Annotated in this window: 42 protein-coding genes; 17 read left to right on the top strand and 25 right to left on the bottom strand. The window is 63.7% G+C overall.

The genetic code is table 11. The features are described 5' to 3' along the window. Window positions 1–20: 20 nt before the first annotated feature. Window positions 21–1,046, bottom strand: a complete 1,026-nt coding sequence (locus ACKAE7_RS00980) for an aminoglycoside phosphotransferase family protein (protein ID WP_188810687.1) — start codon at window positions 1,044–1,046, stop codon at window positions 21–23. Further along, window positions 1,043–2,899 carry a hypothetical protein gene (locus tag ACKAE7_RS00975; protein WP_408978287.1) on the bottom strand — a complete coding sequence of 619 codons (1,857 nt, stop codon included), beginning with the start codon at window positions 2,897–2,899 and terminating at the stop codon, window positions 1,043–1,045. The genes ACKAE7_RS00980 and ACKAE7_RS00975 overlap by 4 nt, the downstream gene beginning before the upstream one ends. A gap of 610 nt (window positions 2,900–3,509) precedes the next feature. On the opposite strand from ACKAE7_RS00975, the gene ACKAE7_RS00970 reads away from it, so the two are divergent. The 5 genes from ACKAE7_RS00970 (at window position 3,510) to ACKAE7_RS00950 (ending at window position 10,988) form a co-directional block, all read left to right on the top strand. Then, window positions 3,510–6,173, top strand: coding sequence for a LuxR C-terminal-related transcriptional regulator (locus tag ACKAE7_RS00970; RefSeq protein ID WP_408978286.1), 2,664 nt, complete (start codon window positions 3,510–3,512; stop codon window positions 6,171–6,173). 188 nt (window positions 6,174–6,361) lie between these two features. After that, complete coding sequence (locus ACKAE7_RS00965; RefSeq protein WP_181038133.1) at window positions 6,362–7,924, top strand: sugar transferase; 1,563 nt, start codon at window positions 6,362–6,364, stop codon at window positions 7,922–7,924. Between the two features lie 40 nt (window positions 7,925–7,964). Then, window positions 7,965–9,110 carry a Gfo/Idh/MocA family protein gene (locus ACKAE7_RS00960; protein WP_408978285.1) on the top strand — a complete coding sequence of 382 codons (1,146 nt, stop codon included), beginning with the start codon at window positions 7,965–7,967 and terminating at the stop codon, window positions 9,108–9,110. Window positions 9,111–9,195: 85 nt separating this feature from the next. Continuing rightward, entirely contained in the window at window positions 9,196–10,326 is a 1,131-nt protein-coding gene (locus ACKAE7_RS00955; RefSeq protein ID WP_188810992.1) for a DegT/DnrJ/EryC1/StrS aminotransferase family protein, read from the top strand. Then, on the top strand, window positions 10,323–10,988 hold the full coding sequence (locus ACKAE7_RS00950; RefSeq protein WP_188810679.1) for a NeuD/PglB/VioB family sugar acetyltransferase: 666 nt from the start codon (window positions 10,323–10,325) through the stop codon (window positions 10,986–10,988). Before ACKAE7_RS00955 ends, ACKAE7_RS00950 begins: the two co-directional genes overlap by 4 nt. On the opposite strand, the gene ACKAE7_RS00945 is transcribed toward ACKAE7_RS00950, so the two are convergent. The 15 genes from ACKAE7_RS00945 to ACKAE7_RS00875 all read right to left on the bottom strand — a co-directional run bounded on the left by ACKAE7_RS00945 (window position 10,985) and on the right by ACKAE7_RS00875 (window position 29,766). Continuing rightward, a complete protein-coding gene (locus ACKAE7_RS00945) occupies window positions 10,985–12,286 on the bottom strand; it encodes a M18 family aminopeptidase (RefSeq protein WP_408978284.1) in 1,302 nt (433 codons plus the stop codon). The genes ACKAE7_RS00950 and ACKAE7_RS00945 overlap by 4 nt on opposite strands. A gap of 34 nt (window positions 12,287–12,320) precedes the next feature. Then, a complete protein-coding gene (locus ACKAE7_RS00940) occupies window positions 12,321–13,013 on the bottom strand; it encodes a response regulator transcription factor (protein WP_188810675.1) in 693 nt (230 codons plus the stop codon). Continuing rightward, window positions 13,010–14,362: a sensor histidine kinase gene (locus ACKAE7_RS00935; protein WP_408978283.1), complete on the bottom strand. Its 1,353-nt coding sequence runs from the start codon at window positions 14,360–14,362 to the stop codon at window positions 13,010–13,012. The genes ACKAE7_RS00940 and ACKAE7_RS00935 overlap by 4 nt, the downstream gene beginning before the upstream one ends. Before the next feature lie 27 nt (window positions 14,363–14,389). Then, window positions 14,390–15,241, bottom strand: a complete 852-nt coding sequence (locus tag ACKAE7_RS00930; RefSeq protein ID WP_190613052.1) for an ABC transporter permease — start codon at window positions 15,239–15,241, stop codon at window positions 14,390–14,392. Next, entirely contained in the window at window positions 15,238–16,185 is a 948-nt protein-coding gene (locus ACKAE7_RS00925) for an ABC transporter ATP-binding protein (protein ID WP_188810669.1), read from the bottom strand. The genes ACKAE7_RS00930 and ACKAE7_RS00925 overlap by 4 nt, the downstream gene beginning before the upstream one ends. 153 nt (window positions 16,186–16,338) lie before the next feature. After that, window positions 16,339–17,838, bottom strand: coding sequence for a bifunctional phosphatase PAP2/diacylglycerol kinase family protein (locus ACKAE7_RS00920; RefSeq protein WP_408978282.1), 1,500 nt, complete (start codon window positions 17,836–17,838; stop codon window positions 16,339–16,341). Between the two features lie 63 nt (window positions 17,839–17,901). Beyond that, on the bottom strand, window positions 17,902–19,095 hold the full coding sequence (locus tag ACKAE7_RS00915; RefSeq protein WP_408978281.1) for an MFS transporter: 1,194 nt from the start codon (window positions 19,093–19,095) through the stop codon (window positions 17,902–17,904). Next, entirely contained in the window at window positions 19,092–19,865 is a 774-nt protein-coding gene (locus tag ACKAE7_RS00910) for a DeoR/GlpR family DNA-binding transcription regulator (RefSeq protein WP_408978280.1), read from the bottom strand. The genes ACKAE7_RS00915 and ACKAE7_RS00910 overlap by 4 nt, the downstream gene beginning before the upstream one ends. 163 nt (window positions 19,866–20,028) lie before the next feature. After that, window positions 20,029–21,711, bottom strand: coding sequence for an ABC-F family ATP-binding cassette domain-containing protein (locus tag ACKAE7_RS00905; RefSeq protein ID WP_408978279.1), 1,683 nt, complete (start codon window positions 21,709–21,711; stop codon window positions 20,029–20,031). An 89-nt stretch (window positions 21,712–21,800) separates the two neighbouring features. Further along, window positions 21,801–23,789: a penicillin-binding transpeptidase domain-containing protein gene (locus ACKAE7_RS00900; RefSeq protein WP_408978278.1), complete on the bottom strand. Its 1,989-nt coding sequence runs from the start codon at window positions 23,787–23,789 to the stop codon at window positions 21,801–21,803. An 81-nt stretch (window positions 23,790–23,870) separates the two neighbouring features. Then, complete coding sequence (locus ACKAE7_RS00895; protein ID WP_408978277.1) at window positions 23,871–25,319, bottom strand: phytoene desaturase family protein; 1,449 nt, start codon at window positions 25,317–25,319, stop codon at window positions 23,871–23,873. Then, entirely contained in the window at window positions 25,312–26,778 is a 1,467-nt protein-coding gene (locus ACKAE7_RS00890) for a glycosyltransferase family 87 protein (RefSeq protein WP_408978306.1), read from the bottom strand. Before ACKAE7_RS00890 ends, ACKAE7_RS00895 begins: the two co-directional genes overlap by 8 nt. A gap of 163 nt (window positions 26,779–26,941) precedes the next feature. After that, window positions 26,942–27,079, bottom strand: coding sequence for a hypothetical protein (locus ACKAE7_RS00885; RefSeq protein WP_188810656.1), 138 nt, complete (start codon window positions 27,077–27,079; stop codon window positions 26,942–26,944). A 582-nt stretch (window positions 27,080–27,661) separates the two neighbouring features. Then, the gene (locus ACKAE7_RS00880) at window positions 27,662–28,246 is read right to left on the bottom strand and encodes a histidine phosphatase family protein (protein WP_102976429.1); all 585 of its coding nucleotides are present in this window, start codon (window positions 28,244–28,246) and stop codon (window positions 27,662–27,664) included. Continuing rightward, entirely contained in the window at window positions 28,243–29,766 is a 1,524-nt protein-coding gene (locus tag ACKAE7_RS00875; protein ID WP_408978276.1) for a CCA tRNA nucleotidyltransferase, read from the bottom strand. The genes ACKAE7_RS00880 and ACKAE7_RS00875 overlap by 4 nt, the downstream gene beginning before the upstream one ends. Before the next feature lie 207 nt (window positions 29,767–29,973). On the opposite strand from ACKAE7_RS00875, the gene ACKAE7_RS00870 reads away from it, so the two are divergent. From ACKAE7_RS00870 to trxA, 5 genes are all read left to right on the top strand, one after another. After that, a complete protein-coding gene (locus ACKAE7_RS00870) occupies window positions 29,974–30,474 on the top strand; it encodes an NUDIX hydrolase (RefSeq protein WP_104186702.1) in 501 nt (166 codons plus the stop codon). A 71-nt stretch (window positions 30,475–30,545) separates the two neighbouring features. Next, the gene (murJ, locus tag ACKAE7_RS00865) at window positions 30,546–32,723 is read left to right on the top strand and encodes a murein biosynthesis integral membrane protein MurJ (RefSeq protein ID WP_191035113.1); all 2,178 of its coding nucleotides are present in this window, start codon (window positions 30,546–30,548) and stop codon (window positions 32,721–32,723) included. A 165-nt stretch (window positions 32,724–32,888) separates the two neighbouring features. Next, window positions 32,889–34,463: an ABC transporter substrate-binding protein gene (locus ACKAE7_RS00860; protein WP_408978275.1), complete on the top strand. Its 1,575-nt coding sequence runs from the start codon at window positions 32,889–32,891 to the stop codon at window positions 34,461–34,463. 259 nt (window positions 34,464–34,722) lie between these two features. Beyond that, window positions 34,723–35,679 carry a thioredoxin-disulfide reductase gene (gene trxB / locus ACKAE7_RS00855; protein WP_408978274.1) on the top strand — a complete coding sequence of 319 codons (957 nt, stop codon included), beginning with the start codon at window positions 34,723–34,725 and terminating at the stop codon, window positions 35,677–35,679. A 35-nt stretch (window positions 35,680–35,714) separates the two neighbouring features. Further along, on the top strand, window positions 35,715–36,041 hold the full coding sequence (gene trxA, locus ACKAE7_RS00850) for a thioredoxin (RefSeq protein WP_104186691.1): 327 nt from the start codon (window positions 35,715–35,717) through the stop codon (window positions 36,039–36,041). Window positions 36,042–40,243: 4,202 nt separating this feature from the next. On the opposite strand, the gene ACKAE7_RS00845 is transcribed toward trxA, so the two are convergent. The 8 genes from ACKAE7_RS00845 to rpmH form a co-directional block, all read right to left on the bottom strand. After that, on the bottom strand, window positions 40,244–41,524 hold the full coding sequence (locus ACKAE7_RS00845; RefSeq protein WP_408978273.1) for a ParB/RepB/Spo0J family partition protein: 1,281 nt from the start codon (window positions 41,522–41,524) through the stop codon (window positions 40,244–40,246). 63 nt (window positions 41,525–41,587) lie between these two features. Further along, window positions 41,588–42,655: a ParA family protein gene (locus ACKAE7_RS00840; protein ID WP_308422227.1), complete on the bottom strand. Its 1,068-nt coding sequence runs from the start codon at window positions 42,653–42,655 to the stop codon at window positions 41,588–41,590. Window positions 42,656–42,744: 89 nt separating this feature from the next. Continuing rightward, a complete protein-coding gene (gene rsmG, locus ACKAE7_RS00835) occupies window positions 42,745–43,395 on the bottom strand; it encodes a 16S rRNA (guanine(527)-N(7))-methyltransferase RsmG (protein ID WP_174178524.1) in 651 nt (216 codons plus the stop codon). Window positions 43,396–43,416: 21 nt separating this feature from the next. Then, entirely contained in the window at window positions 43,417–43,983 is a 567-nt protein-coding gene (locus ACKAE7_RS00830) for a R3H domain-containing nucleic acid-binding protein (RefSeq protein ID WP_066272692.1), read from the bottom strand. After that, window positions 43,983–44,957, bottom strand: a complete 975-nt coding sequence (gene yidC / locus ACKAE7_RS00825) for a membrane protein insertase YidC (RefSeq protein WP_104186681.1) — start codon at window positions 44,955–44,957, stop codon at window positions 43,983–43,985. Before yidC ends, ACKAE7_RS00830 begins: the two co-directional genes overlap by 1 nt. 15 nt (window positions 44,958–44,972) lie before the next feature. Beyond that, complete coding sequence (gene yidD / locus ACKAE7_RS00820) at window positions 44,973–45,368, bottom strand: membrane protein insertion efficiency factor YidD (RefSeq protein WP_408978272.1); 396 nt, start codon at window positions 45,366–45,368, stop codon at window positions 44,973–44,975. After that, complete coding sequence (gene rnpA / locus ACKAE7_RS00815; protein WP_174178543.1) at window positions 45,361–45,771, bottom strand: ribonuclease P protein component; 411 nt, start codon at window positions 45,769–45,771, stop codon at window positions 45,361–45,363. The genes yidD and rnpA overlap by 8 nt, the downstream gene beginning before the upstream one ends. A 39-nt stretch (window positions 45,772–45,810) precedes the next feature. Continuing rightward, complete coding sequence (gene rpmH, locus ACKAE7_RS00810) at window positions 45,811–45,948, bottom strand: 50S ribosomal protein L34 (RefSeq protein ID WP_003800212.1); 138 nt, start codon at window positions 45,946–45,948, stop codon at window positions 45,811–45,813. Between the two features lie 467 nt (window positions 45,949–46,415). On the opposite strand from rpmH, the gene dnaA reads away from it, so the two are divergent. The 7 genes from dnaA to gyrA all read left to right on the top strand — a co-directional run bounded on the left by dnaA (window position 46,416) and on the right by gyrA (window position 57,477). Continuing rightward, complete coding sequence (gene dnaA, locus ACKAE7_RS00805; protein ID WP_104186677.1) at window positions 46,416–47,840, top strand: chromosomal replication initiator protein DnaA; 1,425 nt, start codon at window positions 46,416–46,418, stop codon at window positions 47,838–47,840. A 524-nt stretch (window positions 47,841–48,364) separates the two neighbouring features. Then, window positions 48,365–49,489 (top strand): DNA polymerase III subunit beta, encoded by a 1,125-nt coding sequence (gene dnaN, locus ACKAE7_RS00800; RefSeq protein ID WP_174178547.1) that lies wholly within the window; start codon window positions 48,365–48,367, stop codon window positions 49,487–49,489. A 103-nt stretch (window positions 49,490–49,592) separates the two neighbouring features. After that, window positions 49,593–50,477 (top strand): phosphogluconate dehydrogenase (NAD(+)-dependent, decarboxylating), encoded by an 885-nt coding sequence (gnd, locus tag ACKAE7_RS00795; RefSeq protein WP_408978271.1) that lies wholly within the window; start codon window positions 49,593–49,595, stop codon window positions 50,475–50,477. Between the two features lie 46 nt (window positions 50,478–50,523). Then, on the top strand, window positions 50,524–51,735 hold the full coding sequence (recF, locus tag ACKAE7_RS00790) for a DNA replication/repair protein RecF (protein ID WP_408978270.1): 1,212 nt from the start codon (window positions 50,524–50,526) through the stop codon (window positions 51,733–51,735). Beyond that, window positions 51,719–52,279: a DUF721 domain-containing protein gene (locus ACKAE7_RS00785; RefSeq protein ID WP_104186669.1), complete on the top strand. Its 561-nt coding sequence runs from the start codon at window positions 51,719–51,721 to the stop codon at window positions 52,277–52,279. The genes recF and ACKAE7_RS00785 overlap by 17 nt, the downstream gene beginning before the upstream one ends. Window positions 52,280–52,659: 380 nt before the next feature. After that, entirely contained in the window at window positions 52,660–54,747 is a 2,088-nt protein-coding gene (gene gyrB / locus ACKAE7_RS00780; RefSeq protein WP_408978269.1) for a DNA topoisomerase (ATP-hydrolyzing) subunit B, read from the top strand. A 54-nt stretch (window positions 54,748–54,801) separates the two neighbouring features. Further along, entirely contained in the window at window positions 54,802–57,477 is a 2,676-nt protein-coding gene (gyrA, locus tag ACKAE7_RS00775; RefSeq protein ID WP_188810638.1) for a DNA gyrase subunit A, read from the top strand. The last annotated feature ends 194 nt before the right edge of the window (window positions 57,478–57,671 follow it).

The raw sequence follows: 57,671 nt of genomic DNA, 5'->3' as shown, positions 1-57,671 counted from the left end.
TTTAGCGGCTGATCACAGCCCTAGGCAGGGACCGCTGCCCAGTCGGTGACCGCATGGCGCCAGAGCCAGAAGTCACGATCCGCCGTCACTGCGGCCTGGACGTGGCCGGTGTCCCCGTCATGTACGGCCTGGCCTGCCAGGCGGTAGGTCATTGTGGCTGCTGAACGCGCCCACGTCGCGATGACCAGGTAGGGAAGCAGTTCCGGTTCCACCTCACGCAGCCGCAGGTGTTGCGCCAGAGGTTTCAAGGCCCATCCACCGGGGCTGAAGGCATTCTCGAAGGCCCGGAGCTGAAGGCGGCGGGAGGACAACGCATCTTCCTGCGACTGGCCAATGTACTGCAGGTAGAAAATCAGGTCATGGGCGGGCAGGCCATCAAGGCGCGAGCGTTCCCAGTCCACCACCTGGAGGCGGCCGTTCGGCTGCAGGAACAGGTTCTGGTAGCTGAGGTCACCATGTTCCACAACTGCCGGAAGCTGCTCGGCCCTCAGTGGCGCCAACACCTCATGGGTGCGGTCAATTAACCGGGCCACTTCCGTGTCCGCCGGCAGCAGCGATGCCAGTTCGGCCAAGGGGCCGGCGATGGTCCGCTGGTACCAGTCCGTGTTTTCCGGCACCGGCCTGGTGCACGGCAGCGCAGCGACGAAGTTAAGGCCTGCGTCCAAGGCACGGGGAAAGTCCTGCACAACGAGGTGGGGCTCCAGCAGACTGCCCACCACGGCGGTCTCAATCAGCACTGTCTGTCCCCCGACGTCCAGAACTCCCACAACTTCCGGGGCACCCTGTTCGGACCCTACTCCCAGCGACTTGAGCTGCAGCAGTACATCGGCTTCCTTGCGCACGCTTTCGTTGTCTCCAGGCTGGCGGGGGATCTTGACCACGAGCCGGGGAACCTGGGCGTCCGTGGAAAAAATGAGCGCCACTACGTGCCGGGAAGTGACGAACTGCGGCGTTAGCAGGAGTGTTTCCCACTGGCCGGTAAGGCCGAACTTCTTCAGCTCGAGCGCCCGATAGTTATCGCGGAGGATCTGGTCAATGTATTTCACTGCAACTCCTGCCGGCCGGCTTCCGGTGTCCGTCGGCCAACAACGGTGCCTTCAGCGGCGGCCACATTGAACATGCCCAGGTTTAACGCAAGCCTCCCGATTGCAGCCTTGGCTTTTCCAAAGCGTACGCCCGAATAATGCGCCAGGGTATCTTGGACCGCAGTCCTCGACGCCGTAGGCACAAAGCGTGCCGGCCGTTCGAGTGTTGGCACATGCCAGTAGACCGCCACGTCATCGAAGCCTGACCTCTCCAGCGCCCGCTTCCATCCTGCGAGGGTGTACGGGCCCGGACGGGAACCGAATGAACGCCGAACCTGCAGGCAGATCCACCCGCCCGGCCGGAGGGACCCGGCGGCGCTGGCAAACAGGCGCGCGTCCGGTTCGGAGAGCAGGACGACGTCGAATTCATTGGCCGGGGCGGGTCCGGGAGATGCCTCGATACGGCGCGCGGACGGGTCCAGCAGGCTGATCGCCGCCACCGCGTCGCTGCTGAGCCCGCCTCCATAGCCGAGCTTGTCAGGCTGGCTTATGGGAAGCAGGAAACGCCAATCCAGCAGCGTCCACAGATGCAGGGGGAGCGGTTCCGTGCCGGCTTGCCCGTCCTTTCCTTTGGGTGCGGCGACATTCCATAAGAGCTCGCTGGCCTTCATCCGGACCTGGGATTCTGATTGGCTGGCGTCCAGGACGTGCGCTGAGGGGATTTCCTCGGCCAGCTCCAGATACGCTTTTCGCCATTCCTCCAGTTTCTGGGGAGTATGCTCACCCTTCCTGGCAAACATGACCTCGCCGGGGACGTCAAGGACCAGGACGAGGTCAGGGCGTGGCTGGAACCGCAGGGCCAGCGCATCCGTCAACGCAGCCAGGCGGCTTCCCGCCTTCGAGCCGGGGAGCAGGACATCGAATGCGAGGCGGTCCATCAGCACCACCCGGCCGCGGAGGGAGTAGTATCTCGCGGCCAGTCCGGCGCGGAATATCCGGAACACCTTCCTGACCAGGAAACCGCCACGGATCTTCTGGAGCCAGCGGTCCATGGGACTGCTGGACCACAGTCCCATGTAGACATAGGCAGACGGCAGGGGGCAGCTGGAGCGGAGGCCGTGGAGCAGGGTGGTCTTGCCCGCCCCGTCGGGGGCCAGCACTCCTGCCACGGGCCCGCTGCCCTTGAGCTTGGGGCCTACCCGCCTCAGCGCCCTGTTGCCCGAGCTGATAAGCCACGGCGGAACCCTGGAGCCGGCCCACCGGCTTTTCAGGTCAGCCGCGGTGGCAGGGACGTCGTCGAAATTCTCGGACTGCAGCAGGTTGAGCAGCTGCCCCGCTGTTCCGGTCCCAAATTTCCGGTCCAGGAACAGGGCGATGGGGTTTTCGACCGTCGCCACGGCAGCTGCCGACCGGGCCGCCGGGACCTTGGCGGGATTAACTGCACCCTTGTCGAGCACCAGGTGAAGGATGTGGAGCCAGGCCTGGTCCTGGATTTCGGGCAGCCACAACGGCCCCAAGGCCACGCGTCGCCGAAGGCAGCCGGCGGCCAGGGCGGTCCCGAGCTCCTGGAACAGCCCAAAACTGATGTCTGAAACCACGTCCAGTTTGATCCAGAGATCCTCGTCCGCGAGGTAGCGGAAGTAGAAGCGGTGGCTCCCGTGGCCCAACGCGACCACGCGCCGGAACCCCACACCGGCAAGATGACGGTCCAGGCCGGGCACCAGTTCAGCGGAAACAAGCAGGTCAACGTCCCCCGCAGGCCGCACCAAGTCATCCTCACCCCGCAGCAAAACCCACGGCAGTCCGGACTTATCGAGTTCCCGGAACACCTTTATCAGTACCGAATTAACCTTTGGAATGGCGCCTGCATTCATGCCATGTGGATTTTTGCTGGCAAATTCCGACTCAGAATAGGAAACCGGAAGTTGGGGAGAATTCGACAATTCGCTCACCACTTCTTGATAGTTTGGAATTTCGGCGGTGCTTTGCCCGCTGCACGCAGGCACGGCACCGCTGATCCGATGGCAGTCCCGAGAGCCTACCCCCTACCTAATGGGGCGGCACGAGTAGTGGGTACTCACATTTTTCGGCTCTGGCCCCTTGAACTACGTAGGTAAAGGGCATCCTGCTGCCGGCTCCGCCGGGTATAGGTACCCCGCCGGCTGTCGTGGGCATTAGGTAGGGGAGGCAGCGGAGTGCGGGCCATTAGGTAGGTAGGGCATCCGCTCCCCTCTTGAGGAAAAGCAGGGGTGATCTTGAGCAAATACTAAGTGAACGATATATGGCGCTTTGCATAAATTCAGGGCTATATTCGCTTAACGGCTGGGAACCGTGCTGGAGGTGCAAGCCGACAGCCTGCCGACCCAATGGTTATATCCATAACCGGATGGCGGCATGCAGTATTGGAACAACTACTAACGAAAGAATTTGGTCTCCTTCTTCGAGGATTGGGGACCCATGTCATTGTTAGGGCGAAACAAGGAGTTGGACAGGCTTCTTTCGGTGATCCGCGGTCCCAAGGACACGGCCCTGGCGGTGATCGGTGGCCACGGGGTTGGAAAGTCGGCCTTGCTGTCAGAAATCCCCACACTTTCCGACTACAAAACCGTTTTCCTCGGGGCAAGCGCGTTCGAATCCGACTGGCCCTTGTCCGGTGTCACGGCCCTCCTCAACGCCATGGATGATCCCGTACTCAACCGAATCGCTGATGAACTCCTGCGCGATACTGCCGGATCCCTGGACGTGCCGGCCATTTCCTCAATGCTCCTCAACGGCCTGCACCAGCGCGCATCCTCCCGGACGGTCATCGTCATCGATGACGCAGACCAGCTGGATCCGGGCAGCCAGGCGGTGATCGGCTTCCTGGCCCGCCGCCTGTCCGGAACGGACATTGCCATGTTCGTATGCCTCCGTGACGAAACACCCGACAGCCCGTTCAGCGGCCTGGCCGTGCTGCACCTCCAGGCGCTGAGCTACAGCGACACCGTGAGGATGCTTGAAGCAATCCCCGCACGGCAAGCCACGACGGCGGCCGCCCACGCAGTTGCCGCAGCGACCCGTGGAAACCCGCTCGCCGCCGTCGAACTTTATGCCCGGCTGCTGGAACGGCAGGCCGAGGGAAAGTTCGCCCTCCCGGTTCCCCTGCCCGGGAACGGCAGCTTCGAGGCGGAATTCGCCCTGGTGGTGGGCGGACTGACCGCGCCGGCACGGAACGTGCTGGATCTGCTGTCCCTCTCATGCCGGAGCGACATCACCACGCTGGAAAAGATCAGCAAGGACGTGTGGACCGGCGTGGACGAACTGCTGGCCTGCGGGATCGTGCACCGCACTGGCCCGCACCTTGCAATCCGGGACCAGCTGCTTCGCGGGTACGTCTTTGGCGCCATGACCCCGGCAGTCCGCACGGCCAACCACCGGGCGTTGGCGGACGCGTGCCAGGACACTGACCCGTACGCCCGCAGGTGGCATCTGAGCTTCACGGCGCTGGAACGGCAGACCCCGTTCGGTTTGCTCCGCCATGCCGTAGACCTGATCCGGGGCGGCGAACTGTCCTTCGCTGTGGAGTACGTTGAACGCGCCCTGACCATCAACCCCTGGGAAGCGGAAACGGCGGCACGTCTGGCGGCGATCGCTGAGCTGCTGTTCAACCGGGGTGAGTTCGTTTACGCCCGGCGCTACCTGGAATGGGCACAGCGGGTGACCCGGAATCCTGCCTTGATTCTGCGGCTGACGGGGCTCTCCTTCGAAATCGACTTCATCCAGGGGGGAGCGGTCCGTTCCAGCATGGTGCTGCGCCTGGTGAAGGAATTCGGCCAGCACGATCCTGCCTTCGCCGCCAATCTCCTCGCCGTCGCCGCGGTGTACTATGCGGAACGCTGGGAATTCCAGGATGCGTGCGAGCTTCTCCAGTACGCCGGCAATTTCCAGGACGCGGCATCAGCCGAATGCCTTGAGCTTACGGAACGTGCCAGGCTGCTCACCGAGTCCACCAGCGGCGAGGGGGTCCAGCCTGGACGCAAGTACACCCTTGAGGGCGGCTCCGTGGCCGGCCTCCTGATCCAGGGCCGTGCCTTCAGCTACGCGGAGCGCTACGACCAGGCGCAGGAGCTCTTTGCCATGGTGCGGACCTCTACACGGGACGCCCACGTGAACTGGCGGGAAACGGCCCTGTTCCTGGCTGTGGACAACGAGGTCAGGGCAGGAAACGTCCGGACGGCGAGCAAGCTGATGGATGACCTTGAACTTTTTGAACCTGAGTTCAAGTACCACCGCGGGCTCCGCCACGTTTTCCGGGTCTGGCGCGCCCACGCGCTGGGGGATGAGACCCTCGCCCACAGTTACGCGGTCGAGGCACAACGCTTCGCCGGCGCCGAAAGCCACCCGGCCATCACCGCCCAGCTTGCTGCCTGGCAGGGCCACTTCGCACTGCTTCGGGGTGACCTGGCAGAATCCCTTGCCCAGCTCTCACGCGCGGCTGAGATTGGCACGAGTTTCACCAATCCCACGCTGCTGCGGTGCGACGCGGACCTCGTGGAGGTACTGGTCCGGCTGGGACGCCACCGGGAAGCAACCCAGGCCCTCCTCAGCCTGGAGAGCCGTTCCGTCGGGTTGCGTTCACCGTGGCTGATGATGGCGGTTGCCCGCAGCCGTGCCATCCTTGCGGACGGTGAGCAGTCGCTGCAATTGTTCGGCCAGGCCCTGGACAGCAGGAACTCGCGTGATTCGTTGCTCGAACGGGCACGGACCATGCTGTGCTATGCAGAACGGCTGAAGGCACTTGGCCGCCTGAGGGATGCCCGCGACGGTCTTCTGCGGGCCAAGGTCATGTTCGACGAGGTCGGTGCCAACGCCTGGATCCAGCACGTGGATGCGCTCCTGCTGGACGAACGGGTGGAAGCACCCGGCCCACAGGGAAACCCGGCCATGCTGCTCCTCGCTGACCACGAACGCGTCCTGGCAAGAATGGTTGCCCGGGGCATGCGCAACAAGGAGATCGCCTCCACCCTCTTCGTGTCCGTGAGGACCGTCGAGGTGAGGCTGACCGCCATCTACCGCAAGCTCGGGGTTGAGTCACGCGCCCAGCTGACTGCCCTGGCTGCCAGCAAGGAAAAGGCGGCTCCGGAGCCGTACATCCTGCCGGTTCTCTAGTGCCGGCTGCAGCTGCTGCAGCTACCCGCATTATCCACAAAATTCCTTCGCGGGACCCACAAAGGGCCCGTGCAAACCCTCCGCAGGTGGCTTTCCGTGACTAGTTTTGCTTCACGGCAAGAGCACAAGCGGACATACCGGAAGGGGTCACCATGGCAGAAGCACCCGTCACCGGACAGCGGCGTCCCATGTTTTACGGGACCAAACGCTCAGCGCTCACCGGCAGCCTGGCAGGCGAGCGGCCCGCTTTGGCGGGCGACGGTCCTGCCCCGGGAGTATCTCCCGGCTACCGCCCGGCCGTCAGCCTTGTCCCCCCGGCGCTGGACCGCAAGGCGTCCTCCGCGGACTGGATTTCGGTCCACATCAACCTGTTGCGTGTCACGGACTCGCTGCTGATCGCCGGGGCGGTCGCCCTCGGCTACCACCTTGCCAGTCCAGGGCTTCTGAGCAGGACATCAACGGCCGCCGGGATCGCGGCCAGCGTTGCACTGGCACTGATCTGGATCGCTGCACTGGAAATCTACAGGACACGCGATCCCAAAGTCCTGGGTGTCGGTGCAGACGAGTACAAACGGGTCATTTCGGCCACCTTCCGGCTCTTTGGCTTAATTGCCATTGCTTCTGTCGTCTTCTCGATCCAGAGCGGCGCCACCATGTTCGCCGTGGCCTTACCGGTGGGCACCGTGTCGCTGACCGCCAACCGCTGGCTTTTCCGGCGCCGGCTGGCGACTGAAAAAGCCAAGGGGCGGCACCTGTCACGGGCCATCGTCGTCGGCGAACCCGAGGACGTCCGGTACGTGGTCCAACAGATCGAAAAGAAGTCCGGCCCCGTCTACAAGATCCTCGGCGTGTGCCTTCCCGGTTCGCGCCGGGGGGCCAGGCTGCGCGTGGGCGAGCAGCTGGTGCCCGTCCTTTCTTCCACGGATGACATTTCCCGGACTGCCCGCCTCGCGCAGGCCGATGCCGTGATCGTTGCCGGGCCCCTCCCGGGCGGGAACAAGTTCATCCGGGAACTGGGGTGGAGGCTGGAGGAGTGCTCTGCCGAGATGGTGCTGGCAGCAACCCTCACGAACGTCGCGGGGCCGCGTATCCACTGGCGCCCTGTGGAAGGTCTTCCGCTCATGCATGTGGACATTCCCCAATATTCCGGCGGCAAGCACGTCCTCAAGCGGGTCATGGACGTTGTCCTTGCCGGTGCCGCCATCACCGCACTTTCGCCGCTGTTGCTGCTCCTTGCCGTCATTGTCCGGCTGGACAGCCCGGGTCCCGTCCTGTTCCGCCAGGACCGGATTGGCAAGGGTGGCCAGACCTTCGGCATGTACAAGTTCCGGTCCATGGTGGTCGATGCCGAGGAGCGCCAGGCCGTGCTGCACGAGACCAACGAAGGTGCCGGGGTCCTGTTCAAGATGCGCAATGATCCCCGGGTCACGCGGTGCGGGCGGTGGATGCGGAAGTACTCCCTGGACGAACTCCCGCAGCTTTGGAACGTCGTCCTCGGCGACATGAGCATGGTGGGCCCGCGCCCTCCCCTTGCACGCGAAGTCAGCGGGTACGAGCAGCACACCCACCGGCGCCTCCTCATCAAGCCCGGCCTCACTGGCCTCTGGCAGATCAACGGGCGCTCGGACCTGTCCTGGGACGAGGCAGTGCGCCTGGACCTCTACTACGTCGAAAACTGGTCAATCCCGGGTGACCTGCTGATTTTGTGGCGGACTTTCCGTGCCGTCATCCAGCCTTCCGGCGCCTACTGACGGTGCCTGCTGACGGCGCCTACTGACAAAGAGGATGAGAATGGAAGCTTTCGCTAAGGACTTCGGTCACGGCAGGGACGGCGTTAACCCAGACAGGTTGCGTATCGCGGTGGTTGGCGCAGGTTCCCGCGGAGCGGGCATGGCCGAAACCCTCCAGGCCAGCCCGGACTGGGATCTGGCAGCCATCTGCGACGTGGACTCCCGCCGGGCCGGGACAGTCTCGGAAAAGCTTGGCGGTGCGCCTTGGTTTGAGGCCATCGACGAATTGCTGGACAGCGTGGAAGTGGATGCGGTGGCGATCGCCACCCCCCTCCGCGCCCTGTTCGGAACCGGAATGACTGCGTTGCGGGCAGGCAAGCACGTCCTGGTGGAACAGCCGTTGGCGGACAGCCTTGAGCGCGGGCAGGAGATGGCTGCCGAGGCGGATGCCAAGGGCGTTGTGCTGATGGCAAACAAGGCCCAGTGTTTCGAGCCTGCCGTGCAAAAGATGCAGAAGTTGGTGGGCAGCGGATCCCTGGGCGATATCCTTTTCGTCGAAGCGGTGCGGACCGAAAGCAACCTGGCCCGGACTGACCGGGACGTCTTCTGGGACCTGGCCCCGGACAGCCTTGCCCTCCTTGACTATGTGTTCGCCGGGCGGCTCAACCCCCAGGGAGTTTCGGCGCTCGGGGGTGACCCGCTGGGAACCGGCCGCGACTGTGTTGGCCACGTGATTTTCCGGCTTCCCAACGACGCCACGGTGCACCTCAACGTCAACAACCTGAGCCGCGTGAAAAGCCATCAGCTGGTCATTGCAGGTTCGCAGCTTGTCCTGGTGTGGGATGCCACGCTTCCACAGGAACAACTGGGCATTTTCGACTCCGATTCGTCCACGCAGCAACGGCGGCGCTCCCCGTACTGGGCGGAGCCGGGCGCACTTCAGGTGCCGGCCGGAGATGGACAGGTGCCCGCCTTCGGGCAGGAGGCGCGTGACCGCGTGGCTGCCGAGTTCGCCCGCCGGGCGCGCGGCCACCAGCGGGCACCGTCCACGAATACATCCGGCCTGCGGGTACTCGGCATGCTGGAGGCCGTGACCCGCAGCAGGGGCCTCGAAGGCCAGGCGTCGAGTATCCACGTACCAGGGTCCGAGGACTACCAGCAGCAGGCCGCAGGATCCTGGCTTGAAAGCGTCCTGTGGTCCAGGTGACACGGACTGCCGGTCTCCGTTCCGTTCCTCCTAGGAAAGATGGTGCCTCGTGGCCACCGAATCAGCTGTTGCACGCATCGAAGTAATGAAGCCCTGGCTGGGCCAGGAGGAAGCTCATGCGCTTGCCGAGGTTGTCTTCTCCGGATGCGTCACACAGGGTCCGAAAGTCAAGGAGTTCGAGGTCGACTTCGCAGCCGCACAAGGGGCCAGGTTCGCAGTAGCCACGTCGAGCTGCACCACCGCGCTGCATTTGGCCCTCGTGGTGGCGGGAATCGGTCCAGGGGACGACGTCGTTGTCCCGTCGCTTTCCTATATAGCCACGGCCAACGCCGTGACGTACGTCGGCGCACGCCCCGTCTTCTGCGACGTGGATCCTGCCACCGGCAACGTGACCGCGGAGACCATCCACGCCGCCCTGACCCTGGATACCCGGGCGGTGATCGTGGTGGACCAGGGCGGAGTGCCCGTGGATCTGGACCCCATTCGCGATCTGTGCGACCGCCACGAAATCACGGTCATCGAAGACGCTGCCTGCGCGGTGGGCTCGCAGTACAAAGGAAAACCGGTGGGCGCCGGCGCCCACATCACCGTATGGTCCTTCCATCCCAGCCACATCCTCACCACCGGGGAAGGCGGCATGCTCACCACCCGGCGGGCGGACTGGGCGGCCCGGGCCCGGGCCCTGCGGGAACATTCAAGCAGCCTGGCAGCCCTCAACCGGGAAGAACTCTTCCTGTCGCCCCGTGAAGTCTGCCTCGAAGTCGGCTTCGACTACCGCATGACCGACCTGCAGGCCGCCGTCGGAATCATCCAATTGCGGCGGCTTCCGGAAATGGTGGAGCGGCGCCGGAAGATCGCGGGCATGTACGTCGACGCCCTCAAAAGCCTCAAAGGCCTCAGGATCGTGTCCGATCCTCCATACGGCACCACGAACTATCAATCCCTGTGGCTGGAAGTCCTCCCGGGGTTCCCCATGACCCGCGAGGCCCTGCTGGAAAGGCTGGCCGACGCCGGCATCACCGCACGGCGCGGGGCGTATGCCGCGCACCGCCAGCCGGCGTACCGCTGGCGCGACAACGGCAACGCCAGGCTGCAGTCCACGGAGCGGCTGAGCGACCGCACCCTGGTCCTCCCTGTGTTCCATGAGATCGACTCGTCCAGCATCAACCGCGTCATCAACGCCATCCGGAACGCAGCGCACCCGGTGGGCACGTGAGTGAGCTGATCCTTATTTCAGTGAGCGGCCTTGCCCGTGAAGTCCTGGCGATGGTGCGCAGCAGTGGCCAGTACGACGTCGTTGGCCTGCTGGATGATGACAAGGAGATGGCCGGAGTAACCGTGGACGGGGCGCCTGTCCTGGGGAGCATCGATGATGCGGCCAACTACACCCATGCGTTCCTGCTGGTGTGCCTGGCGTCCGGGAAGGCCAGGGAAGCCGTGGTGGACCGCCTCACGTCCCTGGGCATCCATGAATCGCGGTATGCAACAGCGGTGGATCCCTCAGTGCAGTACCCCGAAGGCTGCCGGATAGGGCGGGGAAGCATCCTCTTGCGCAATGTCACCCTGACAGCCGCCGTCACCCTGGGCTCCCACGTGGTGGCAATGCCCTCGGTGACTTTCACCCACGACGACGACGTGGCGGACTTTGCGACGTTCGGCGCGGGCGTGTCATTGGGCGGCGGAGTCCGGGTAGGGAAGGCTGCCTACCTCGGCATGAATTCCAGCGTCCGCGACAGGACGTCGGTGGGCGACTATGCCACCGTGGGCATGGGTGCTGCCGTGCTCAGTAACGTCCCTGCCGGAGAAACGTGGGTTGGAGTCCCCGCCCACGAAATCGACCAGCACCTGTTCGCCTTCGGGAAGGAACCGTCCCGCTAGACCGCCGTCCGGAAGAACTGCGCGGTCACCGCGGCCAGGCGCCAGGGATCCTCCACGCCGCACAGCTCCCGCGCGGAATGCATGGACAGCAGCGGAACGCCCACGTCCACTGTCCGGATTCCCAGGCGGGTGGCGGTCAACGGACCGATGGTTGAACCGCACGGAATCGCGTTGTTGGACACGAACTCCTGGTAGGGAACACCGGCATCGGCGCACAGCCGGGCCCACAGCGCCGCACCGGGGGCGTCAGTGGCGTAGCGCTGGTTTGCATTGATCTTCAGGAGCGGTCCGCCGTTAAGCACCGGATGGTTGGCGGGGTCGTGCCGCTCCGCGTAGTTGGGGTGCACAGCGTGTCCGGCGTCCGCGGACACACAGAACGACGCCGCCAGTGCCTGCCGCCGCTGGCTCACCGTGGCGCCCAGCCCGTCAGAGATCCGGACCAGGACATCCTCAAGGATGGGACCACAGGCACCCGAGCGGGAGTTTGAGCCGATTTCCTCATGGTCGAACGCCGCCAGGACGGCGATCGGGCTGCCGGTACCGGGCGCGGACGCGTGCGCGATCAGCGCCGCCAGCCCCGCATGGGTGGAGGACAGGTTGTCCAGGCGCCCGGAGGCAAAAAACTCACCGTTGCCCCCGAAAACCGAAGGGGCCTGCGTGTCCGCCATGACGACGTCGTACCCGCCAATGTGGGCGGGGTCCACGGAAGCGCCGGAAACGTGGGAAGCCAGCACGGCCAGCAGGTCGGCATCCGCGGGATTGCCGAGCCCCCACACCGGATTCATGTGCCGCTGCTTGTCCAGTGCCAGGCCGTCGTTGACAGCGCGGTCCAGGTGGATGGCCAGCTGCGGGAACCGGAGCATTGGCCCGGTGGCGGTCAGGTGCTCGGTGCCGTCCAGCATGACCAGGCGTCCGGCCAGCTGCAGTTCCCGGTCAAGCCAGGAGTTCAACAGCGGTCCGCCGTACACCTCCACGCCCGCCTGCAGCCAGCCGTGGGCACCCGTGGTGGGCTTGGGCTTGAGCTTGAAGGTGGGTGAATCCGTATGCGCGCCCAGGATGTTGAACCCGGTGGCCGGCCCTGCCCCTTCGGGAACAACCCAGGCAATCAGCGCGCCGTCCCGGATAATGAAGTACTGTCCCGGCCCGCCCTCCCAGGGCTGCAGTTCATCCAGGCGCACAAAGCCCGCCTCCTCCAGCCGCCGCCCCGCCTCGTGCACGGCGTGAAAGCTCGACGGCGATGCGCTGACATAGGCGCCAAGGTCCTGGATATGGTCTGCGGCGGAGGCAAGGGAAGGCATGGTCTCGAGTCTAGACGGCGTTGAACCGCGGATCTCAGTAGTCCGGGTTGCTCGGCACCACCAGGCCGGTTTCGTACGCGTAAACCACGGCCTGGACCCGGTCGCGCAGGTGGAGCTTGGTCAGGATGCGGCGGACGTGGGTTTTCACGGTGGCTTCCGAGAGGTAGTACCGGTGGGCGATTTCTGCATTGGACAGCCCCTCAGCCATCGCCTCCAGCATTTCCGTTTCCCGCGGGGTCAGGTCCGCCAGCAGGGGGTCAGGTGCAGGAACGGCCGGGGCCGGGCGGGCGGCACCCCGGACATATGTTTCCAGCAAACGCTGCGTGACGCGCGGTGCCACCACGGCGTCCCCGCTGGCCACCACCCGGACAGCGCTGACTAAGTCCGACGGCGCCACGTCCTTGAGGAGGAAGGCCGAGGCTCCTGCCTGGAGGCCGGCAAAGGCATACTCGTCCACGTCGAAGGTGGTCAGGATGATGATCCGGGCACAGGAACCGGAGGCGGTGATGGCGCGCGTGGCCTCGATGCCGTCCAGCACGGGCATGCGGACGTCCATCAGCACCACGTCCGGGCTCAGCTCCCGGGCCTGCCGCACCGCGTCGGCCCCGTCCGAGGCTTCCCCAACAATCCTCAGATCCTCTTCACCCTCCAGGATCAGGCGGAATCCCATCCGCAGCAGCGGCTGGTCATCAGCCAGCAGGACGTTGATGGGTGCGTTTCCGGTCATGGGTTGCCTTGCAGTTCGTAGGGGCGGATGGAACCGGTGGAGTCGTCCTCGGGCCAGGACAGTACAGCGTGGACTCGCCAGCCCCGGCCGCTGGGCCCGGCTTCCACGGAACCGGAATAGATCCTGGAGCGTTCAGCCATCCCGGCCAGCCCCTGTCCGGATCCATGGGAACCAGCAGCACCGGACGGGGAAGTACCTCCATCCTGGGCGGGGTGCCCGGTCACTCCGGAGCCGTCGTCGAGCACGTCAATGGTCACCGTGGAGCCGGAGCGGACTACGGTGACATCCACCCGGGTCAGGGCGCGGCCGTAGCGGAGCACGTTGGTGAGCGATTCCTGAACGATCCGGTACACCGTGAGCTGGAACGCAGCATCGCCGGGCAGGGCAGGCCCGGTATGGGAGTAGTGCAGCGGCAGGCCCGCGGTGCGGAAGCCTTCCAGCAGGCTGGCCAGGCTGTCCCCGGCAGTCAGCGGCGGCCGGGGCGCGGCGGTGCCCGTGTCATCACGCAGGACGCCCAGGACCCGGCGCATGTCGGCGAGGGCGGTGCGTCCCGTCCGGGACAGTTCGCCGAGCACCTCGCCGGCACGCTCCGGGCTTTTCCGGACCACGACGGCGGCACCGTCGGAGAGGCTGATCATCACCGTCAGCGAGTGCGCCACAACATCGTGCATTTCGCGTGCAATCCGGTTCCGTTCGTTGACGGAGGCAAGACTCGCGGTCCGGGCGGCCCAGGCGGCGACCTCCTGCTCGTGCTCACGGCGTTGCCGGACGCTGATGCCGAGGCCGGTGGCCAGGATGTTGGACAGGGCGATGCTGGCGCCGGTGGCGATGCTGGTCAGGAGGTGGAAGTCGCCCGGGTTGACTCCCGGATCGTGGACGAAGGAGTTTTCCATGGGTCCCACGGCCGCCAGGAGATAGAGGAGTGCCAGCGGGGCCGTGGCCGCGGCCATGGTGATGAGCGCGAAGCGGCGGGTGTGGGCCACCGCCACGGCATACAGCGAGAACCACAGTCCCGCGGATACGTTGGAGCCCCAGGGGTGGAGCAGGGTGACCGCTACCTCCACCACAGCGACAAAAGCCACCAGGCCCACGGGATAGAACCGCCGCAGGACCATGGACCCTGCCACCAGCACCAGCAGGGCGGCTGCAAGCCAGTTGCCGGACCTGGCCGCGTCCACCACGGTGGGTGCCACCAGGAGGCTGTAGCTGGCGGCCACAACAGCGTCCATGACCAGCGGGCGCCGCTGCAGGTACCGGCGAAGCCGTCCTCTGCGCCTCGCCGTGAGCTCGGCAAAGGACGCGTCGGCCTGCCAGGCCGGCGCGTCCTTAATAATTGCCGTTTGGTTCATACGTCTGGGTTGCCCGTTCCGTGGATGCTAGACGTCGCGCTTCTTCAAGATGATCATGGCTGCAGCCACCGGAACAACCACCCACACACCAAGCCACGTCCAGGCCTGCCAGACCTCCAGTGAGTCTTCCGCGGGCGCGGCTGTCACGATCCGTTCAAAGAGGCTGTCCGGCAGGTACTTCCGCGCTTCCTCGAAGAATTCCCCCGGGATGAGCTGGAAGGCAATGGGGACCACGAAGAACAGCCCCACCAGTGACATGATGCCCCCTGCTGAATTGCGCAGGAGAGTCCCCAGGGACATGCCGATTGCCGCGACTGCTGCCACGTACACGCCGCTGACCAGCAGGAGGCGCCGGGAATGGTCGGAACCGAGGTCGATATCAAAACCGTAGTTGTCCAGGATGGGGGTGGCCGCCACGTAAGCGAGCAGGGACGATGCCACGGTCACCACGAAGGCACATGCCGTCACCACCAGCAGCTTCGCAATGAAGGCCGGGGTACGTTTGGGGACCGCCGAGAAGGTGGATCTTGCCATGCCGGTGGTGAATTCCGAGCTCATGAGCAGAACCGCCAGGGATCCGATAATGAGCTGCGCGAAGGCGATGCCGGATGTCGGGATTCCCGCCGTAAGGTCAGCGCCCTGGGCGGCGAAGGCCGCAGCTGCCTGGGGATCGTTCTGGGATGCCTCGGAAAACTGTCCGATGCCCCAGGCATTCAGGGCGGCAAAGCCCACCATCACCAGCACGGTGGATCCGACCAGGATCAGGGTGGAGAGGAGGGTCCGGAACTTGATGAATTCCGAGTTGAGGACGCGCAGGAAGCTGGGACCGGGACCAGCCGTGCCCTGCGGCCGGCTGGATTGAAGTGCTGCTGTGCTCATTGCTGTCCTCCGGTCTGGGTGGGCGCCGCAGCTCCCGTGGTGATGAGGGAGTGGTACTCCACCTCGTCCTTGGTCAGTTCCATGTACGCCTCCTCGAGGCTCGCCTGGAGGGGAGTGAGCTCGTAGACCATGATCCTGTTGTCCAGGGCTGTCCGGGCGATGTCCCTGGCGGGCAGGCCCGTGACCTCAAGGAGTTCGTGGTCCTGGACCTCCACGGAGACGCCGTCGTCCGCGAGCAGGCGCATGAGCTGCTCCGGCTGGTCCGTCCGGACGCGGGCACGGGACTGGCCCTTGCCCGTGATAATTTCGCCGATGGGGGCATCAGCAATGATCCTGCCGCGGCCAATGACAATCAGGTGGTCGGCGGTCATGGCCATCTCGCTCATCAGGTGGCTGGACAGGAACACTGTCCGCCCTTCCGATGCCAGGTACTTCACCAGGTTCCGCACCCAGACCACACCCTCCGGGTCCAGGCCGTTGACTGGCTCGTCGAGGATGATGGTCTGGGGGTCTCCCAGCAGTGCGGCGGCAATGCCCAGGCGTTGCCCCATTCCAAGGGAGAACCCCTTCACTTTCTTTTTGGCCACCTCCCCCAGGCCTGTCATCTCGATGACCTCCTGGACCCGCTTCCTTGGAATACTGTGGGTCGCGGCCATGGCCAGGAGATGGTTGTACGCGGTGCGGCCGGTGTGGACGGCCTTGGCGTCAAGGAGTGAGCCCACTTCGCGCAGGGGTGCGGCATGCTGCGCGAACGGCACCCCGTTCACGGTGACGGAACCCGACGTCGGCCGGTCCAGTCCCATGATCATCCTCATGGTGGTGGACTTTCCTGCGCCGTTGGGTCCCAGGAAACCGGTAACGCGGCCTGCCTGGACGGTGAAGCTGACCCCGTCCACGGCGGTTTTGTCGCCGTAGACCTTGGTCAGCCCTGTTGCCTCAATCATGGAGTGTTCCTTCGAACGGCAGCTTGTGGACTGCGGGATGCATTGCAGAAGACTGGTACGTACGCACCACGCTACCCACGCCGGGGGCGGATTACGCCGGTCTCAGGGATGATTCAGGGGCGGGTCAGGGTAGTCCCCTTGGATGACCGGTGGTCACCGGGGCTGTGGCGAGTAGTAGGCAAGGGTCCTGCGGCGCACCGTGTATTCGACGCTGCGCACACCGGCCAGCGCCTCACCGTCCACCGCCAAAGCCATCGGCGACCCGCCGGCATCGATGCGCACCCGGGTTGCCTCTGAGAGGTGGGTGATGCGCGAGGTTGCCACGGTACCCGTCAGCACCGACCACAGCAGCCGTAGCCGGGCGAATGACTCGTCTGCCGTAATCATGCGGACGTCGAGCACGCCGTCGTCCATCACGGGCCGGAACAAGGGGGCGTGGTCACGCGGGTAGTACCGGCCCCGCCCCACATAGGCGATCCACACCTTGTGCCGCCTGCCGTCGACAGTGAGGGTGGTGGGGGTTCCGGCCGCGAAGGTACGGAACATCGCCACCACCCCGGCCAGGGGTTTTCCCAGCGCAGGCTGCAGCTGTTCCCGGCGGCGCACGAAGTTCGGGTACAGGCCAATACTTGAGGTGTTCAGCATGGTCAGCTGTGCCCTTTCCGGGCTGCCGGCCAACCCGCGCTCCACCGTGACGATCCCTATGTCTGCCAGCGCCGCCTCTCCCCTGGCAGCGGCGGCTACGGCCTCCTTCAGGCTCCCGGTGCCGGCGTCCCGGGCAAAGTGGTTCAGGGTACCGCCGGGGAGGACCAGCAGGGGCAGGGAACGCTCGACGGCGGCAGCTGCGGCGGCTCCGACGGTTCCGTCGCCGCCCCAGACCCCGAGGGCTCGCGTGCCGGGATGCTCCGCTGCCAGCCGGATCTCGCGGAGGAGATCCTGGTCAGGATGGACAGATGTAATATGCGCCTTGGGGAATACCTCTTGCAGGGCGGCAGCCGTCTCCTCCGTGAAGGACCCGCCGAGGGTGTTGACCACGATGCTGAGCCCCATGCCGCCGGGTAGTTCCGCTGCTGTGGTCCACGTTCGCGCCACGTCCGGGAAAGGGGGGCGCACCGGCCACCACGCGCGCGTCATGAGTGCAGCGGCGGCACCCAGGGCAGAACCGAAAAAGACATCCGAAGGCCAATGGGCTCCGGTGTGGACGCGGGAATAGGCTACGCCTGCCGCCACCGGAGCCAGCACGGCCCCAATGACGGGCTGGACGAGTCCTGTACCCACGGCGAAAGCGACGGCCGACGCAGAGTGCCCGGATGGCATGGAGGAACTTGTCGGCTGGGGGTGGACGAACCGGAACACCGGAAGATGTTCCGGCAGCGGCCGCGCCCGGGGGAGCAGGGTTTTGAAAACACCGTTTGTGACGGCGGAAGCCACTGCCTGGGCGATGAGGCCGTGCAGTGCCGCACGGCGCGGCCGTCCCGGAAAGGCGGCCATCGCTGCGGCAGCCGCAATCCAGAGTTTTCCGTGGTTTGCGGAGGCGGAGAGGCGGCGGAAGAAGGCATCATGGTTGCCTCCCGGAAGATCCGAGACATGCCGCACCAGGTATCTGTCCAGGCGGCTGATCCAACGATGGCTTCCTCGCCAGGTGTTCTGCATTCCATCACCCTACCGTCCGGTGAATGGAGGTTCTCCAGCCTCGCAGAAAGCCCGTTCGCCGTATTACGCTGCCCTCAGGGGCTTTGCCGCTCCTGCCAGCACGAGTGCCAGGAGGATCGGCGCGAGAATGGCCAGGAGCGCCAGGTGTATGCCGGTCAGGTCGCCGAGGTATCCCAAAAGGGGAGGACCGGCGAGGAACGAAACATACCCCAGTGTGGATACTACGGACACCCGGGTCGCAGCATGCTTCGGGTCGTCCGCAGCGGCAGACATGCCCATGGGGAAGGCCAGCGCTGCTCCGACCCCCCACAAGGCGGCCCCCACAGCGGCCAGCCACACGTTTCCGGCTAACACAAAGAGGCACAGCCCGGCCGCTGCGGCAGCCATGCTCGCCCTAAGGACGGCAACACGGCCGTACTTGTCGATGACGCGGCCGCCAAGGAACCGCATTGCCGTCATGGCCAGCACGAAGAGGGCGAACATCAGCGCGCCGGTGGATTCAGAGGTGCCCAGGCCGTCTACGGACGCTTTCGCGATCCAGTCATTACCTGCACCCTCCGTCAGGGTGGCACCCAGGACCACAACCCCTATGAGCAGGGTGCGGCTGTCACGCCAGGCTGACGGTCCCTTGGCTGCCTTTGGTTCTCCGTCCGGTGTGGCGGTGGAGATATGCGGGAGGAAGTAGCGCGGGGCAGTCAGCATCACCACAACAACCACACCGGCGATGACCAGCAGGTGCAGGGGCAGGCCGACGCCCACGGTGGAAAGTCCGGCACCGATCAGTGCACCGACGAAGGCACCGCCGCTGAACGCTGCATGGAACTGCGGCATGATGGTGCGCCGCAGCTTATGCTCCACGTCGGCACCCTCAATGTTCTGGGCTACATCCCAGAGTCCGATTGCGATCCCGAAGAAGAACAGGGCAACGGCCGTTCCGGGAATCGACGCAACCGAGAGCGAAGCGGCGATTCCGGCACCCGCGAGGGCCGCCAGGATGCCGCCAAAACGTGCGGTGTTTGCGGTCCCGATCCTGCCCACCACCAGCCCGGCGGTAGGGAGCGCCAAGAGCGAACCCACGGCGGTGCACAGCAGGAGGGTGCCCATCTGCCCGGAGGTGATCTGCAGGGTCTCCGTGACCGCGGGGATCCTCGCGGCCCAGCTGGCAAAGACCAGGCCGTTGATGCCAAAAACCACAAAAGTGGCTGCGGCGGCAGCGTTCAGTCCTGCCTGCTGCCCGGTACCGGTATTGATGCTCATACAGTCACTACTTCCAGGGAGTATTCGTCGAGTTGCGCGCGTTCTTCGGCGTTGAAATTTTTGTCCGTCACCAGGACGTCCACCCGTTCCAGGCCGGCAACCAGCGCCCGGGCTTGAGCGTCCCATTTGGCGGCGGAGGCAGCCACGATCACCCGTGCGGCGGATTCCAGGCCGGCGCGCTTTACTGCCGCGTCGTCGATGTCGTGGGCCAGGAGGCCTGCCTTGGGGTCCACGGCGCAGGGTGTCACAACAGCGGTGTCGAAACGCAGGGAGCGGATGTTGGATTCGGCGAGCGGGCCACGGAAGCTCAGCTCTCCGGGGACAAGGCTGCCGCCGGGCAACAGCAGGGCCGGGCGGGTACCTGCAGTGGGTTCGCCGCCCGCGAGGACGTTCAGCGACCTGAGCGACATGGGCATCACTGTCAGCTCCCTCGCTTCCACAGCGCGGGCCACCTCCGTAGCGGTGCTGCCGCTGTCCAGCCACACATGCTCGCGGTCCCCCAACAGCCCTGCTACTGCGGCCGCAATGCGCTTCTTGGCATCCTGGTCCTCCAGCTCGCGCTGGCCATAGCCTGGATTTTCGCCGCGCCCGATGAGGCTCCGCGCTCCGCCGTGAACACGGCGGAGGACGCCGTTCGCTGCCAGGATCTCGAGGTCCCGCCGGATGGTTGCCCCCGACGCGCCGCAGGCGACCGTCAGCTCGTCCACGGTTACCTCATGGCGCTGGCGGAGCAGCCCGGCAATGGTGCGGTGCCGCTCGTCAGTCCTCATGATCAAATGCTAGCAACTCTGATCATTTGATCATGAACGCTCTCTCACTTGATGCCGGAAATACCGCAACGCTCTCTCCCTTGATGCGGGAAATTACTCATCCCTCTCTCACCGGTGAGAGGGGGATGGCCAGAAAGTTGCAGGGAGTGAGAGAGCATCGGGGTCAGCGGACGCGCTCCACCCGCTTTTCATCCCATACCGGCTCTGCGGATTCATACACCTTGCCGTCGGATCCGAACACCAGGAAGCGGTCGAAGGTGCGCGCGAACCAACGGTCGTGGGTCACGGCGAGGACGGTTCCCTCGAAATGGTCGATGGCCTTCTCAAGTGCCTCGGCTGAGTGCAGGTCCAGGTTGTCCGTGGGCTCGTCGAGGAGCAGCAGGGTGGCGCCGCTGAGCTGCAGCAGCAGGATCTGGAACCGTGCCTGTTGCCCGCCCGAGAGGGACTCGTACTTCTGTTCCGACTGCCCGGCCAGTCCGTAGCCGTCCAGTGCTCCGGCCGCGGCCTCCCGGCCCAGGCCGGACCGGTGCTCATCGCCGCGGTGCAGGATTTCCAGCAGCGTCTTGCCCAGGAGGTCGGGCCGGACGTGGGTCTGGGCAAAGAACCCGGGGCGGATCCTGGCGCCAAGTTTCACGGTGCCCTCGTGCGGCACTTCGGCGATTTCGACGTCGGAAACGGGCAGGTGTTCCCGCTCCGGATCGGTTCCGCCCGTGGCCAGGAGCCGGAGGAAGTGCGACTTGCCCGAGCCGTTGGAGCCCAGGACGCCAACGCGGTCCCCGAACCACACTTCCGTGGAGAAGGGCTTCATGAGTCCGGTAAGTTCCAGCTTCTCCGCCACGATGGCCCGCTTGGCGGTCCGCCCGCCCTTGAGCCGCATTTGCACGTTCTGCTCGATGGGCAGCGCCTCCGGCGGCCCGATCTCCAGGAACTTGGCCAGGCGGGTCTGGGCTGCGTGGTACCTGTTGGCCATGTCGGAGCGGAACGCGGCCTTGTTCTTGTACATGTTGACGAGTTCCTTGAGCTTGGCGTGCTCCTCGTCCCAGCGCTTCCGCAGTTCCTCGAAACGGGCGTTCCGGTCTGCCCGGGCCTCCACATAGGAGCCAAATCCGCCGCCGTGGATCCAGGCGCCGGCACCGTTGATGCCGGGTTCCAGCGTCACGATGCGCCCCGCAGCATTGTTCAGCAGCTCGCGGTCGTGGCTGATGAAGAAGACCGTCTTCCTGGACTCGTTCAGCTTGTCCTCAAGCCACCGCTTGCCCGGAACGTCAAGGTAGTTGTCCGGTTCGTCGAGCAGCAGGAGGTCGTCAGGGCCGGCAAAAAGCGCTTCGAGCACCAGCCGCTTCTGCTCACCTCCGGAAAGGCTCGACGCCGGGCGGTGCTGCGCGCGGTCAAAGGGAAGTCCCAGCGCGGCCATGCATACCTCGTCCCAAACGGTTTCAACGTCGTAGCCGCCCGCATCTCCCCAATCCACGATCGCCTGGGCGTACCGCATCTGGCTTGGCTCGTCGTCGTGCTCCACCATGGCCAGCTCGGCGTCGTCCACCTCGCGCGCCGCTGCCGCCAGGGCAGGCGGGGCGGCGGACACCAGGAGGTCACGCACGGTGGAGCCGTCCCGGACCTGGCCTACGAACTGGCGCATGATGCCCATGTTCCCGGACCGCCCGATCACGCCTTCATCCGGCACCAGGTCCCCGGCGATGATGCGGAACAGGGTAGTCTTCCCGGTGCCGTTGGGGCCGATCAATGCGGTCTTGGTGCCGTCCGGGACCTTGAAGGTCACTCCGTTAAGCAGCTGGGTGCCGTCGGAGAGGAAGTAATCAATGCCGGAAACGTCAATATGGGCCACGTATTCCATCTTCCCACGGCCACGGCACGGAGTTTTTGTCCAGGTATGCAGGCTTTGACGGCCTGGAAGTCTGCATATGTGGACAAAAACTACCCAGCTGCGGTGAGGAACTCCTTCAGCAGCGGCCCGGACGTCGTCGCTCCCAGTCCGCCGTCCTCCACGAACACGGCCACTGCCAGGTCGCCGTGGACAGCCACGATCCAGGCATGCGTCTTCGGGGGAGTCTCTTTGCCGTATTCAGCGGTCCCGGTCTTTGCCCCCACAGGTGCTCCGGGAACGCTCGCCAGGAAGCCTGCATGCCCGGAGGTGACCACGGCGCGCATCATGTCACCCAGGGAAGCGGCCTCGGCGGCGGTGATCGGCTCACCCGAGGCCGTCGACGGCGCTTCCGCCGTGGCGGTGGCGGAAGGCTGCGCCGCCGGTGCCGTGGAACCGCTCGTCGTGCCGGCAGCGGCAGCACCGCCGTCGGGATTGAGGACCAGCTGGGGCGACACCGACGCGCCCTTGGCCACGGAGCCTGCCATCATGGCCGCCGCCAGGGGAGAAAGCAGCACCTTGCCCTGCCCGATCATGGACGCGGCGTGCTCCGTCCCTGCCGCCTCGCCGGGGACGGATCCGAGGAACGCGTCCGCGCCCAGGGACGGTGCTTCGACGGCGATGCCCATGGCCAGGGCGGCAGCCTCGAGCTGTCCTTGTGACACGGTGTCCCGGGCGGCGATGAACGCCGTGTTGCAGGAATGCGCAAAGGCGTCACGCAGGGTGACGGAGCCCAGGGAATCTTCGGGATAACCATCGGCGTTCTTGAAGGTGCGCCCGTCCACCGTCAGCGTCGGCGTGCACTCCACCTTGGAATCAGGGGTCAGCCCGTTGCGGAACATGGCGAGCGAGTCCACCATCTTGAAGATTGACCCGGGCGCGTACTGGCCCAGCATGGCCGTGTTGTAGCCGTTACTGCCGGGACCCGAGGCCACGGCCAGGACGGCACCGCTGGAAGGGCGCAGCGCCACGATCGCCGACGCCGGGCCCACCTCCTCCAGGGTGGTCTCCGCCAGTGCCTGCAGCGTCGGGTCGATAGTGGTCTTCAGCGGTGTACCGGGCTCAGGCGCCACTTCAAAGAGCACACGCCGGGGGTCAGTTGCTGCGGACTGGATCTGTTCGCGGGTCAGGTCGGCGCGCTGCGCGCGGATTACGACGGCGTCCGTCCCCCTGAGCTGTTCGTCATACTGCTGCTGCAACCCGCCGATGCCGGTCACATCACCCGCCGTCAGGGCACCTTCCGAGGCTTCGATCTGCTCAGCAGTGGCTTCCCCGACAGTGCCGAGCACGGCGCGGGCGAAGGTCCTGCTGGGTGCCAGCGGCACCGAGGCGGCGATGGCACGGGCGCCGGGGATGGCTGCAATCTGCTCGTTGGTGATGGTGCGGCCCTCATCCCGCAGGGTAATCGCGGAAACAAAGGCTTCCGCCCCGGAGGCCTTCACCTGCTGGACGTAGCCGGCCGGGTCAACCCCAACGAGTGCAGCGAGCCTGGTGGCAGAGTCGGTGGGATCGGCAGCGCCCAGCTGGGGCTTGTCAATGCCGACGTTCACCACCGGCCGGTAGGTGACCAGGGGGACGTCCCCCGCCCCGAGGATATCCGCGCGCTGTGGGGACTGGGCCCCCTTGGTGAGGATCTCGCTGTCAGCGAGCCCGGGTGCCAGGGTTGCCGGGTCCCAGACCGTAAGCCATTTGTCCCCGGACTTCTTAAAGTTCGCCGGTACGGTGTATTTCCACTCTGCTTCACCGAATTTCCAGGTGTAGTTCAAGGGCGCCGAGGCGTTGTCGCCGTCCAGGGTGATGCTGCCTGCTTCAACTGCGGGCTTCTGTGGATCCAGTGCCTTGAACACGCCGCGCAGCTGGTCGTTGGCGGCAGCGGCGTCCTTGCCGTCGAAGGCCACCCCCGCAACATCCAGTCTCGAAACGGCTGTGGCAAATTGCTGTGCTGCGGTTTCTGCCCCGCTCCTGCCGTCGTCGCAGGCCACCAGAGAGGTTCCCAGAATGAGCGCAGCTACGGCAACCGAAAGTTTTCTTGATTTCCCCATCCGGCCATTATGCCCCGGGACAAGCAGTGCGCCTGGCGATACTGGCGGTATTACAGGCGGTTCTACGGGCGCTGCCGGCTGCTATGCGCCACCCAGGCCCAAGGACGGAACGGGCAGGTGGAATATGTCCTTCAGCGCATGGGTTGCCGCGTGCAGGCCGGGCATACCGGTGACCCCTGGGCCGGGCGGCGTGGAGGAGGAACAAAGATAGACGCCGCGCAGGGGAGTGCGCCATGGATGCCGGGACACTACGGGCCGCTGGACCAGGCCGCGAAGGTCCATGGTGCCGGCGCTGAAGTCGCCGCCGATGTAGTTCCGGTTGTACTCTGCCAGCTGCGCCGCCGTCACCACGTTGGTGTCCACCACGAGGTCCCTGAAACCGGGGGCAAACCTCTCCAGCTGTGCGGTGATGGCTTCTGCCATGTCCTTGGTTGATCCAGCCGGTACGTGGCAGTAGGTCCACAGGGTGTGGCGGCCGGCGGGAGCACGCCGTGGGTCGAACCGGGAAGGCTGGGCCACCAGCACGTAGGGGCGTTCGGGGTGCCGGCCGGCACTGACCTCGTTTTCCGCGTGTGCCAGTTCCGCCCTGGTTCCGCCCACGTGGACCGTTCCGGCGTCAGCCAGTTCCGCAGCCTCCCACGGCACGGGACCGGACAGTATGAAGTCCACCTTGCACGAGCCGTTCCCGTAGCGGAAGGACTCCAAGGCTTTGCGGTAGCGGGCGGGAAGGGAGTCACCGGCCATGTCCACCAGTCCGCGCGGCGCAACATCAAGGAGCGTGGCCCGCGCGGGTGGAAGGTCCGTCAACCGGTTGATGGGGGTGTTTGTGTGGAGGACGCCGCCATGCGCCTCGATGTCCGTTGCCAGGGCGGCGGCGATGGCAGCAGAACCGCCCAGGGGAATGGGCCATCCTTCAGCGTGGCCCAGCGCCCCGAGCATCAGCCCTGCTCCGGAAGCGGCCAGGGACGGAAGGTGGGACACGGCATGGGCCGCAACACCGCTGAGGAGCGCAGGCGCTGGCTCCTCGCGGAACCTGGCATTCCAGAGGCCCGAACCTTGTTCCAAGGTCCGCAGGCCGAAAATGCCCGCGGCCACAGGGTTGCGGGGAAGGCGGAAGAGCTGGTTCTGGGTGAAGTCCATAACGTCGTCGATGTTCCGCACGATGGGGCCCATGAGCCGCCGGTACGCAGCTCCATCCCGGCCGAGTCCCGCTGCGGTCCGGTCAAGCGACCGGTAGGCGAGGGCGGACCGTCCGCCGTCCAGCGGTGATCCGAAGGAGAGCTCAGGAGTGACAAGCTCCATCCGCCCGGAAAGCTCGAAGGCCCGGAAAAAGGGGGAGGCCAGGGCCATTGGATGAACGGCCGAGCAGACGTCATGGAAGTGGCCCGGCTGCATGAGTTCTGCCGTACGGGTTCCGCCGCCGACCACGGGCGCGGCTTCGAAGACCTCCACGGCAAGCCCTGCCCGCGCCATGACGGCCGCGGCGGCCAGCCCGTTGGGTCCTGCGCCCACCACCGTAACGTCAGGCATCGGATGCTGCTTTTTGCGGGAGCGTGGAGCCGGCCCGGCGGCGGAGGTTCAGCCGGAACCGGTCCGGCGCTCCGGTGAACGGACCGCCATGCGGATCGTCCAGGTGGTGCCGGCGGATGGGATCGTACGAGGGGTCGTAGATATCCCAGGTCACCCGCGCCATCAGGTAGGCGAGGGCCAGCATGTGCGCGGCCACGGCCAGGACGTAGTAGGGCATATCCAGGTTGTGCTGGGAGGAGCCTGCGCTGGTCACCTGTCCAAGGTACATCCACACCGCAGCCCAGTGGAGGCCCTCGATGCCCTGCCAGACCAGGAATTCGCGCCACCGCGGCCTGGCAAGCGCGAGGAGCGGGATCAGCCATACAACAAATTGCGGTGAATACACCTTGTTGGTCAGGATAAAGGCCGCCACAATCAGGAAGGCAAGCTGGGCCAGGCGCGGGCGGCGCGGTGCGGTCAGGGCAACAACGGCAATGAGGCCGCAGCCGATCGCAAACAAGCCGAGGGACAGCAGGTCTACGGCCGCACCGCTCAGTTCCTGCCCCCTTAACCGGCCAAGCACCAGGTTGTAGGCGAACCAGGGTGAGCTGTATCCGGCGCCGCGGTCGGCCGAGAACTGGAAGAAGTAGGCCCAGCCCGGGAAATTAGCGACGGCGAAGGGGAGATTGACAACGCTCCACGAGACGGCCGCGGCCCCCGCCGTCTTGAGGAACGGCTGGAACCGTCCGGTCCGGAGGGCAAGCAGGAGGATGGCGCCCAGAATGAGCAGCGGATAAAGCTTTGCGGCCGTGGCAAGCCCGATGAAGACCCCCGCCAGCACCAGCCTCTCCCGGGAGAAGAAGTACATACCCACGGCAAGCAGGGCCACCGCCCAGAGATCCCAGTTGATAGTGCCGGCCAGGATGATGCCCGGCGCTAAAGCCACCATGGCTGCGTCCCAGGGCCGGCGGACGCTCATCCGCGCGGTGGCCAGGACCGTGACCACCGCGGCCGCGGCCAGAAGCACGGCATTGATGTCGAAGTAGGCCAGGATCCGGGCATCCGAGGCTCCTGCGCCGGGGACCAACCAGGCCGTTATCCCGGCAATAAGGCCAGTCAGGACAGGGTATTCAAACTGGCTCCCGGTGCCCAGGATGGGAAAGTTCCCGTCTGCCAGTCCGCGGTTCCGGAACAGTTCGGGGAAGTCGGAATAGCAGGTGGCGTAGAACTGGGTGGGGGATTCCCATCCGTTGGCGCGGCAGTATCCCTTCAGCATGATGCCTGCCAGTGCCGCCAGGACGGTCAGCAGGATCAGTACCCGCTCCACGGTGAAGACACCGGGGGAAACTATGCCCGGAGCGGACCGGGCTCCAAGGGGGCCGCCCACCAATTCCGTGAAGTTCCTCAGCAGGACATCGCTGCGGCTTGGAACAACGAGGCGCAGCCTTCCTCGATGCTCGGGCGGCTGGGTGTCCTCCATGGCTTCGAGCTTACCGCCGTGTCCGGAACCCGGTTGGCGCCACGGGCCGCGGAGCCCACGCGTCACGGCGTGGGCTCCGGCCACAGGTTCGCTGGTGTTCACGATGCCTCCTGGCTGAGGTACTTCTTTCGTGGCTGCCCGGGTCACCCGGGCGGTGCCCTCCCTAGCGGGTACCGCCGATCTGCTGGTGCATCAGGACGAATACATCCTCGCGCTGCTTTTCCAGCAGGGTCTCGTTGAACTTCCTCCGGCTGCTGCGCCGTCCTTGGGCCGGCAATAGGAGTTTTCGGAATTTTTTCATGGTCATCACCTCCTTTCCCTGTGGGATGGCATGCATAAAGGGGCACGGCAATTAAGCCCTTTTATGGCGGATATATCAGGGAATGCAGCAGGGCACTATGGGCAGCACGAATAGAATTACGCAGAAACTGGCGCCAATTCCCTGCACATCGGCACTAAAGCAGCATTGTGCAGGGAAGAAAGGCGGAAGAGTGCTAAGGGGAAAGTCCGTGCTTCCGCGGGAACGGTTTGGCAATGCTGCACCTGCACCAGGCCGGTGTCCAGCCGGACCGATGCCCGCTGACGGACGCTGCTGCCTGGGCTCCAGGCGGGAGTAGCGGCTAGGAGCCGGCGTAATCCCTAAAGGGGCGCGCAAAAGCATCAGGGGCCGGGGCAGCGGTGATGGTCATCTTCCATCCGCTAGTCAAAGTAATCATTTTCCCAACCTCCTTTTCTGCTCTGCCGCTGCACGGGCCAAGGACCCGGCACGGTGCGCCGCGATCCCGGCGGGACGCTCTGGGATCAGGAATAAAATTACACCACCGGTTGGACTATTGGCTACTTAATATCCAAAAATTGTCCAACCTTATTTTGGTGGTCTCTTTTAGAGGCCCCATCGGACGATCGCAGGCGTCTTTTTGTCCCACCCCAGAGTGCAGACCTTTGCGGTACCCAGAATGAAATGGCGGCCTTCCGTAGGCGGCAATTCCAGCCAGCGTGCGGTAAGGATCCTTGAGAAATGGCCGTGGGCCACAATCAGTACATTGTCCATGCCGGACTCAAGCACGCGCCCGATAATCTTGTCTGCCCTGGCCGCCACCTCGTCCAGCGTTTCGCCGTTGGGAACGCCGTGGGTCCAGATGAGGTAGTCCGGATTGTCCTTGCGGATCAGGTCCGAGCTAATCCCTTCGTAATCGCCGTAGTTCCACTCAACAGCCAAAGGTTCGTGCTGGGCATCGGGGAAGCCGGCAAGCTCGGCCGTACGCCGCGCGCGCCTCAACGGCGAGGTGAGCACCAGGTCGAAGTCCACGGGGTCCAGCACCTTCCGGGCCTCCACGGCCTGCTGTTCACCCTCGACGGTCAGTGGAAGATCCGTAAGCCCGGTGTACTGGCCGCTCTTGGACCACTCGGTCTCACCGTGGCGGAGGATCCAGAGCTGGGGCCGTGGGGCAAGGGCAGGAATGGTCACTTGGACTCCTCAGAATGGGACGGCTCGACGACGGCGGGGGACGTTCCAGCGCCAGGCGCCAAGGGCGTGGGTTCGGCAGGCGCTGATTCAGGCTGGCCTGCCCACCAGCGGAGCAGCCGTGCTTCCGCATCCTCCGCGGGCAGGGGACCGTTCTCCATCCGCTCGTTAAGCAGGAACTTGTAGGCGCGCCCCACCACCGGACCGGGTTTGATGCCCAGCAGGGCCATGATCCGGGCACCGTCAAGGTCGGGCCGCACGGCATCCAGCGATTCCTGCTCACGGAGCGCGGCGATGCGGGCCTCGAGGTCGTCGTAGGCGAAGGCCAGTCGTTCCGCTTTCCGCTGGTTACGGGTGGTGACGTCCGAGCGGGTGAGCCGGTGCAGCCGTTCCAGCAGCGGCCCGGCATCGGTCACGTAGCGGCGGACTGCGGAGTCGCTCCAGCCGGCGTCCCCGTATCCGTAGAAGCGCATATGGAGCTCTACGAGGCGGGCCACGGCTTTGGTGGTGTCATTGTCGAAACGCAGCGCCTTCATCCGTTTGGAGGTGAGCTTCGCTCCCACCATGTCGTGGTGCCGGAAGCTCACCGCGCCGCCCGGTTCGAAGCGGCGCGTCGCCGGCTTCCCGACGTCGTGCATTAATGCTGCGAAGCGCAGCACAAAGTCCGGACCTGGCACCGGACCCTCACTGTCCGTCTCCAGCTCCGCTGCCTGTTCCAGGACCTGGAGGGAGTGCTGGTAGACGTCCTTGTGCCGGTGGTGCTCGTCCGATTCCAGCCGCAGCGCCGAAACCTCGGGCAGCATGAACTCGGCGAGTCCTGTGTCCACCAGCAGGTCCACGCCGACGCGCGGGCGGGCGCCGCAGATGAGCTTGACCAGTTCGTCCCGCACCCGTTCGGCGGAAATGATGGTGATCCGTTCGGCCATCTGCGTCATGGCCTGCCGGACGTCCTCGTGGACGGAGACTCCAAGCTGGGCGGCGAAGCGTGCCGCGCGCATCATCCTCAGCGGATCATCCGAGAAGGACGCTTCCGGCGCCCCGGGAGTGGCCAGCACGGAGGCATGGAGGTCGCGTACGCCGCCGAAAGGATCCACCAGTTCCAGGGAGGGCAGCTTCAGGGCCATGGCGTTAATGGTGAAGTCCCGCCGGAGCAGGTCATCTGTCAGGGACGAACCGAAGGCCACCACGGGCTTGCGGGAATCGGGATCGTACGCCTCCGCCCGGTAGGTGGTGATTTCGATCTGGAATCCTGCCTTGCGCATGCCGATGGTTCCGAAGGCGCGGCCGATCTCCCAGTAGTTGTCCGCCCACTTCTTGATGAGGGCAACCGTCTGGTCCGGGGTGGCATCGGTGGTGAAGTCCAGGTCGGGGGAGGTCCGGCCCAGGAAAAGGTCACGCACCGGGCCGCCCACCAGTGACAGCTCGTGGCCGGCGTCCACAAAGCGCCGGCCGAGCTCCAGGACCACCGGGTCCACCTGGAAATCGACGGTCTGGGAATCTGTCTTGTGTTGTGCGTGAGCCATAGTTACTTAAGCTTGTCAGAAACCAGCGCATCGGCAGGCCAAAATACGGTCAAGATCGTGCGGAATCACTCCACCGCCGGCAAAGTGCGTCATATGCAGTCCATGTTGGTGTCATGTTCCGGTCATCACGAACGGGCAACAGTCGTTAGAGTGGACTCCATGGCCCATCCAGTACCGAGCGCTCCCGGCAGGAGGACAAACGCACCATTGCCGTCGGCAATCGGTGCGCACGTTGCCCCTGCCCAGCATGCGGCACCGGCATCGTTGCCCACGGTTGAGGAAGTCTCGGCCGGCGGCGTTGTAGTGGACACGTCCGACGCCGAGTTGAGGGTTGCGATCATCGCCCGCCTTAACCGCGGCGGACGTTTGGAATGGTGCCTGCCGAAGGGCCATCCGGAGGGCAAGGAAAACAACGAGCAGGCAGCGGTCCGGGAAATTGCCGAAGAAACCGGCATCGAGGGGGACATCCTCGCGCCGCTCGGAAGCATTGACTACTGGTTTACAGTCAGCGGCCACCGGGTCCACAAGACGGTCCACCATTACCTCCTGCGGGCAACGGGCGGCGAACTGACCATCGAGAACGATCCGGACCAGGAAGCCGTGGACGTGGCCTGGGTTCCCATCCAGGAGCTGGCCCGGAAGCTGTCCTTCCCCAACGAACGCCGGATTGCCGACCTCGCCCGCGAGGTTCTCCCGGAGCACCTCTAGGACTGCAGGTTCCCGGACGCAGGGCGCCTGCGTTGCGGCTTTAACTGCCTTCGGGTGAGACGATGAAGTCGATGTCAGCTACCAACTTTCCTTCCGATAAAGCCGGCCGGCCCGGCGATGCCGTCCCGGACGGCGTTCCCCCCGAGCCGGCGGGCCCGGACAGCACCCCTGGCGCCGTGGCTGCCAGTGAAACCCGGTCAAGTGCCATCATGGCCGCCGGGACGCTCGTGTCCCGGTTCCTGGGCTTTGGCAAGACCTGGATGCTGGGCACGGCGCTCGGCCTGGGCTCCACTGTCAATGACACCTTCATCAATGCGAACAACCTGCCCAACCTGATCTTCCTGCTCGTGGCGGGCGGGGTGTTCAATGCTGTCCTTGTTCCGCAGATCATCAAGGCAAGCAAGGCCCCGGACAGGGGAGCGGACTACATCAGCCGGCTGCTCACGCTGGCTGTGCTGCTCCTGCTGGGACTGACGGCGCTGGTGACGCTGGCGGCACCCTGGGTCATTGAACTCACAACGCAGGGATACACTCCGCAGCAGAAAGCGCTGGCCGTGGCCTTCGCTTTCTGGTGCCTGCCGCAGATCTTCTTCTATGGCCTGTATGCCCTCCTGACGCAGGTCCTCAACGCCAATGGGGCTTTTGGACCCGCCATGTGGGCGCCCATCCTGAACAACCTGGTGGCGATAGCCGGCCTGGGGATGTTCATCTGGATTTTCGGCGAGAACAAGGTGAACCCGCACACCCTGGACAACTGGGGCGCCACCCAGACCCTGCTGGTAGCCGGGTTCTCAACCATCGGCGTCATTTCACAAACAGCCATCCTGATGATCCCCGTGATGAGGCTGAAGCTTGGAATCCGGCCCCGCTTCGGCTGGCGGGGAGTGGGACTGGGCCAGGCAGCCAAGCTGAGCGTCTGGACCCTGCTGACCGCCGCCGTCGGGCAGCTCGCGTTCCTCTATGTCATGCGTATCGCCACCATCCCCGGCGCGGAACGCATCAGGCTCCAGCAGGCAGGGGACCCCTCGGCCTACATGCTGCCAGGAAACGCCGTGCTGGAGGTGGCCAGCCAGCTCTACCTGCTGCCGCACTCCATCATTGCCCTGTCCCTGGCCACGGTGCTGTTCAACCGGATGACCCGGGCCTCCCAGGACGGCAACCGTGACGCGTTGCGTGAAGCCCTCTCGCACGGACTGCGGACCATGGCGGTGGCAACCGTGTTCGGTGCACTGGCGCTGTTTGCCCTGGCAGGTCCCCTCGGCATGTTCTTCTCGGGCGGGCTCCGCCAGGACGGAGTGATGCTGGCCCAGACGCTCACCATCCTGGCGCTCAGCACGCCGTTCATGAGTGCCAACTTCATGATGTCCCGTGTCTTCTACGCCAATGAGGATGCGCGCACACCGTTCTACGTCCAGCTGCTCCTGGCCGTTGTCTACGTGGCCGGGGCGTTCGCCATCCAGTTCCTGCCCGTCACGCAGATCATCTACGCCATCGCGGTCCTCTACATGGTGGGCAACATCCTCTCCGTGGTCATCAGCGCCTGGTTCCTGCGGCGCCTCCTGGGGCACCTGGACGGGCCGCGGATCGCCAACTCCTACATCCGCATGGGGTATGCAGCGCTGGGCTCCGCCATCGCCGGCGCGGGTGCCCTGTGGCTCCTGGGGAGCTACAGTCCGGACGGGTTTGCCTGGCGCGACAGACTGGCAGCCCTCATCACCGTCGTTGTGGTGGGCCCAATCATGCTGGTGGCCTACTTCTTCCTCCTCAAGCTGTTCCGGGTTTCCGAACTGCGCGACCTTCTCCGGCCCCTCCTCGGCCGGCTGGGGCGCGGCGGACCGGCCGCACCTCCCGCTGGAGGCGGGACCCCGCCGTCGGACGCGCCCTCCGGTGCGCCGTCTGACTCACCGCATGATTCACCATCCGGTGGGCGCCAGCAGCCGGAACGTGCCACCACGTCCGTTGACACAGGCCTCATCCCAAGGATTTCAGGTGAGTTCGACGCCGTATCCTTCAGGGCCGGGCCGGCCCCGGAGCAGGCGGCGCCCGGACGCGGGGCGCGGGAAAAGGAACCGCTCGACGGCGATGGCCCGCCAACGTCCGACGGCGACTACCTCCCGGGAGAGGACCAGCCCAGCACGGCACGGGGAGGTTTCCTGCGGGAGCAGATCCCCCTTCCAGGGCGCCGCACCTTCCAGGGGAAGCCCGGAGAGAACCCCCATTTCAAGCCGAGGAAACCCCGGAAAAAGTGACGTTCCCGCGGTTTCCGGCTGCCTTCGTCCAAGGTGGAAGGGACGCAATCGGCTAGGATCGAAAAGGTACAGGGGTAGTTGCATCCAGGGGTCAGGCGCCCGCCGGCTCCTGGACGGTGGTTGCATCATTCAAGCCGGCAATCCCGGACAGTCTAGGAGGAACACGTGTCCAACCCGATCGATGTCGGATCAGTACTGGGCGGCCGCTACAAGGTCACTGCCACGGTATTGGCGTCGCACGACCACGATCTGGTGCTGGACGGTGTGGATCAGGTCCTGAACCGTCCCGTCAGCATACTGGTGGCCGGACCCGGCAACACCGAACAGGTTGCCCAGAGCGCCCGGGAAGTAGCCACCGGCGAACGTCCCGGCACCGTCCAGGTCCTGGACCTCGGCATGAGCGAGGCAGCCACCTACCTCATCACCAACCACACTTCCGCAGCGGATCTGCTGGACCTGGTGGTGGCCTCCAATCCTCCCTACGTGGAACCTTTTTTCACGGACACCCTGGGAAGCGAAATCTTTGGCCAGCCACGGTCGAACGAGCCGGAACCCTACGACGATGAAGACCATGTAGAAGCCGGCTACATCAACTACTCGGACAACCACGCCAGCCAGGTGGATCCTTACCGTGCAGCGCCGGCTGTTCCGCCGAAACCACCAGTTCGTCCTGCTGCCGCGCCTTCCTCTGGACGCTCGTCCAACGGGGCCTCCGCTGGAGGCCAGGCAGCGGCAGCCGGTGGAGCTCTTGCTGCGGGAGGAGCCGCAGGTGCGGCCGCTGCCGCCGGCTCCGGAACCGATCGTTCGGCACGCGCGGAGGATCACCAGGCCGCCCACACGCCGGCTGTAGGCCACACGCAAGGATCCCCCGGCTCACCTGCCGGTAAGCCCAAGGTGTCGCTGTGGTCCGATGACGATTACGCGCACGCTGAAGAGCATGCCGCGGTGGATTCCTCGGTCGACGACGAACCAGAGGCCAAGAAGAAGAAATCTTCCGTTTTTGCACGGTCGGCTGCACCGGCAGCTGGTGGCGGCGCGTCCATTCCCGATCAGGGCCCTTACGACGACGACGACCGTGACGAACCCGCCCGCGAGCCACGGTCCATGCGCTGGTTGGTTGGTGGACTGCTGGCCGTGGTGCTCATTGCCGGACTGGTATTTGCCGTCACCAACCTGGGCAGCCTGTTCTCCTCGCAGCCGCAGGCAGTGCCCACGGCACCCGGCGCCAACAGCAGCGCTCCTGAAGACACTTCGGCTCCGACGCAGGCACCCACAACGGCCCCGCCGGCTGCACCCCCGGCCATCGAGAGCATCACCAGGCAGGGCAACTTCGACTTTGCTGCCACCTTTGATGGCGACCTCGTCAGGGCGTACGACGGTAACGCCGCGAGCTTCTGGTCCGACATGGAGTTCGCCACCGAGAACTGGGGCGGATTGGCACCCCAGGGTGTCCCCCTGGTGGTGAAGCTCGAGGAGCCCACCCAGGTGTCCTCCATTACGCTTTCGCAGCTTGGCGGCTCGGGTGGCAACATCACTGTCTACACCAACGACCGTCCTGCACTGGATGGGGCTAAAGCAGTAGGAACCAACAGCTTCACGTCCACTGACCTGACCATGCCTTTGGCGGAGCCGGTGGAGGCCGAGTATGTGATCGTCTCCATCAACTCCCTGCCGCGGCTGGCTGCTCCGAAGACCCGTTACGGATTCGGCATCCGGCTCGCGGAGATCAAGGTCCAGTAACCAGGTTCCTCCTGACTGTGGGTGGCGTTCGTGAGGGCCTTGGCAGTCATTAGTGTGGAATCCTGGACACATCCAGGAGCACGCGGACTCCTGCCGCCGGGGCGGTAACCTTGAAAGAGCGCCTACGGTGACAGCGGCCTGCTGTGCACCGGTGGTCCACCATGTCCTGGCGCCGGAATAATCAGCAACACGCAGCAGTTGTGCCATGTGGCCGGCCTCCACGAGGGGCGCGTCAACCAAGGAAGAGGTTCACCGTTCAGTGACCATCGCAGAAAACACCGCGTCCGATGTACGTGATGTCATCATTGTCGGTTCAGGCCCGGCCGGTTACACGGCAGCTGTCTACACAGCACGTGCCAACCTGAAGCCGCTGATGCTTGCCGGCTCCGTCACGGCCGGCGGCGAACTCATGAACACCACAGACGTTGAGAACTATCCGGGCTTTCCGGAAGGGATCATGGGTCCAGACCTGATGGAGAACTTCGAGAAGCAGGCTGTCCGTTTTGGCACGGAGATCCAGTTCGAGGACGTTACCAGTCTTGACCTTGAAGGGCCGGTAAAGACGGTCACCATCGCGACCGGTGAGAGCTTCAAGGCGAAGGCCGTCATCCTTTCCACCGGATCTGCCTACCGCGAATTGGGCCTGCCGAACGAAAAGCGCCTCTCCGGACACGGCGTTAGCTGGTGTGCAACCTGCGACGGTTTCTTTTTCAAAGATCAGGACATTGCCGTGATCGGCGGTGGCGACTCCGCCATGGAGGAGGCCCTGTTCCTCACCAAGTTCGCCAGGTCAGTCACGGTTGTACACCGCCGGGACTCCCTGAAGGCTTCCAAAATCATGGCCGACCGTGCCCTGGCCCATGAGAAAATCAACTTTGTCTGGAACAGCACTGTGGATGACGTCATCGGCGAGGAAAAGGTCACCGGGCTGAAGGTCAAGAGTCTCCTTGACGGAGGTGTTTCGGATCTCGCAGTCACAGGCGTGTTCGTAGCGATCGGCAACGACCCCCGAACCGAGTTGGTCAAAGACATCCTGGACCTCACCTCTGAGGGAACCATCGCCGTCGAAGGCCGCAGCTCCAGGACCAGCATTCCCGGCGTGTTTGCGGCCGGTGATGTGGTGGACCCCACCTATCGCCAGGCGATCACCGCTTCAGGCTCCGGCTGTGTCGCGGCGATCGATGTTGAGCACTACCTCGCAGACTTGCCCGCGTAAGTACCGCCACGATACCCGAAGAGAGAGATCAGGTTATGAGCAACGCAAAAGACGTAACGGACGCAAGCTTCAGCACGGACGTATTGTCCTCCGACAAGCCGGTAATCGTTGATTTCTGGGCTGAATGGTGCGGCCCCTGCCGCAAGCTGGGCCCGATCCTGGATGAGATCTCCGTGGAATACAGCGAGAAGGTCGACGTGGTCAAGGTAAACGTCGACGACAATCCGGCTATCGCTGCCGAATACGGCATCACCTCAATCCCCGCCGTATATCTCTTCCAGGGTGGGGAAGTGAAGAGCACGGTCATCGGCGCCAAGCCTAAGCAGTTCTTCGAAAAGGAATTCGCGGACGTTCTGTCCTAGGGGTTTCTATAGCTCGGCTGAATTGAACAGAAGAGTGGCCACTGCATGACGGTGGCCACTTTTTTGTTGCCAGCTGCCAGCAACGTTGCCACATGCCGACAACTGCAGTGCCGAAACCGATGACAAACCGCTGTGTCTGTGTTCACCAACGCGGCGGTCTACTTGTTTCACGTGAAACATGGCTCTGGACTATTGTGCTCAAAGCTGAAGCACCAAATGTGGCGCGGTTTTGGTCCACACCTGATGCCCAGGAGCGGTGTGCCCTCTCAGCTCGCGGAACACTTTCAGGCTTTCGGTGTGCCTCCTGACGACCAAAAAGGCATCTGGGTAGCAATCTGCTCCGTGAGCTGGCAAATGAACCGCTACGTCGAACTCTTAGACAAAGGGCTACATGGGAACTTTTCCCCGACCGCGTCAGCAGGCGAAAGCGCCACCAAGGCCGGAAGAAAGGACGGCAGCGGGAAAGGCCAGGCCGCTGTTCTCCGGAGGTGCTTGGGCGGAGAAGGCGCAAGATATCACCAGAGACCTCCTGAGCTGGCTGCAAGGCCTCCGTAACCGTTGGCTAGGCGTCTGCTGCGGTTTCACGTGAAACATCAAGTGGGCTGAGACCATTGCCACGTAGAGTTCCCGAGCCACAACTCATAACGCCATTTCCTCATAAGGACACACGAACAAACAAAAACAAATGCATGGTGCGACTATCGGGCTAAGGTGCTGGTTGACAAGACATTCCAGCGCCGGCCCACCCCTGCCCTGCTCCTGGGAGAATGGCGGCAACAGGCCTAAGGCCCAAGTGACACTGGCAGAGTTGGCCCGCGGCGCGCCCTTTAGGATCAGTCGACCTGCGCAGTACACCTGCCGAGTGCCATAGAAGCACAGTGTGCTTGCTCCCCAGACGTGGAAGAACGACCAGGCCCCAGCGTGCCGCGGTTTCAGCCAGCCACGTCACCGACAGACATGATGGTCCACTCCGCAGTCGATCTGCCTTAGGCTGCAAAACGAGCCGCATGTGCATGCCGACGGTCACCAGCCGATCTTCTATCCTTCCGTCCCACGTGGAACGTAGCGTGCGGGCACCAGAGGGGTCATGGAGTTCACGCATGTTCAGACACGGGGCGAACGGCAGCGGACCTGCAGTAGGACGAGTGAATTGTGCGTCGCGGTAACAGCCTTTCGCTGATGCAGACCCGCCTAAATTGGAACGCCAGTATCGAAGCGCGCTTTCCGATCCCCAACGAGTAGGGCTTTGCGTTCAAGCCGCAGTCTTGACGTAGGCGGAGAGCAGAAGCCCCTTGATGCGACGTACTGTTTCACGTGAAACGGAATGCGCGGCCGGCGGTCCGTCCTCCTCGAACCGCGATGCAGCCCTTCACCAGGGTGCAGCACCTAGGCAGTAGGACGCCAACGATCTGACTTGAGCTGCAGACGCGCCGATGTCATTCCATTGGGGCTAGCGATGACGGGGCTCAGTTCTGCGGTACGTGGTCCTATCGCCTGCAATGGAGGATGGGTAGGAGGGGTTTGTGCGCAATTCGTTCTCCTACTCAGCGCGGAGGACTTCGCACGCTGCTCAAAGGGATGGCCCTTTGTCTGGCCGATCACAGGAAAGGAAGCCGCGGAGCTGCCGTCCAATCCATGTGCAGGGCATCAGGTGACGGCGCAAGAGGAGAAACTGGACATCTCCAGGGAAATGACGGTATTAGTTCACCGACTCAGCTGATGAGCGCTGAGTTGGGATTGGCGTCGACTTGAAATCCGGGCGCGTCAAAAAGAAGCGAAGAGCCTTGGACTCCTAGACCGGTGTTGATCGACGTTGACCTCTATGCATCGCCAGCGCGCTACCAGGGGTTATAGACCATGATAGATATCCACACCTTTTTCCACAGAGCTACCAACGGGTATTCACAGCAATATCCACAGGGCGCGAGGCCCTTGGCCCTGCCATCTATTTGACGGGGATCGACAGATATACGGCCGCCAGTCGGTGACTACAAGTAGTGTTGCATCTCACGGCTCTGGGCCCCAGAGTGCGCGGTTCTCCTAATGCCGGAAAGTTGCTTGAAATAGCTGCATCCAGGCTGTTTATCTCGTCTTGTGCGCGCCGCGTACAGCAAACCGCCGAGTGTTTCACGTGAAACACGAGGGGCCCCATTGTCGGTCACCTGCGAAGCCCAAAAATTTTGCGCCAGTCTGGCAAACCCGTAAAGCAAGACGGCCCTAAAACTCTCCCAACCGACAGCCTCCTATCCACATGGTTATCCACAGCGTTTTCCACGGTCTGCGCTACCAGCAAGAAATGATCCTGGGCCGAAAGGTGCAGGTGGAGATGCAGTTGTCCACCCCTGGATCAGAGGCGTAAAAGCCGTTAACCTCCTGCGACATAGTCCGAATTCGTGCTCTGCCAGGATGGCACGCGATAGTGAAACCTTGTGGCACCTCCGCAGTTCTAGATACGCACAAGCACCATAATCCGGGATACAGTCAGTGGCTAAAGGACCACGGTCGCGCAGGATTCAACGAGGACTAGAGTGGCATCGGCCAGGGGAGAGCAGCAAGGACTGGATCCACTGTCGCACGGAACCGGGCTTGTGGGGGCGCGTCAATGATATGCCGCGGGCGTCCCATGGCCACGCACATGGGACGCCCGACAGTTCCTGGCACTGGGCGGCGCTACATGTCCAGCAATTGGCGCCCGATGGCCCACCAATACGCGAGGTCCAGGGAAATGGCTCAGATTCGTAGGGTCGAAGCTGGGAGTAAATGTCGGCCGCCAGCGGGCCAGCGCAGCTATTCGACAACAGTGCGCCCCACGCTGAAGCGATTACCCTGCGTGCCCTCCTCCCGCTCGGAATGCGTCCTCGCCCACCGCTCGTCGAGGTCGTGAGATCCGCTGACTCGAACCTTGAGAACGGCTTCAACGCAAACTACGGCGTGGGCATTAGCCTGAACTTTCGAGCCGACCAAAACAGTGTTTTGCTCGTCCCTACCGATCGGTCCCTGTTTCACGTGAAACGGGCCTATGCACGACCTGGTCAAACCGGAACGTTTGCGCAATTCGGCCATACGTGGAACGTTTGCACTTGTCGACCAATGTGATGGAGTCCTCCGCCACGACCAAACTGTCCGGTCACAGTGCCCATAACTGTAGATGAGCGAGTCCGGGCAGCGGTTGTCGTCTTGGATTTGAATACGTGTTGGACAGCCTTTTGAGACCGAGGCCCGAAATGCCGTTGGAACACATGCGCCAACGCAACGCTGGGCCACAAGACATCATCGGCGTCAATACTGCACAAGACAACGGTCGAGAATCGCATCAACCTGAAGCCGGACAAGTTTGCCCAGGCCGCCTACGCAGTGGGGGACTCCAGCTCTCTAGCCTAAATACCTTCCCTAGCGACGACTAGGGCTAATAGTTCCTAAGAAGAATGCCGTTCTACGCAAGAAGAGCCCACAGGACTACGACACGAAGGCGGCGTCGCGGCCACTACCTACCGCCACATGTTCCACGTGAAACATTAGGGGCACCGCCCTGCCGTTTTGGATACCTGCGAAGCGCCCAATTGAACTGTCCAGTAAGCCACACACAGACCTGCCATTCAACAACTTCGCTGATTTAGCGTAGACCAACTCCGCCGGTTTAGCGGCTACTCAAATGGCCAGCTATCTCGCACAGACAAGCGCGTTTTCTGCCAGCCACAGCTGCGTCCCTGGCTCTTCGCCCCCACGCTGGCCGCTTAGGGCGCCAGTTGGCCATAGGCACAGTACTGCGAAGCTCCGATTGCGGCGGCCAGCGACGAGTTTCACGTGAAACATTGCTACACCTGGCGGAACACGCTCAATCGGGTCTGGGTCCACCGGTAACCGTCTAAAGCCTGCGGAAAGCCTTACAGCTTCTACGGTGGGGTTTCAGTTTCGGGCCTGAGGTTGACTGGCATTTGCTCGGGCCTACGCGCTTCCGACTAAGTAATGCGCAAGATGTGCAGTCAACGAAGGTGACGGGCTTCGCAAACGGCCCATGCCTCACTCAGTTCCGCTCGTGACAACTCCGTGGGCCGCCAACTCTATCAGCCCTAAAGGTGCCGTTATAGCGTGTACTCCCTAAATGAAGCCCGGTATATGCTGTGCTCGGTCATAGCAGGAAGGCCCTAGAGACGAGTAGGGCCCGATTCGATGTGAACCGGGCCCTACTCGCAGAAAGATGGTTAGCCGCTCTGGCCGGGAGCCAGGACCTCCATAATGCGGTTGAGGTCTTCGACGCTCGCGAATTCAATGCTCACTTTTCCCTTACGGACACCAAGGGAGATCTTGACGTTGGTATCAAGCCGGTCGGAAAGCGAGGAAGCCAAATAGTCGAGCCGCTCATGGCGGGCACCAGGACGGGGGATGTTGTTCTTTGTCGGCTTCGCCGGATCCTGATACAGCGTCACAGCCTCTTCCGTTGCTCGGACCGACATGCCCTCCGCAACGATCTTCTGAGCCAGGCGCTCCATCGCGGCAGCGTCAGGAAGGGCCAGGAGGGCGCGAGCGTGGCCCGCGGACAGAACGCCGGCCGCTACACGGCGCTGCACCAGCGGAGGCAGCTTAAGGAGCCGCAGGGTATTCGAGACCTGCGGACGCGAACGGCCGATGCGGTCCGCCAGCTGTTCGTGCGTCGTCCCAAAGTCTTCCAAGAGCTGCTGGTAGGCCGCAGCTTCTTCCAGGGGGTTGAGCTGACTGCGGTGCAGGTTTTCCAGCAGCGCATCCCGAAGCAGGTCGTCGTCGGTGGTGTCCCGGACGATTGCAGGGATGGTTTCGAGGCCAGCGGCCTGAACTGCCCTCCATCTGCGCTCACCCATGACGAGCTCAAAGGGCTCGCCACCTTCTTCGGTTGACTTCCGCACAACAATTGGCTGGAGGACACCGATTTCGCGTACCGAGTGTACAAGCTCAGCCATGTCGTCTTCATCAAAGACAGACCGCGGCTGTTTGCGGTTGGGGTGGATGTCAGAGACCGGAATTTCCGCAAAGCGGACACCCGGCACCTCCACCAGATCAACGCCGTTGTCGTTCCATGCAGGAGTTTCATTGCGCGTACCGGTGGTGCCTGCCGAGGCAACCTCCTCCGGCATGCCCTGCTGCTTCTGCCCAGCTTCATCAGCGTCGTCGACGCTGACTGCCGGCACTTCCTTCTTGGCCTTAGCGGCAGCATTCGCCTTCGGTGCCGTCGTACCAGCTTGCGGCCCCTTGGTTGCAGCAGACTTGGCTGAAGAAGGTTTGACTGGGGAGGATTTGGGGGACGCAGCCGCCGTAGTCTTTTCTTCTACGGGCTTCGACGACTGGGTGTCGACGGCCTCCTCTGAAGGCTCCGTCTTCTTGCGTCCCTCAGGGAAGAAGAGATCTACCGGACGCGAGACGGTTGTCGCGTTACCCGACCCGTTGGCGGCGGCGGAACTTGGAATCAGCGCACCCAGACCGCGGCCCAGGCCGCGTCGTTTCTCGCTCATTGGTAATCCCTCCAGTGGTAGAGCCAGGCGTTGCCAGGCTCCAGTCGTTGCAGTTTGAAGATTTTAGCGCTCTGCTATTTCAGCAGCGGCTTCCAGATAAGACAGGGCTCCACTGGAGGAAGGGTCGTACGTCATGACCGTCTGCTGGTAGCTCGGTGCTTCCGAGATACGCACAGAGCGCGGAACCACAGCAGAGAGGACCTGATCCGGGAAGTGCTGGCGGACCTCGGCCGCAACCTGGGCTGCGAGGTTGGTACGGCCGTCGTACATGGTCAACAGGATCGTCGACACCACCAGGTCGGCATTCAGGTGCTTCTGGATCATCTCGATGTTCTTCAGCAGCTGGCTCAGGCCTTCAAGTGCGTAGTACTCGCACTGGATGGGGATGAGTACCTCGTTGGCTGCGCAGAAAGCATTGACGGTCAGCAGTCCAAGGCTTGGCGGGCAATCGATGAAGATGTAGTCGAGCCGCTGCTCGCCGTTCTTCTCTCGGGTTTTGGCATAAACGTCGATGGCTCGCCTGAGCCGCTGTTCACGGGCCACGAGGGAAACCAACTCAATTTCCGCGCCTGCCAGGTGAATGGTTGCGGGTGCGCAGATCAGGTTTCCGATGTCCGGGCACGGTGCCACCACATCGGCGAGGGGCACGTCGTTGATCAGGACATCGTAGATGCTGTCCACGTCCGCGTGATGTTCGATCCCCAAGGCGGTCGAAGCGTTGCCCTGCGGGTCAATGTCGATCACCAGGACATTGAGGCCGGCCGCCGCCAGGGCCGCCGCAATGTTCACGGTGGTGGTGGTCTTCCCCACCCCACCCTTCTGGTTGGAGACCGTGAAGATCCGGGTGTTCTCAGGACGCGGCAGTTGGCGACCTATCAGGCGTTCACGGCGTTTGGTTTCATGCGCCAGCTCGCGGGCAATGGGGCTGGAATCGTCGATCGCATCAATAACGTTGGATCTACCGCCAGCAGTTGTTTCACGTGAAACGGCTGCTGACTTGGCGGCCTTCGAAACCCGTTCCGGGTGAATCCCGCCTCTGGCGGGGGTCGCGATAGGACCAGCGACAGAACGTGCTGACCCCAAAGACACAAACGGGGGTATCCGTTGTGTGGAGGCTTCACTACTGGTCACTGGGGCACACTCACTCTCGTTCAGCCAAATTTGCTGCCGTTGTCTAGCCTAACTGCTGGACCCGCCAGAGTTAGGCCACCGGGCCCGAACTAGGCCTTCTTTTGGGACTTGTTTACAACGATGCGAACCACGGTGGTGGGTTCCTCCAGGAGGTTCTCACCAACGGTGAGAACAGACGTCTCCACCCCCCCAAGCTTACGGATGGTCTTGGCGGCTTTTTCGATCTCCTCGGCGGCGCTGCGGCCCTTGATGGCCACTACTTCGCCCTTGCCGGCAAGAAGCGGAATGGTCAGGCCTGCGAGGTTACTGAGGGCCGAAACGGCCCTGGCCGTCACCACATCCGCCTCAACGTGGCCCACGGCCAGTTCAGCCCGGGTCCGCATGACTGTGACGTTGTCCAGGCCCAGGTCGTCAACAACTTCCTGGAGCCAAATCACCCTGCGTTCCAGCGGTTCGATGAGGGTCAGCTCCAGGTCCGGCCGGGCAATCGCCAGGCACAGCCCGGGCAGGCCTGCACCGCTGCCGACATCGGCGACGTGGCTCCCCTCGGGGATCTCACTCTCAATGACGGCGCAGTTAAGGACGTGCCGGCTCCACAGGCGGGGGATCTCCCGCGGTCCAATGAGGCCGCGCTCCGTGCCCGAGGTCGCCAGGTGTTCAACATAGCGTTTAGCCAGGTCCAACCGGTCGCCGAAGATCTTCTCCGCGGCCGAAAGCTCAGCTGGCGTAATGTCAACCATGGTTAGCGGATCAGCCATTCTCTACTCAGCGGATACAACGATGTGGCGTCCGGCGCCTTCGCCCTCGGACTCGCTGACCAGTCCCAGGTCAGCAACGGCATCATGGACGATTTTCCGCTCGTAGGCGCTCATCGGCTCGAGTGCCACCGGCTGGCCGCTTTCCTTGACTGAAGCGGCGGCGTCCTCGGCAACCTTCTGCAGGTGGCCGGTACGCTCCTGCCGGTAACCGTTGATGTCCAGCACCAGCCGCGAGCGGTTCTCGGTTGCGGACAAAACCGAAAGCCGGGTCAGTTCCTGGAGTGCCTCAAGGACTTCGCCGTCCTCACCCACCAGGCTGTCCAAGGCGTCTGATTCTTCCTCGGTCACGATGGAGATGTAGGTGCGTCCGTTGCGGACCTCAATGTCGATGTCTCCATCGATGTCGGCGATGTCCAGCAACTCCTCGAGGTAGTCCGCTGCTACGTCTCCCTCTTCCTCCAGGCGGCTGGCTGAGGAGGCCTTGGGCAGGGAAGCCTCCCCGTTCTCGGACGCGTCCTGATCGTCAATGATCTCCTCGGACAGGGCGTGTTCGGTGCTTTCGGCAGACATTACTTCTTCTTCCTGTTCTTGCGTTGTGGCTGGATACGCTGGCCCTTGGCCTGGGCCACGGCCGCGGCGGCAGCAGCGGCGTCGGCTGCCTCATCCTTCTTGCCGCCCAGGATAGGGAGGGCCGGAAGGCCCTTGGCAGCCCGGCGCTCGGCGAGGGCCTTTGCGGCGGGGGATCCCGGCGTCGGCATGCGGCGGATCACAAAGAACTGCTGTCCCATGGTCCACAGGTTGGTGGTGGTCCAGTAGATCAGGACGCCGATCGGGAAGTTGATGCCGCCAACACCGAAGACAATCGGCAGGATGTAGAGCATCATCTTCTGCTGGCGCATGAACGGGCTGGCCATGGCTTCTTCGGACATGTTCTTGGCCATGATCTGCTTCTGCGTAATGAACTGCGAGGCAGTCATGGCAAGGATCATGATGATGGAGAGGATCCAGACGGCGGTCAGGTTGCCTTCACCGCCGTGCAGAAGGGACGCGGAAAGCGTGGCCCCGAAGATGGTGGAGTCATCAAACTGTTCCACCTGGCCGTGGCTCATCGCACCAATGCCCTCGCCGCGGTCCCTCGCCGTCGAAATGCCGGACAGCACTGTGAACAGTGCGAAGAAGAACGGCATCTGGATCAGCATGGGAAGGCAGGCGGAGAAGGGGTTGGTCCCGTGCTTCTTGTACATGGCCATCTGTTCCTGCGCCATTGCCTGGCGGGACAGCTGGTCGGTCTTGCCCTTGTACTTGTCCTGGAGCTTCTTGAGGTCGGGCTGCAGGAGCTGCATGCCGCGCTGGGCCTTGATCTGCTTGACGAACACGGGGATCAGGGCGGCACGGATCACCAGCACCAGGCCGATGATGGACAGCGTCCACGTCCAGCCGGAGGCTTCCGGCAGCCCAATGGCAGTCAGCCCCTCATGGAATCCCACCATGATGATGGACACAAGCCATTTGAACGGAAACATGATTGTTTCAAAGAAGTCCATACTTATCCCTATTCGTCAGGCCGCACTGCGGCCTTCTCCATCAGTCCGAGCAGCCAGGTACTTGTCCGGGTTGTTCAGCACAACAATTGTGGGGGTCTCGTGTTCCGGCCATTCCCGGTGGCCAGCGGGGACGTGGTCCACACCGCCGGCGTTCCATGGGTGGCAGCGGCCAAGGCGCCGGACAGCGAGCCAGCTTCCCTTGACGGCGCCATGGACAGTGACAGCTTCCAGCGCATAGGCCGAGCAGGAGGGGAAGAACCGGCACACCTGGCCGTACAAGGGGGAAATCACCTTGCGGTAGGCCTTGAGAAGAAGAATGAGAATATTCCGGGGCAGGTTCCACAGGAACAGCCCCACGGATGCGGCACCACGTTGGAGAGAAGTAACGACGACGGCGGTGGCGTTACGCACGCGGTGTCCCCTCCTGTGTTGTACCGGCCGAATCCTTGGCAGCAGCCCTTGCGGGGCGGCCGGCCAGCCGGACCATCGTCGATTCCAATGCGGCATTGTAATCCGACAGCAGCTGGTCCCAGCTGGCAGTTGCGGACGCGGGAAGCGCCCGGACCACTATGGCAAACCCGGTACCGTGCTCGCGCAGCGAGGCAGCACCTGCTTCTCTCAGTCTCCTCTTAACGAGGTTCCTGACCACAGCGTTCCCTACACTCTTGGAAACGATGAACCCGATCCGGCTGGGTTCGTCAGCAGCAATGGCTGCCGTATATAACACTACGTTCCGGCGCCCATTGCGGACACCGGAACGTACAGTTGTTGAAAAATCGGATGCAGTCCTCAAACGGTTACGGGTGGCCAGCACCTTAAACTCGCAAAGAAATGTCTACCGACGAGTCAGTATTTAGGCCGACAGCTCGGTGCGACCCTTGCCACGACGGGCTGCCAGGATGGCACGGCCGGCACGGGTACGCATACGAAGGCGGAAGCCGTGCTTCTTGGCTCGACGGCGGTTATTCGGCTGAAAAGTCCGCTTGCTCACGTTAGTTACTCCAGTGGATCAAAGGTGCGCCCACCCGATCAGTATGGGGAAGAACTGGCCGACGCTAAGTTTTGTATATGCACGCTTCCCCCGGCTGCCCAAACGCACTGCGCCTGAGAGATTCAGATGGGGCCAAAAAGCGGACACAAAGGACTTCACAACGTTAGGGCAATTTAAGCCCCCGAGTCAAACCGGAACCCCTTGTGGTCCCTATCCCCAGCTGTGCCTAACCTACCCCCGGAGCCTGTGGATGAAGTGGCTCACAGCCCCCTTTTCCGAACCACACCGGTGTAATTATCCACAAGCTACTTGCCAGCTATCTTCTAGGCTTTTCATCCCCTAGAGTGGCCCAGTAGCCGATTATCCACGGACTGTGCATAACCCTGTGGATGAAGCTGAATCCATCCTGGTTCATGACTTGCGGCTGCAGGCAATGCAGGCAAAGCAAGTTTTGAGGGAACCGATTGATGACAGTAGACGAAGCCAACCACGCCAATACTGTCGGAAGTTCCTGGCGGCGTGTTGTCAGCCTGCTGGAACAGGACCACCGTGTTTCACCACGTCAGCGGGGCTTTGTCATCCTCGCGCAGGCCCAGGGCCTGATCGGTTCCACCCTCCTGGTGGCCGTCCCCAACGAGCTGACCCGTGAAGTGCTCCAGACCCAAGTCAAAGACGCACTGGATGATGCTCTGCACAACGTCTTCTCCGATGACATCCGCTGCGCCATCGACGTCGATACCGATTTGGTGCCCATCCACACGGAACCTGAACCCGTCGTCGTCGAGCCGTCCTTCTCCGCGGACCAGCTGATCGAGCAGAAGCCGCAGCCGATGCTTCCCAGCACGTCGCACGAGTTCGGCCGGCTGAACCCGAAGTACGTCTTCGATACCTTCGTCATCGGTTCGTCCAACCGTTTTGCCCACGCCGCCGCCGTCGCAGTGGCTGAAGCACCCGCCAAGGCGTACAACCCGCTGTTCATCTACGGCGACTCCGGACTCGGAAAAACGCACCTCCTGCACGCAATCGGCCACTATGCCCGCCGGCTCTACAGTGGCATCCGCGTCCGCTACGTGAATTCGGAGGAGTTCACCAACGACTTCATCAACTCCATCCGTGACGATGAAGGCGCAAGCTTCAAGACCACTTACCGCAACGTCGACGTGCTACTCATCGACGACATCCAGTTCCTCGCAGGCAAGGACCGGACGCTCGAGGAGTTCTTCCACACGTTCAACTCGCTGCACAACAACAACAAGCAGGTAGTGATCACCTCGGACCAGCCACCCAAGCTGCTGGCAGGGTTCGAGGACCGCATGAAGTCGCGCTTCGAATGGGGCCTCCTCACCGACATCCAGCCGCCGGAACTTGAAACCCGGATTGCGATCCTCCGCAAGAAGGCGCTCAGCGAAGGCCTGTCCGCGCCGGATGACGCACTTGAGTACATCGCATCCAAAATCTCCAGCAATATCCGTGAGCTTGAAGGCGCCCTGATCCGCGTTACCGCGTTCGCCAGCCTTAACCGCCAGCCCGTTGACGTGGCCCTTGCCGAGATGGTCCTCAAGGACCTCATCACCGACGACGGCGCCCAGGAGATCACGTCCAGCCAGATCCTCCAGCAGACTGCCGAATACTTCAAGCTCAGCATGGAAGAGCTGTGCAGCAAGTCGCGCACCCGGACCCTGGTGACTGCACGCCAGATCGCCATGTATCTCTGCCGTGAACTGACGGACATGTCGCTGCCGAAGATTGGCCAGGAGCTTGGCGGCCGCGACCACACCACCGTGATCCACGCCGACAGGAAGATCCGCGAGCTGATGGCCGAGCGCCGTGTGATCTACAACCAGGTGACGGAGCTGACCAACCGGATCAAGCAGCAGCAGCGCGACTCGTAGCCGCCGTCTCTATACCTTATTAACAGGTGCATGTGGATAAGCCTGTGGATAGTTAAGGGGACAACCGCGGTTAATGGGCTTAAAACCCTTAAGGCGCCTGTGGATTCGAAAAATCGCGAAAAATGTTGTCCCCATCCACACCCTGTTTAAAACCTCCGCCGCCCACAGTCCATGAACAGGCCTTAACCGCCGGATCTCGCGGCGAGGGGGAGTTATCCACAGTTTCCACAGCAGTTATTAACACTACTAATCCCAAGAAATTGAAATCCCTCAAACAACAAGACCGGTCCGCCCTCCCGAACCTCTCCAGGCCGAGAGGCCCGAAGGGGCATGGCTGGCTTGGGGGATGGGTTAATCCCGGATCTTCCGGCTAAGCTGTCAGCAGCGCTCCCATCCTCGGGTTTTCGTGTGGTTCCGGCAGCACGGACCATGCAGGAACACGAGCGGGGCAACAACTCTTCGGAACTCCCGGCGGGACGTTTCAGGAACATCAACGCAGCAGCAATGAAAGGCGGCACCCTTCCGTGAAGTTCAGAGTCGATCGGGACGTCCTGGCAGAAGCCGTCACCTGGACAGCCCGCTCGTTGTCTCCGCGGCCGCCCGTACCGGTCCTGTCCGGGTTGCTGTTGAAAGCCGAAGCCGGCACCGTCAGCCTCTCGAGCTTCGACTACGAGACCTCTGCCCGCCTGGAAATCGCAGCGGACATCAGGGACGAGGGCACCATCCTGGTTTCCGGCCGGCTCCTGGCAGACATCTGCCGCAGCCTGCCATCCGCTCCGGTCGACGTCGAAACAGACGGCAACAAAGTCACCCTGACCTGCCGCCGCAGCAGCTTCCACCTGGCCACCATGCCGGAAGCCGAGTACCCGCCGCTTCCCGCGCTTCCGCCCATCAGCGGTACCGTTCCCGGCGACTCCTTTGCCCAGGCGGTGTCCCAGGTGATCATCGCCGCCAGCAAGGATGACACCCTGCCCATCCTCACCGGCGTGCGGATGGAGATCGAGGACGACCTCATTACGCTCCTCGCCACCGACCGCTACCGGCTGGCCATGCGCGAGGTGCCGTGGAAGCCGGTCACGCCCGGCATTTCAACCAGCGCGCTGGTCAAGGCCAAGACCCTGAACGAAGTGGCCAAAACCCTTGGCAACAGCGGCGACATTCACCTCGCCCTCGCCGATGACGAGAGCCGGCTGATTGGCTTCGAAAGCGGCGGACGCACCACCACCTCGCTGCTGGTTGACGGCGACTACCCCAAGATCCGCTCGCTGTTCCCGGACTCCACCCCCATCCACGCCACCGTGCAGACCCAAGAACTCGTAGAGGCAGTGCGGCGCGTCTCCCTCGTGGCGGAACGCAACACCCCGGTGCGCCTGGCCTTCACGCAGGGCCAGCTAAACCTGGACGCCGGTACCGGAGAGGACGCCCAGGCGTCCGAGGAACTGGAAGCGCAGCTTTCCGGTGAGGACATCACCGTGGCCTTCAACCCCCACTACCTGGTGGAGGGGCTGAGCGTGATTGAAACCAAATTTGTCCGTTTCTCCTTCACCACGGCACCCAAGCCCGCCATGATCACAGCCCAGGCAGACGCCGATGGCGAAGACCAGGACGACTACCGCTACCTGGTGATGCCCGTCCGCCTCCCCAACTGAGTAGCGCCAAGTGTCGTTTTGGGCGCCCAAAACGACACTTACTGCTACCTAGTTGGGCATCCCCCGATGACACCCGACCCCTCGCGCAGAAATGAGTTCCACCATGCACATTGGACTGATCGGCCTTGGCAAAATGGGGTTCAACATGCGCGAACGGCTGCGCAATGGCGGTGTTGAGGTCACCGGATACGACCGCAACCCGGACGTGACGGACGCCGCCTCCATCGAAGAGCTCCTGGCTGCAGTTCCCACGCCGCGGCTCATCTGGGTCATGGTCCCTGCCGGCGACATCACCGACGCCGTCATCAAGGAGCTGGGCGAAAAGCTCAACGAGGGTGACCTGGTGATCGACGGCGGCAATTCCCGGTTCACCGAGGACCAGAAACACGGCGAACTCCTTGCCGCCAAGGGGATCCACTTCGCGGACTGCGGAGTCTCCGGCGGAGTCTGGGGACTGCAGAACGGCTACGGCCTCATGGCCGGCGGCGACGCGGCCGATATTGAGCGCGCGCTTCCTGTCTTCGACGCCCTGCGTCCTGAGGGGGACCGGGCGGACAGCTTTGTCCACGTGGGCGGGATCGGTGCAGGCCACTACGCCAAGATGGTCCACAACGGAATCGAATACGGCCTGATGCAGGCATATGCCGAGGGCTACCAGCTGCTGGCTTCCAAGGACATCATCAGCGACCTGCCCGGGACGTTCCGCGCCTGGCAAAAGGGCACCGTGGTCCGGTCCTGGCTGCTGGACCTGCTGGTCAAAGCCCTCGATGAGGATCCGGGCCTGCAAAACATCGATGACTACGTCGAGGATTCCGGTGAGGGCAGGTGGACCGTGGAAGAAGCCATTGCCAATGCGATTCCGGCGCCGGCCATCACTGCGGCGCTTTTCGCCCGGTTCGAGTCCCGCGAGGACAGCTCCCCGGCCATGAAGATGGTGTCTGCGCTGCGGCACCAGTTCGGCGGCCACGCCACCCGTCCCGCCAAGTAATACCCAGCAGGGAACCGCGAGGTTCCCGGAATTGCCGAAAAACCGCGTGTACCTAGAACACCTCTCCCTGACTGACTTCCGCAGTTATGCCCAGGTGGACCTTGCCCTGGGGCCGGGTGTCACTGTCCTTGTGGGATACAACGGCATCGGCAAAACCAACCTGATGGAAGCCATCGGCTACCTGGCCACACTGAGCTCACACCGCGTCAGCTCGGATGCGCCCCTGCTCCGGTTCGGAACGGAACGTGCGCTGGTCCGGGCCAGGCTGGTCCGCGGGGAACAGATCACGGTCCTGGAACTGGAAATCAATGCGGGGCGGGCAAACCGCGGACGCATCAACCGCAGCAATCCGGTGCGGGCACGCGATCTCCTGGGGATCTGCCAGACAGTACTTTTCGCACCGGAAGACCTGGCCCTGGTGAAGGGCGATCCTTCCAACCGACGCCGGTTCCTCGATGAACTGCTGGCCAGCCTCGTTCCGCACCACGCCGCCACCCGCAGCGACTACGACCGTGTCCTGAAACAACGCAATGCGCTGCTCAAATCAGCCCGCGCCGGAAAGTTCACGCCGGCCCATGAGGCGACCCTGGACGTGTGGGACCAACACATGGCGAAAGCCGGGGCCGAACTTCTGCACGCGCGGCTTGAACTGGTGGAACGGCTGCGGCCGCACCTGGGCCGTGCCTATGCGGAGCTGACCGACGCATCCAAACCCGCCGACGCCGTCTACCGTTCCAGCCTCCAAAACCAGATGGACGACGACGGTGCCCCGCTGATGCGTGCAGCCGGCACCGCTGGCGGGGGTGCTTCGCCGGACGTGGAAGACCTGCGGCAGTTCTCTATGGAAGAGCTCGCGGACAGGTACATCAAGGCCTTCGCGGACTCCCGGCGCAAGGAGATAGAGCGGGGCATCTCGCTGGTGGGCCCGCACCGTGACGAACTGGAACTCATCCTGGGCCAGGCACCGGCCAAGGGCTATGCATCCCACGGCGAAACCTGGTCCATGTGCCTGTCCCTTCGGCTCGCCTCCTACTACGTGATGCTGGACGACACTCGGACAGGGGGCTCGGCTCCCATCCTCATCCTGGACGACGTTTTTGCCGAGCTGGACGTCCAGCGGCGGCGTAAACTGGCCGCAATAGTCTCCGGCGCGGAACAGGTCCTGGTGACCGCCGCCGTCGACGCCGACATCCCGGAAGAGCTCTCCGGACGGCGGGTGAAAGTCATCCCGGGAGGTATTGATGAGCAGGGACAGTGAAAAGGGCGGCGGGCTTCAGCCCGGCCGCGACCCCGACAACATCGATGCGCCCCAGGTTGCCCTGAACAGGATGCGGGAGGCCGCCGCAGCCCGGGGCGAAATCCGCAGGACCGCTTCCCGCCCGGGCACCGCCAAAGCCAAAAAAGGCATCCGTGACACCCGCGGCTTCAGCCAGTTCCACGCCAGCGGCCGCGATCCCCTCGGCCTGGGCAAGGTAGTGGGACGACTGGTGGCGGAGCGCGGCTGGACGTCTCCGGTGGCGGTCGGATCCGTGATGGCCGAATGGGCCACCTTGGTTGGCCCTGAAATTTCGGCCCACTGCACTCCCGAGAGCTTTACCGACACCACCCTCCACGTCCGTTGCGACTCGACCGCCTGGGCCACCCAGCTCCGGCTCCTCAGCACCAGCCTGCTGGAGAAGTTCCGGGTGGAGCTGGGGGACGGAGTGGTCACGAGCATCCAGGTTTTGGGCCCTTCTGCACCGAGCTGGCGCAAGGGCGGCAGGTCCGTGAACGGGCGGGGTCCCCGCGACACCTACGGGTAGTGCCGGCAGCCCACTCTTGAAAATCGACGTAACGGCGTGTAGAGCCCTGAAAGGGCGGGAGGGTGTATAGGCACCCGGAGGCCGTCCTGCCAGTGCGCCCAAGGCGCGACCAACGGCCTCCCGCAGGCACACCACCGCCCCTGGGAGGCCCTGGAATGCGGGGAATTGGCCGCCTGCACGGTAGAATCGTTGTAGATAACTGGGCGCGGATGAACGTTGACTGGGTCCGTTTTCCGCGCGCTTGAAGCCCGCGGAGTGCGGATCCACCCTCAGCCATACATCGGCGCTACAAGTTTGTGCCTGTTGGCGGATGACTTCCCTGCAGTAACCGGGGAGGATTCGGCCGGCCATCATCGAGAACAGAGGAGTCGACAGCGCCTGTGGCTAACGACAATACAGATATTCTGGCAGCTGAACCCGCAGTCGAGGATGCCCGTACGCCTGACACCCCGGCCGCACCAGGGACGCAGCGTGAATATGGCGCCAGCGACATCACTGTCCTTGAAGGCCTGGAAGCCGTCCGGAAACGTCCGGGCATGTACATCGGCTCCACAGGGCCCCGCGGACTCCACCACCTGGTCTATGAAGTTGTGGACAACTCCGTGGACGAGGCACTGGCCGGCTACTGCACGCACATTGAGGTTGTCCTTCAGGCCGACGGCGGCGTGAAGGTCGTGGACGACGGCCGCGGCATCCCGGTGGACATGCACCCCACGGAACACAAGCCCACGGTTGAAGTGGTCATGACCATCCTGCACGCCGGCGGAAAGTTCGGCGGCGGCGGATACGCCGTCTCGGGCGGGCTCCACGGCGTGGGAATCTCCGTCGTGAATGCCCTGTCAAGCCGCGTGGATACAGAAGTCCGGCGCCAGGGCCACGTCTGGCGCATGTCCTTCGCGGACGGAGGCAAGCCCCAGGGCAGCCTGGTCAAGGGCGAAGAGACGGACCGCACCGGCACCACCCAGACGTTCTACCCGGATCCGGCGATCTTTGAAGTGACCGAGTTCGACTTCGAGACGCTCCGCGCCCGCTTCCAGCAGATGGCCTTCCTTAACAAGGGCCTCCGCATCACGCTCACGGACGAGCGCGCATCCGCTGAAACGGACGGCGACACCGACCTGGACCTGGACGCCGTCGTCACCGAGGGTGAGGTCAGCGCAGAGCACCGCACCGTGGTGTACCAGTACGACGACGGCCTGCTGGACTATGTCAAGCACCTGAACTCGGGCAAGAAGGTCGACGTGGTCCACGAGGACGTCATCGCCTTCGAAACCGAGGACAAAGACCGCAAGATTGCCCTGGAAATGGCCATGCAGTGGACCAACGCCTACTCCGAAAGCGTCCACACCTACGCCAACACCATCAACACGCATGAGGGCGGCACCCACGAAGAGGGCTTCCGGGCCGCGATGACGTCCCTGATCAATCGCTACGCGCGCGAAAAGGGAATCATCAAGGAAAAGGACGACAACCTGACCGGCGATGACATCCGCGAAGGCCTCACTGCCGTCATCTCCGTGAAACTCGCCGAACCCCAGTTCGAAGGCCAGACCAAAACCAAGCTCGGCAACTCCGAGGTCAAGGGCTTTGTCCAGCGCGTGGTCACCGACGGCCTGGGCGACTGGCTGGAGCGCAACCCGGGCCCTGCCCGCGACGTCATCCGGAAGGCGATCTCCGCGGCGCAGGCACGGATGGCCGCACGCAAAGCCCGGGACAACGCCCGCCGCAAGAGCCCGCTGGAATCCTTCGGCATGCCCGGCAAGCTCTCCGACTGCTCCTCGAAGAACCCGGAGAAATGCGAGGTATACATCGTGGAGGGCGACTCCGCCGGCGGTTCCGCCAAGCGCGGCCGCAACCCGGAGACCCAGGCCATCCTTCCCCTGCGCGGAAAGATCCTGAACGTGGAACGCGCACGCCTGGACAAAGCGCTGGGCAACGCCGAAGTCCAGTCCATGATTACCGCTTTCGGCACGGGCATCGGCGAGGACTTCGACCTCTCCAAGCTTCGGTACCACAAGATCGTCCTGATGGCGGATGCCGACGTAGACGGCCAGCACATCACAACCCTGCTGATGACCCTGCTGTTCCGTTACATGCGGCCCCTGATCGAGAACGGCTACGTTTACCTGGCGCAGCCTCCGCTGTACCGCATCAAGTGGTCCAACGCCGCCCACGACTACGTATACAGCGACCGCGAACGCGACGCGAAACTCGTGGCCGGACAGGCTGCCGGGCGCCGGATTCCCAAGGACAACGGCATCCAGCGCTACAAGGGCCTGGGCGAAATGGACTACACCGAGTTGTGGGACACCACCATGGACCCGGACCACCGCACGCTGCTGCAGGTGACGATGGACGATGCCCTCGCCGCCGACCAGATCTTCTCGGTCCTGATGGGCGAGGACGTCGAGTCCCGCCGCAACTTCATCCAGCAGAACGCCAAGGACGTCAGGTTCCTCGATATCTAGGGCACGGTCCGGTAGATATTCGGTTACTGACATATACCTGAAACGGAAATTAAAATGAGCGACGAAACACCCGAGAACCCGGCCTCCGAAGCCGGCATTCCGGACACCGTTCTTGAAGGCGACGTGCTGATAGACCGCGTGGAGCAGGTGGACCTGCAGACTGAAATGCAGCGGTCCTACCTTGACTATGCGATGGCCGTCATCGTGGGCCGTGCCCTCCCGGACGTCCGCGACGGACTGAAGCCAGTCCACCGCAGGGTCCTTTATGCGATGTTCGACGGCGGCTACCGGCCGGACCGTTCCTTCAACAAGTGCGCCCGCGTGGTGGGCGAGGTGATGGGCCAGTACCACCCCCACGGCGACACCGCGATCTACGATGCGTTGGTCCGCCTCATCCAGGACTGGACGATGCGGTACCCCCTGGCCCTCGGCCAGGGCAACTTCGGTTCCCCGGGCAATGACGGCGCTGCCGCACCGCGGTACACCGAAACAAAGATGGCGCCGCTGGCCATGGAAATGGTCCGTGACATCGACGAGGAAACCGTCGATTTCCAGGACAACTATGACGGCAAGAACCAGGAACCCACCATCCTGCCCGCCCGTTTCCCCAACCTGCTGGTAAACGGCTCATCAGGTATCGCCGTCGGCATGGCCACCAACATTCCGCCGCACAACCTCCGCGAGGTGGCTGACGGCGTGCAGTGGTACCTGGCCAATCCCACTGCCAGCCGCGAGGAACTGCTGGAAGAACTCCTGCTGCGCGTCAAGGGCCCCGATTTCCCCACCGGCGCCACCATCCTGGGCCACAAGGGCATCGAGGATGCCTACCGGACCGGCCGCGGTTCGGTCACCATGCGTGCCGTGGTAAACGTCGAGGAGCTCCAGGGCCGCACCTGCCTGGTGGTCACCGAGCTTCCGTACCAGGCCAACCCGGACAACCTGGCCATCAAGATCGCCGAACTCGTCAAGGACGGCAAGATCCAGGGCATCGCCGACCTCCGGGACGAGACCTCCGGCCGCACCGGACAGCGGCTGGTCATCGTCCTCAAGCGCGACGCCGTGCCCAAGGTGGTGCTGAACAACCTCTACAAGCACACCGAACTGCAGAGCAACTTCTCCGCCAACATGCTTGCCATCGTGGACGGCGTTCCCCGGACGCTGAGCCTGGACGCCTTCATCCGCCACTGGGTAACCCACCAGATGGACGTCATCGCCCGCCGTACCCGGTACCGGCTGCGCAAGGCCGAGGAGGAAGCCCACATCCTGCGGGCACTCCTGAAGGCACTGGACATGCTGGACGAAGTGATCGCTCTGATCCGTGCCTCCAACACCACCGAAGCGGCCCGTGACGGTCTGATGGAACTGCTGGACATCGACGAACTGCAGGCCAGGGCCATCCTGGACATGCAGCTGCGCCGCCTTGCCGCCCTTGAACGCCAAAAGATCCAGGACCGGCACGCCGAACTCGAAGCCCTGATCGCCGAGTACAACCAGATCCTCGGCTCCGAACAGCGCCAGCGGGAAATTATCAGCACCGAGCTGGGCGAAATCGTGGACAAGCACGGGGATGACCGCCGCACCAAGATCCTCATGGGTTATGACGGCGACATGTCCATGGAGGACCTCATTCCCGAAGAGGAAATGGTGGTCACCATTACCCGGGGCGGCTACGTCAAGCGCACCCGCAGCGACAACTACCGTTCCCAGCAGCGCGGCGGCAAGGGCATCAAGGGTGCCCAGCTCCGCGGTGACGACGTGGTGGAGCACTTCTTCGTCACCACAACCCACCACTGGCTCCTCTTCTTCACGAACCTGGGCCGCGTTTACCGTGCCAAGGCCTACGAACTGATGGAGGCCGGACGGGACGCCAAGGGCCAGCACGTGGCCAACCTGATGGCATTCCAGCCGGACGAGCACATCGCCCAGGTCCTGGACCTGAAGGACTACCAGCAGGCCCCCTACCTGGTGCTGGCAACCAAGCGCGGGCTGGTCAAGAAAACCCGGCTGGAGGACTACGACACCAACCGCTCCGCCGGCGTCATTGCCATCAACCTCCGCGACGGGGACGAGCTGGTGTCCGCACAGCTGGTATCCGAGACCGACGACCTGCTGCTGGTGTCCCGCAAGGGCCAGTCCATCCGCTTCACTGCAACCGAGGATGCGCTCCGCCCCATGGGCCGGGCCACCTCCGGCGTCACCGGCATGAAATTCCGCGAAGAGGATGAGCTGCTGGCCGCCAACGTGGTGACCGACGGTTCATACGTCTTTATCGTCACCGAGGGCGGCTACGCCAAACGGACAGCTGTTGAGGAATACCGGCTTCAGGGCCGTGGCGGTCTGGGGATCAAGGTAGCCAAGCTCGCGGAAGAACGCGGTGACCTGGTGGGTGCGCTGATTGTCCAGGAAGAGGACGAGGTGCTGGTGGTCATGGAGGGCGGCAAGGTGGTCCGCTCCTCGGTTGCCGGAGTCCCTGCCAAGGGACGCGACACCATGGGCGTCATCTTTGCCAAGCCGGACAAAAATGACCGGATTATCGAGGTGGCACGCAACAGCGAACGCGGTCTTGAGGGCGAGGAATCGCCGGAGGATGACGTAACGTTGGCTGAAGATGGCGGATCCCCCGAGGATTCCACCAGCCCAGCAGTGGCAGAAGAATCACCGGCCGTTGAGTCAGAGGACGCCTCGGGCGACGCTGAGCCGAACGAAGACTACACGGAAGGTAACGAGTGAGTAATCCCGACTCATTTCCCAAGTCGAACAGCACCGCTCCCGACGGAAACCGGCCCTCAGCCGCACCACGGGTAAACGCTCCCGTCCGTCCGCAGCAGCGCCCGGCCGCCCCCGCCGCCGCCCCCGGGCAACGCCCCTCCGTTCCCGGCCAGCGTCCTGCACAGGGTGACCGCCCGGCGCAGGGCCAGAATGAC

The organism is Pseudarthrobacter sp. NKDBFgelt, assembly GCF_046097905.1.
GTDB lineage: Bacteria > Actinomycetota > Actinomycetes > Actinomycetales > Micrococcaceae > Arthrobacter > Arthrobacter polychromogenes.
Note: the sequence above shows the minus strand (reverse complement) of the source record. Positions and strands in the feature narration are given on the sequence as shown.

Bases quoted from the DNA above. Each gene is read 5' to 3' on its own strand.
- ACKAE7_RS00975 (WP_408978287.1), bottom strand. From the start codon at position 2,899: ATGAATGCAGGCGCCATTCCAAAGGTTAATTCGGTACTGATAAAGGTG.
- ACKAE7_RS00965 (WP_181038133.1), top strand. From the start codon at position 6,362: ATGTTTTACGGGACCAAACGCTCAGCGCTCACCGGCAGCCTGGCAGGC.
- ACKAE7_RS00960 (WP_408978285.1), top strand. From the start codon at position 7,965: ATGGAAGCTTTCGCTAAGGACTTCGGTCACGGCAGGGACGGCGTTAAC.
- ACKAE7_RS00955 (WP_188810992.1), top strand. From the start codon at position 9,196: ATGAAGCCCTGGCTGGGCCAGGAGGAAGCTCATGCGCTTGCCGAGGTT.
- ACKAE7_RS00945 (WP_408978284.1), bottom strand. From the start codon at position 12,286: ATGCCTTCCCTTGCCTCCGCCGCAGACCATATCCAGGACCTTGGCGCC.
- ACKAE7_RS00940 (WP_188810675.1), bottom strand. From the start codon at position 13,013: ATGACCGGAAACGCACCCATCAACGTCCTGCTGGCTGATGACCAGCCG.
- ACKAE7_RS00935 (WP_408978283.1), bottom strand. From the start codon at position 14,362: ATGAACCAAACGGCAATTATTAAGGACGCGCCGGCCTGGCAGGCCGAC.
- ACKAE7_RS00930 (WP_190613052.1), bottom strand. From the start codon at position 15,241: ATGAGCACAGCAGCACTTCAATCCAGCCGGCCGCAGGGCACGGCTGGT.
- ACKAE7_RS00925 (WP_188810669.1), bottom strand. From the start codon at position 16,185: ATGATTGAGGCAACAGGGCTGACCAAGGTCTACGGCGACAAAACCGCC.
- ACKAE7_RS00920 (WP_408978282.1), bottom strand. From the start codon at position 17,838: ATGCAGAACACCTGGCGAGGAAGCCATCGTTGGATCAGCCGCCTGGAC.
- ACKAE7_RS00915 (WP_408978281.1), bottom strand. From the start codon at position 19,095: ATGAGCATCAATACCGGTACCGGGCAGCAGGCAGGACTGAACGCTGCC.
- ACKAE7_RS00910 (WP_408978280.1), bottom strand. From the start codon at position 19,865: ATGAGGACTGACGAGCGGCACCGCACCATTGCCGGGCTGCTCCGCCAG.
- ACKAE7_RS00900 (WP_408978278.1), bottom strand. From the start codon at position 23,789: ATGGGGAAATCAAGAAAACTTTCGGTTGCCGTAGCTGCGCTCATTCTG.
- ACKAE7_RS00895 (WP_408978277.1), bottom strand. From the start codon at position 25,319: ATGCCTGACGTTACGGTGGTGGGCGCAGGACCCAACGGGCTGGCCGCC.
- ACKAE7_RS00890 (WP_408978306.1), bottom strand. From the start codon at position 26,778: ATGGAGGACACCCAGCCGCCCGAGCATCGAGGAAGGCTGCGCCTCGTT.
- ACKAE7_RS00885 (WP_188810656.1), bottom strand. From the start codon at position 27,079: ATGAAAAAATTCCGAAAACTCCTATTGCCGGCCCAAGGACGGCGCAGC.
- ACKAE7_RS00875 (WP_408978276.1), bottom strand. From the start codon at position 29,766: ATGGCTCACGCACAACACAAGACAGATTCCCAGACCGTCGATTTCCAG.
- murJ (WP_191035113.1), top strand. From the start codon at position 30,546: ATGTCAGCTACCAACTTTCCTTCCGATAAAGCCGGCCGGCCCGGCGAT.
- trxA (WP_104186691.1), top strand. From the start codon at position 35,715: ATGAGCAACGCAAAAGACGTAACGGACGCAAGCTTCAGCACGGACGTA.
- ACKAE7_RS00845 (WP_408978273.1), bottom strand. From the start codon at position 41,524: ATGAGCGAGAAACGACGCGGCCTGGGCCGCGGTCTGGGTGCGCTGATT.
- rsmG (WP_174178524.1), bottom strand. From the start codon at position 43,395: ATGGTTGACATTACGCCAGCTGAGCTTTCGGCCGCGGAGAAGATCTTC.
- ACKAE7_RS00830 (WP_066272692.1), bottom strand. From the start codon at position 43,983: ATGTCTGCCGAAAGCACCGAACACGCCCTGTCCGAGGAGATCATTGAC.
- yidC (WP_104186681.1), bottom strand. From the start codon at position 44,957: ATGGACTTCTTTGAAACAATCATGTTTCCGTTCAAATGGCTTGTGTCC.
- dnaA (WP_104186677.1), top strand. From the start codon at position 46,416: ATGACAGTAGACGAAGCCAACCACGCCAATACTGTCGGAAGTTCCTGG.
- gnd (WP_408978271.1), top strand. From the start codon at position 49,593: ATGCACATTGGACTGATCGGCCTTGGCAAAATGGGGTTCAACATGCGC.
- ACKAE7_RS00785 (WP_104186669.1), top strand. From the start codon at position 51,719: ATGAGCAGGGACAGTGAAAAGGGCGGCGGGCTTCAGCCCGGCCGCGAC.
- gyrA (WP_188810638.1), top strand. From the start codon at position 54,802: ATGAGCGACGAAACACCCGAGAACCCGGCCTCCGAAGCCGGCATTCCG.